At 65.8% G+C, this 57671-nt stretch carries 43 protein-coding genes and 1 riboswitch (1 of these 44 running past the window's edge); of the genes, 19 read left to right on the top strand and 24 right to left on the bottom strand.

Features of this window, described 5'->3' with window-relative positions; genetic code table 11:
- The 6 genes from QRN25_RS05525 to QRN25_RS05500 form a co-directional block, all read right to left on the bottom strand.
- A protein-coding gene (locus tag QRN25_RS05525; protein ID WP_285017876.1) for an efflux transporter outer membrane subunit crosses the window boundary here: on the bottom strand, positions 1-614 show its 5' end (the start). The gene continues 763 nt to the left of window position 1, outside the view; only the first 614 of its 1377 coding nucleotides appear in the window; it begins with the start codon at positions 612-614; its stop codon lies beyond the left edge, outside the window.
- Positions 615-619: 5 nt separating this feature from the next.
- On the bottom strand, positions 620-2569 hold the full coding sequence (locus QRN25_RS05520; RefSeq protein WP_008829566.1) for a MacB family efflux pump subunit: 1950 nt from the start codon (positions 2567-2569) through the stop codon (positions 620-622).
- An 8-nt stretch (positions 2570-2577) separates the two neighbouring features.
- Positions 2578-3780, bottom strand: a complete 1203-nt coding sequence (locus QRN25_RS05515; RefSeq protein ID WP_285017874.1) for an efflux RND transporter periplasmic adaptor subunit — start codon at positions 3778-3780, stop codon at positions 2578-2580.
- Positions 3781-3881: 101 nt separating this feature from the next.
- Positions 3882-4736 carry an SMP-30/gluconolactonase/LRE family protein gene (locus QRN25_RS05510; RefSeq protein ID WP_285017872.1) on the bottom strand — a complete coding sequence of 285 codons (855 nt, stop codon included), beginning with the start codon at positions 4734-4736 and terminating at the stop codon, positions 3882-3884.
- A 155-nt stretch (positions 4737-4891) separates the two neighbouring features.
- Entirely contained in the window at positions 4892-6688 is a 1797-nt protein-coding gene (locus tag QRN25_RS05505) for an IlvD/Edd family dehydratase (protein WP_285017870.1), read from the bottom strand.
- 21 nt (positions 6689-6709) lie between these two features.
- Entirely contained in the window at positions 6710-7861 is a 1152-nt protein-coding gene (locus QRN25_RS05500; RefSeq protein WP_285017869.1) for an aldose epimerase family protein, read from the bottom strand.
- A gap of 156 nt (positions 7862-8017) precedes the next feature.
- Here QRN25_RS05500 and QRN25_RS05495 point away from each other — a divergent pair, with 156 nt between their 5' ends.
- Positions 8018-9331 carry a sugar MFS transporter gene (locus QRN25_RS05495; protein ID WP_285017868.1) on the top strand — a complete coding sequence of 438 codons (1314 nt, stop codon included), beginning with the start codon at positions 8018-8020 and terminating at the stop codon, positions 9329-9331.
- A gap of 253 nt (positions 9332-9584) precedes the next feature.
- Here QRN25_RS05495 and QRN25_RS05490 read toward each other — a convergent pair whose 3' ends face one another.
- A complete protein-coding gene (locus tag QRN25_RS05490) occupies positions 9585-10340 on the bottom strand; it encodes a FadR/GntR family transcriptional regulator (RefSeq protein ID WP_285017867.1) in 756 nt (251 codons plus the stop codon).
- A 111-nt stretch (positions 10341-10451) separates the two neighbouring features.
- Between QRN25_RS05490 and QRN25_RS05485 the strand changes: the two genes are divergently transcribed.
- The 8 genes from QRN25_RS05485 to QRN25_RS05450 all read left to right on the top strand — a co-directional run bounded on the left by QRN25_RS05485 (position 10452) and on the right by QRN25_RS05450 (position 23529).
- A complete protein-coding gene (locus tag QRN25_RS05485) occupies positions 10452-11981 on the top strand; it encodes an aldehyde dehydrogenase (NADP(+)) (protein ID WP_285017866.1) in 1530 nt (509 codons plus the stop codon).
- Positions 11982-12042: 61 nt separating this feature from the next.
- The gene (gene araD1, locus QRN25_RS05480; RefSeq protein ID WP_285017865.1) at positions 12043-13038 is read left to right on the top strand and encodes an AraD1 family protein; all 996 of its coding nucleotides are present in this window, start codon (positions 12043-12045) and stop codon (positions 13036-13038) included.
- Between the two features lie 2 nt (positions 13039-13040).
- Positions 13041-13967 carry a Gfo/Idh/MocA family protein gene (locus QRN25_RS05475; protein WP_285017864.1) on the top strand — a complete coding sequence of 309 codons (927 nt, stop codon included), beginning with the start codon at positions 13041-13043 and terminating at the stop codon, positions 13965-13967.
- Between the two features lie 24 nt (positions 13968-13991).
- Positions 13992-15557, top strand: coding sequence for an alpha-N-arabinofuranosidase (locus QRN25_RS05470; RefSeq protein WP_285017862.1), 1566 nt, complete (start codon positions 13992-13994; stop codon positions 15555-15557).
- Positions 15557-16561 (top strand): arabinan endo-1,5-alpha-L-arabinosidase, encoded by a 1005-nt coding sequence (locus QRN25_RS05465; RefSeq protein ID WP_285017861.1) that lies wholly within the window; start codon positions 15557-15559, stop codon positions 16559-16561. The genes QRN25_RS05470 and QRN25_RS05465 overlap by 1 nt, the downstream gene beginning before the upstream one ends.
- A gap of 131 nt (positions 16562-16692) precedes the next feature.
- Positions 16693-18138, top strand: coding sequence for a glycoside hydrolase family 43 protein (locus tag QRN25_RS05460; RefSeq protein ID WP_285018304.1), 1446 nt, complete (start codon positions 16693-16695; stop codon positions 18136-18138).
- Positions 18139-18476: 338 nt separating this feature from the next.
- Entirely contained in the window at positions 18477-21281 is a 2805-nt protein-coding gene (locus QRN25_RS05455; protein ID WP_285017860.1) for a TonB-dependent receptor, read from the top strand.
- Positions 21282-21543: 262 nt separating this feature from the next.
- Positions 21544-23529 carry an MGH1-like glycoside hydrolase domain-containing protein gene (locus QRN25_RS05450; RefSeq protein ID WP_285017859.1) on the top strand — a complete coding sequence of 662 codons (1986 nt, stop codon included), beginning with the start codon at positions 21544-21546 and terminating at the stop codon, positions 23527-23529.
- A 113-nt stretch (positions 23530-23642) separates the two neighbouring features.
- On the opposite strand, the gene QRN25_RS05445 is transcribed toward QRN25_RS05450, so the two are convergent.
- Together QRN25_RS05445 and QRN25_RS05440 are read right to left on the bottom strand one after the other, a co-directional pair.
- Positions 23643-24416: an ABC transporter ATP-binding protein gene (locus tag QRN25_RS05445; protein ID WP_285017857.1), complete on the bottom strand. Its 774-nt coding sequence runs from the start codon at positions 24414-24416 to the stop codon at positions 23643-23645.
- The gene (locus tag QRN25_RS05440; protein WP_419198166.1) at positions 24410-25420 is read right to left on the bottom strand and encodes a FecCD family ABC transporter permease; all 1011 of its coding nucleotides are present in this window, start codon (positions 25418-25420) and stop codon (positions 24410-24412) included. Before QRN25_RS05440 ends, QRN25_RS05445 begins: the two co-directional genes overlap by 7 nt.
- 71 nt (positions 25421-25491) lie before the next feature.
- Between QRN25_RS05440 and QRN25_RS05435 the strand changes: the two genes are divergently transcribed.
- The gene (locus tag QRN25_RS05435; protein WP_285017855.1) at positions 25492-26352 is read left to right on the top strand and encodes an ABC transporter substrate-binding protein; all 861 of its coding nucleotides are present in this window, start codon (positions 25492-25494) and stop codon (positions 26350-26352) included.
- Here QRN25_RS05435 and bluB read toward each other — a convergent pair.
- The 6 genes from bluB to QRN25_RS05405 form a co-directional block, all read right to left on the bottom strand.
- Positions 26339-26974: a 5,6-dimethylbenzimidazole synthase gene (gene bluB / locus QRN25_RS05430; RefSeq protein ID WP_285018300.1), complete on the bottom strand. Its 636-nt coding sequence runs from the start codon at positions 26972-26974 to the stop codon at positions 26339-26341. The genes QRN25_RS05435 and bluB overlap by 14 nt on opposite strands.
- 189 nt (positions 26975-27163) lie before the next feature.
- Entirely contained in the window at positions 27164-27772 is a 609-nt protein-coding gene (gene cobO, locus QRN25_RS05425) for a cob(I)yrinic acid a,c-diamide adenosyltransferase (RefSeq protein WP_211150118.1), read from the bottom strand.
- 2 nt (positions 27773-27774) lie between these two features.
- Positions 27775-31596 (bottom strand): cobaltochelatase subunit CobN, encoded by a 3822-nt coding sequence (gene cobN, locus QRN25_RS05420; RefSeq protein ID WP_285017852.1) that lies wholly within the window; start codon positions 31594-31596, stop codon positions 27775-27777.
- 232 nt (positions 31597-31828) lie between these two features.
- Entirely contained in the window at positions 31829-32878 is a 1050-nt protein-coding gene (gene cobW, locus QRN25_RS05415) for a cobalamin biosynthesis protein CobW (protein WP_285017851.1), read from the bottom strand.
- 186 nt (positions 32879-33064) lie between these two features.
- A riboswitch (cobalamin riboswitch) is annotated at positions 33065-33306 on the bottom strand.
- Positions 33307-33350: 44 nt separating this feature from the next.
- Positions 33351-34655 carry a fumarylacetoacetase gene (gene fahA / locus QRN25_RS05410; RefSeq protein WP_285017849.1) on the bottom strand — a complete coding sequence of 435 codons (1305 nt, stop codon included), beginning with the start codon at positions 34653-34655 and terminating at the stop codon, positions 33351-33353.
- Between the two features lie 205 nt (positions 34656-34860).
- The gene (locus QRN25_RS05405) at positions 34861-36162 is read right to left on the bottom strand and encodes a sensor histidine kinase (protein WP_285017848.1); all 1302 of its coding nucleotides are present in this window, start codon (positions 36160-36162) and stop codon (positions 34861-34863) included.
- 286 nt (positions 36163-36448) lie between these two features.
- Here QRN25_RS05405 and QRN25_RS05400 point away from each other — a divergent pair, with 286 nt between their 5' ends.
- Both QRN25_RS05400 and QRN25_RS05395 read left to right on the top strand, forming a co-directional pair.
- Positions 36449-37084: a Dabb family protein gene (locus QRN25_RS05400; protein ID WP_008830491.1), complete on the top strand. Its 636-nt coding sequence runs from the start codon at positions 36449-36451 to the stop codon at positions 37082-37084.
- Between the two features lie 15 nt (positions 37085-37099).
- The gene (locus QRN25_RS05395; RefSeq protein WP_285017847.1) at positions 37100-37402 is read left to right on the top strand and encodes a putative quinol monooxygenase; all 303 of its coding nucleotides are present in this window, start codon (positions 37100-37102) and stop codon (positions 37400-37402) included.
- A gap of 151 nt (positions 37403-37553) precedes the next feature.
- Here the strand turns inward: QRN25_RS05395 and QRN25_RS05390 are convergent, their stop codons facing one another.
- The 8 genes from QRN25_RS05390 to QRN25_RS05355 all read right to left on the bottom strand — a co-directional run bounded on the left by QRN25_RS05390 (position 37554) and on the right by QRN25_RS05355 (position 48475).
- Complete coding sequence (locus tag QRN25_RS05390; protein WP_285017846.1) at positions 37554-38075, bottom strand: DUF6438 domain-containing protein; 522 nt, start codon at positions 38073-38075, stop codon at positions 37554-37556.
- A gap of 10 nt (positions 38076-38085) precedes the next feature.
- Positions 38086-41289: an autotransporter outer membrane beta-barrel domain-containing protein gene (locus QRN25_RS05385; protein WP_285017845.1), complete on the bottom strand. Its 3204-nt coding sequence runs from the start codon at positions 41287-41289 to the stop codon at positions 38086-38088.
- Positions 41290-41448: 159 nt separating this feature from the next.
- On the bottom strand, positions 41449-43875 hold the full coding sequence (locus QRN25_RS05380) for a TonB-dependent receptor (RefSeq protein WP_285017843.1): 2427 nt from the start codon (positions 43873-43875) through the stop codon (positions 41449-41451).
- Positions 43876-43879: 4 nt separating this feature from the next.
- Complete coding sequence (locus QRN25_RS05375; protein WP_285017842.1) at positions 43880-44818, bottom strand: FecR family protein; 939 nt, start codon at positions 44816-44818, stop codon at positions 43880-43882.
- Positions 44819-44875: 57 nt separating this feature from the next.
- Positions 44876-45400 carry an RNA polymerase sigma factor gene (locus QRN25_RS05370; protein WP_285017841.1) on the bottom strand — a complete coding sequence of 175 codons (525 nt, stop codon included), beginning with the start codon at positions 45398-45400 and terminating at the stop codon, positions 44876-44878.
- A gap of 133 nt (positions 45401-45533) precedes the next feature.
- A complete protein-coding gene (locus tag QRN25_RS05365) occupies positions 45534-45794 on the bottom strand; it encodes an RNA-binding protein (RefSeq protein ID WP_285017839.1) in 261 nt (86 codons plus the stop codon).
- A 21-nt stretch (positions 45795-45815) separates the two neighbouring features.
- Complete coding sequence (locus QRN25_RS05360; protein WP_502910429.1) at positions 45816-47240, bottom strand: UdgX family uracil-DNA binding protein; 1425 nt, start codon at positions 47238-47240, stop codon at positions 45816-45818.
- A gap of 11 nt (positions 47241-47251) precedes the next feature.
- Positions 47252-48475: a putative DNA modification/repair radical SAM protein gene (locus QRN25_RS05355; protein WP_502910420.1), complete on the bottom strand. Its 1224-nt coding sequence runs from the start codon at positions 48473-48475 to the stop codon at positions 47252-47254.
- Positions 48476-48883: 408 nt separating this feature from the next.
- On the opposite strand from QRN25_RS05355, the gene QRN25_RS05350 reads away from it, so the two are divergent.
- The 6 genes from QRN25_RS05350 (at position 48884) to QRN25_RS05325 (ending at position 56978) form a co-directional block, all read left to right on the top strand.
- Positions 48884-50677, top strand: coding sequence for a copper resistance system multicopper oxidase (locus tag QRN25_RS05350; protein ID WP_285017835.1), 1794 nt, complete (start codon positions 48884-48886; stop codon positions 50675-50677).
- Positions 50677-51633: a copper resistance protein B gene (locus tag QRN25_RS05345; RefSeq protein WP_285017834.1), complete on the top strand. Its 957-nt coding sequence runs from the start codon at positions 50677-50679 to the stop codon at positions 51631-51633. The genes QRN25_RS05350 and QRN25_RS05345 overlap by 1 nt, the downstream gene beginning before the upstream one ends.
- A 1139-nt stretch (positions 51634-52772) precedes the next feature.
- Positions 52773-55049 carry a glycosyltransferase family 4 protein gene (locus tag QRN25_RS05340; RefSeq protein WP_285017832.1) on the top strand — a complete coding sequence of 759 codons (2277 nt, stop codon included), beginning with the start codon at positions 52773-52775 and terminating at the stop codon, positions 55047-55049.
- A gap of 8 nt (positions 55050-55057) precedes the next feature.
- Positions 55058-56350 (top strand): glycoside hydrolase family 130 protein, encoded by a 1293-nt coding sequence (locus tag QRN25_RS05335; RefSeq protein ID WP_285017830.1) that lies wholly within the window; start codon positions 55058-55060, stop codon positions 56348-56350.
- 151 nt (positions 56351-56501) lie between these two features.
- Positions 56502-56744, top strand: coding sequence for a DUF6894 family protein (locus QRN25_RS05330; RefSeq protein WP_271184288.1), 243 nt, complete (start codon positions 56502-56504; stop codon positions 56742-56744).
- A 15-nt stretch (positions 56745-56759) separates the two neighbouring features.
- A complete protein-coding gene (locus QRN25_RS05325; protein ID WP_271184287.1) occupies positions 56760-56978 on the top strand; it encodes a helix-turn-helix domain-containing protein in 219 nt (72 codons plus the stop codon).
- Positions 56979-57064: 86 nt separating this feature from the next.
- Here the strand turns inward: QRN25_RS05325 and QRN25_RS05320 are convergent, their stop codons facing one another.
- On the bottom strand, positions 57065-57244 hold the full coding sequence (locus QRN25_RS05320) for a hypothetical protein (RefSeq protein ID WP_285017829.1): 180 nt from the start codon (positions 57242-57244) through the stop codon (positions 57065-57067).
- Positions 57245-57450: 206 nt separating this feature from the next.
- Here QRN25_RS05320 and QRN25_RS05315 point away from each other — a divergent pair.
- A partial coding sequence (locus QRN25_RS05315) for a transposase (protein WP_502910419.1) occupies positions 57451-57671 on the top strand: 221 nt, incomplete at its 3' end.

The following is a 57671-nucleotide window of genomic DNA, read 5'->3' as shown; positions in this document are numbered from 1 at the left end:
CCTGCATCGTATTGCCGCTGCACCAGTTCCAGCGCCCGGCGTACATAGGCAAGGCTCTGTTCACCCAGCGCGATCTGCTCGTTGGCGTAGGCCAGCTGCCACCATGCCTGAACCGTGGTGCTGACGAGTGCGAGGCGGGTTTCGGCAAGGTCCTGCGCGGTGGCCTGCGCTTCCCAGCGGGCAGCGTCGGCCTGCGCATCGAGGCGGCCGAACAGGTCGATCTCCCACGACGTGCCGAGCGAGGCGGAACTGCTCTTGCTCCACGCCGAGCCGCCTTCCAGCGCCTTGGACGCGTCGGATGAGGCATTGGCCGACAGGCTTGGCAACAATGCCTGCCGTGCGAGGTCCGACGACAGCTTCGCGCGCTTGAGGCGTAGCCCGGCGGCGGCGAGGTCGGCATTGTCGGCAAGGACCCGGTCGACGAGGGCAGTCAGCGCGGCATCGTCGAACTCGTTCCACCACGGTGCGCCGGCCTTCTGCGGCGCGCCAAGCACGCCCGCATCCCAGTTCGCGGCGACCGGCACGGCGGGCGCGGCATAGTGTGAACGGAGCACGCTGCCGCAGCCTGCGGTCAGCGGCAGCAGGGCCAGCGCGGCAAGGAGGTGAGGGCGCATCGTCGTCAGTCTCTCGAAAGGGCGTCGACCGGATCGAGCCGGGCCGCACGGCGCGCGGGCAGGAAGCCGAACACGACGCCGATGAGGGTGGAACAGGCGAAGGCGGCGACGATCGAGGTAGTCGAATAGGCCATCGCGAAGTCGGAGGCGAAGTAGGAAAACACCACGCCCAGCGCCAGCGACAGGCCGACGCCGATGACGCCGCCGATCAGGCAGACGAGGATCGCCTCGATCAGGAACTGCTGGAGGATGTCGGACTGGCGCGCGCCCACCGCCATGCGCACGCCGATTTCGGCGGTGCGTTCGGTGACCGAGACCAGCATGATGTTCATCACCCCGATGCCGCCGACGACCAGCGAGATCACCGCGATCGCGGCGACGAGGAGGGTCATCGTCTGCGTGGCGCTGGTGATCGTGGCGCGGATGTCGTCGGAGTTGCTGATGAAGAAATCGACGGTGCCGTGCCGCTGGGTCAGCAACTGCGTCACGGCATCTTGCGCCGCCGAGGTCGAGACATTGTCGCTGATGCGCACGGTGATGCTGGAGACGTAGCTCTGGCCCAGCATCCGGCTCATCGCGGTGGTGTAGGGGACATAGGCGGTCAGGCTGTCGCTGCCGCCGAAGCCCTGCTGCTGGGTGCCGACGATACCGACGATGCGCACGGGCACCTTGCCGAGCAGCACGACTTTGCCGAGCGGGTCCTCGCCATCGGGGAACAGGGTCTTCTGCGTGTTCTCGTCGATCACCGCGTCCTGCGCCAGTTCGCGCACCGCCTGCGTATCGAACAGACTGCCGGAATTGAGCGTCAAGCCGCGCACGCGGAAGTAGTCGGCGCCGACGCCGCTGACTTGCGCGGTGGCTGCGACGTTGCGGTAGCGTGCGGTCACGCTGGTGGAGACGCTCGGCGTCACGCTGTCGATGTAGGAGAGCTGGCCGAGCGCCTCCGCGTCGCTATCCTTGAGCGTCTGGATCTTGCCCGATCGCATGTCGCCGAAGCTCTTGCCGGGGTAGACGGTGAGCGTGCTGGTCCCGAGCCCGGATATGTCGGAAAGGATCTTGGCCTGCGACCCGTTGCCCAACGCCACCACCGAGACCACCGAGGCGATGCCGATGATGATGCCCAGCATCGTCAGGAAGGTGCGCAGCTTGTGCGCCGACATGGCGAGCACGGCCATGCGGAACGCCTCGCGGAAGCGGTCGGCAAGCTGGCCGAAGCCGCTGGCGCCGGTCGGCGGTGGGGCGAGGGCGGGCGCGGTCTTGGGTTCGGAGGTGCGGCGATCGTCGATGATTGCGCCATCGCGGATCTCGATGATGCGCTCGGCGTGCTCCGCGACGTGCATGTCGTGCGTGACGATGATGACCGTGTGGCCTTCGGCGTGAAGTTCGCCGAGGATCGCCATGACTTCGACGCCGCTAGCGGAATCGAGCGCGCCGGTGGGTTCGTCGGCGAAGATCACCTCGCCTCCGTTCATCAGCGCGCGCGCGATCGAGACGCGCTGCTGCTGGCCGCCCGAAAGCTGGCCCGGCCGGTGCCCGGTCCGCTCGCCGAGGCCGAGACGGGACAGGATCTGTGCTGCGCGCGACGCACGTTCGCCGCGCGGCTTGCCCGCGTAGATCGCCGGAACCTCGACGTTGCCGAGCGCCGAGAGGTCGGTCAGCAGGTGATAGCGCTGGAAGATGAAGCCGAAGTGCTCGCGGCGCAGCGCGGCCAGTTCGTCGGGCTCCAGTTTGGCGGTGTCGCGGCCGTTGACCCGGTACGATCCCGAGGTCGCCCGGTCGAGGCAGCCCAGGATGTTCATCAGGGTGGACTTGCCCGAACCGGACTGGCCGACGATGGCGACCATCTCGCCGGCCTCGATGGTCAGGTCGATGTCCTTGAGCGCCGCGAAGACGCCGTCACCCGAAGGATACTCGCGCCGGACGTGCGAGAGCGAGAGGAGCGGGGCGGGTTCCATCACCCGCCTCAGAAGCCCGGCGGCCCCATGCGGCGGCGACCGCTCGTCCCGCTGTCGGCCTTGGCCTCGCCGATGACGACGTTCTCGCCTTCCTTGAGGCCTGACAGGACCTCGACGTTGACGTTGTTGTTGAGGCCGATCCTGACCTTGCGGCTCTCGATTGTCCCGTCTTCTATCTTCACGCGGACGGCATAGGCGCCGTTCTTGTCCTTCGCGCCGAGCGCGGTAGCGGGGATCGTCAGCGCATTGGCGCGGCGGTCGAGGACGATGGTGACCTTGGCGGTCATCAGCGCGCGCAGGCGGTTGTCCTCGTTGGGCACCTCGAACAGTGCGTTGTAGTAGATCGCGGTGCTGGAGGACGAACTGCTCGACGAGGAACTGCTGGAACTGGAGCTGACTTCATCGACGATCGATTCCGGCGCCGGTTCGATCATGCGCAGCTTGGCTTCGTAGCGCTTGTCGGGATCGCCGAGGATGGTGAAGTAGACGGGCAGGTCCGGCTTCACGTTGATGACGTCGGCTTCGGAGACCTCGGCCTTGATCGTCATCACGTCCAGCTTGGCGAGGATCACGATCGTCGGCGCCGACTGGTTGGCGTTGACGGTCTGGCCCTGCTTGGTGACGACGGCGACGACGACGCCGTCCATCGGCGCGGTGATCTTGGTGTAGCCCAGCTGCACTTCGGCCGTGTTGACGCTGACGCTCGCTGCACGGATCTGCGCCTGCAAGGCATCGTAGCTGGCCTGGGCGGACTGCAGTTCCTGCCGTGCCGTCTCGAAGTCCTGCTGTGATGTCGCCTCGCCGGCGCCGAGCATCTTCTGGCGGTTGAAGGCCAGCTGCGTGCGCGCCAGCGTGGCCTTTGCCGATGCGGCCTGCGCCTGCATGTTGGCAAGGTCGGCGCGGGCGGTCTCCAGGCTGTTGGTCTGGGTGCGCGGGTCGATCAGGCCGATGAGGTCGCCCTTGTGGACGACGTCGCCGATCTCGAAGTTCAGTTCGTCGAGGCGGCCGGACACCTGCGCGCCGACGCTGACGAGTTCCTTCGGCTCCAGCGTGCCCGTCGCCTCGACGGTGCGTTCGAGCGCCCCGCGCGCGACCTTGACGGTCGCGACGTCGGGCTCCGCCGGAGCGGCGAGAAACAGCTTCCAGACGAGAAGGAGAACGCACGCGCCGAGTACGACGCCGCCGATCACGATGCGACGAGTGGTGAACATGCTGCTTCGTATGGCCGCTGGAAGGCAGCTTGTAAGCAGGGATTTTGGTAGCAATGTGTAACGGTTGCGCAAATCCTTGCGACAAAGAGCAGCCTTGGGGATCAGCCCTGATAGATGCCGGAGGGAAGACCCGTAACGCCCGCATCGACCTCGTAGAGCGCGCCGTCGAATTCCGATTCCGGCAGGCCCGTCGCCGCAGAAGTCACGAACATGCGCTCGAGATTCTCCCCGGCGAAAGCGATGTTGGTGATGCGCCTGGCGGGCAGCTCGATCGAGCGGTCGCGGGTGCCGTCCGGGGCGAAGCGGCTGATGCGGCCGCCGTCCCAGTGGGCGACCCAGAGGAACCCTTCCGCATCGGTGGTCATGCCGTCGGGATAGCCGTCGTCCTCGGAGAAGCGGATGAATTCCTGCCGATCACGGGCGCCGGTTTTGTCGAGGGCGAAGCGGTAGATGGTACGGCGGCCGGAATCGGTGTGGTAGAGCCAGTTCCCGCACGGCGAGAACGCCGGACCGTTGGTCACGGTGTAGCCGGTGTCGACGACCTGCCATTCGCCCTGCGGCGAGAGGCGGTAGAACGAGCCGGAGACTTCCTCCTCGGCCATGTCCATGGTGCCGCACCAGATGGCGCCGTGGCGGTCGGCCTTGCCGTCATTCATGCGGTTGCCGGGCAGGTGCGGTTCGGGATCAGAGCGCTCGCCGATGGTCAGCGGATCGAGCGTGATCGCGGCGACGCCGTCGCGGAAACCGCCGAGGAAACCGCCCGAGGCGCGCGGAGCCACCCAGCCGAGCGGCGCGGGCATGTCCCAGCGTTCAATGGCGCCGGTGGCCAGCGTCAGCCGGTTGAGGGCGGGGGCGAGGATGTCTACCCAGTAGAACGCGCGGTCCCGCTCGCACCATAGCGCGCCTTCGCCGAGGGTGTCGTGCACGTCGCGCTCGATCTTGCGCCAGAGGGTCATTCGCCGTCTCTCCCGGTCGGGGGTGATGGAGGCCCACCCCGCTGCGACTAGGCAGCAAGCTGCCAAGTCTCACTGCCCCTCCCGCAAGCGGGAGGGGTATCTTCATGTCTCCCCTTCCGCTTTGCGGGAGGGGTTGGGGGTGGGCCTTCGCGGCCTCAGTGGTTGTCGCGCGGCAGGCCCATGGTCTGGGCGATGCGCTGGTACTTCTCCGCGCCCTCGAGGATCGCGCCGGTATCCATCTGGCCCACCAGGGCGCGCTGGATTTCCTGCCAGGGCGTCTGCGAGGCGGGGTACTGGTAACCGCCCGCAGCTTCCAGCTCGGCACGGCGCGTCGCCATCTCCTCGTCGGAGATCAGCACGTCCACCTTGCCCGCCTTGAGGTCCATGCGCACCCGGTCGCCGGTCTTCAGCAGCGCCAGACCGCCCATCGCCGCCGCTTCCGGAGAGGCGTTGAGGATCGAGGGGCTGCCCGAAGTGCCCGACTGGCGGCCGTCACCGATGCAGGGCAGGGCGCTGACGCCCTCGGTGATGAGGTAGGCGGGCGGGCGCATGTTCACGACTTCGGCCGCGCCGGGGTAGCCGATCGGCCCCGCGCCGCGCATGAACATCAGCGTCTCGGGGGTGATGCCCACCGACGGATCGTCGATGCGGTGGTGGTAGTCCTCGGGACCGTCGAACACCACGGCCGGGCCTTCGAAGGCGTCCGGGTCGGAGGGGTTCGAGAGGTAGCGGTCGCGGAACTCCTTGGAGATCACGCTGGTCTTCATGATCGCCGCGTCGAACAGGTTGCCCGACAGGACCAGGAAGCCCGCTTCCTCGACCAGCGGATCGTTGAAGGTCTTGATGACCTTGTCGTCCTCGATCGTGGCGTCACGGCAGTTGTCGCCGATGGTCTTGCCGTTGACGGTGAGGGCGCTCTCCTGGATCAGTCCCTGGCCGATCAACTGCGCGACGACGGCGGGGACGCCGCCCGCGTGGTAGTAGTCCTCGCCCAGATACTCACCGGCGGGCTGCAGGTTCACCAGCAGCGGGATCTTGTGGCCGAGGCGCTCCCAGTCCTTGAGCGGCAGGTCCACGCCGACGTGGCGGGCCAGGGCGGCAAGGTGGATCGGCGCGTTGGTCGAACCGCCGATCGCAGCATTGACGACGATCGCGTTGTGGAAGGCGTCGAGCGTCAGGATGTCGGACGGCTTGAGGTCCTCGCGCACCATGTCCACGATGCGCTTGCCGGTGTGGTAGGCGCATTCCTGGCGGTCGCGGTAAGGCGCGGGGATCGCCGCCGAGCCGGGCAGCATCATGCCCAGCGCCTCGGCGAGCGAGTTCATCGTCGTCGCCGTGCCCATGGTGTTGCAGTAGCCGGTCGAGGGCGCCGAGGACGCGACGAGCTTGATGAAGCCGTCCGCGTCGAGTTCGCCCGCCGCCATCATCTGGCGGCCCTTCCAGACGATCGTGCCCGATCCGGTGCGCTCGCCCTTGTGCCAGCCGTTGAGCATCGGGCCGACCGACAGCGCGATGGCGGGGATGTTGACGGTCGCAGCGGCCATGAGCATCGCCGGGGTCGTCTTGTCGCAGCCGGTCGTCAGCACCACGCCGTCGAGCGGGTAGCCGTAAAGCGCTTCGACGAGGCCGAGGTAGGACAGGTTGCGGTCGAGCCCGGCGGTGGGCCGCTTGCCGGTTTCCTGGATCGGGTGGACCGGGAATTCCAGCGCGATACCACCCATCTCGCGGATGCCTTCGCGGATGCGCTCGGCCAGCACGAGATGATGGCGGTTGCAGGGCGACAGGTCGCTGCCCGACTGGGCGATGCCGATGATCGGCTTGCCCGAACGCAGTTCCTCAAGGCTGAGGCCGAAGTTCAGGTATCGCTCCAGGTAGAGCGAGGTCATGTCGATGTTGTCGGGATTGTCGAACCAGGCGCGCGAGCGCAGCTTGGGAGCAGGGGTTTCGGTCATGGTTGTTTTCTTTGGTCCGGTTCAGCGCGGAGAAGTGGTGACGCGGTAGATCATGACGTGCCGGTACGGCTTGCCGGGATCGACGCGGGTGCTCGGGAAGTTGGCGTGGTTGGGGCTGTCGGGGAACTTCTGCGGTTCCAGCGCGATGCCGTCGCCCATGCGGTAGAGATGGCCCTGCTTGCCGATGAAGGTGCCGTCGAGGAAATTGCCGGAGTAGAACTGGACGCCGGGCTCGGTCGTCAGCAGTTCCAGCACGCGGCCCGAGACGGGGTCTTCTAGGCGGGCGGCGAGTTCGGGTGTCTTGGTCTGGCCCTTGTCGAGCGCGAAGTTGTGATCGAAGCCGCGGCCGTAGACGATCTGCTGGTCGTTGCCGTCGCGCAGGCCCACGGCGACCGGCTTGCCCTTGCGGAAGTCGAACGGCGTGCCCTCGACGGCGCGCAGTTCGCCGGTCGGGATCAGCTTGTCGTTGACGGGAGTGTACTTGCTCGCCGGGAGGGTGAGCACGTTGGTCATCGCATCGCGCTCCGACCCTTCGCCCGCCATGTTGAAGATGGCGTGGTTGGTCATGTTGAGCACGGTCGGCTTGTCGGTCGTCGCGTCGAAGACGATCTGCAGGTTGCCGGATTCGTCGAGCGAATACGTGACCTTCGCCTTCACCGTGCCGGGGTAGCCGGAGTCGCCGTCAGGGCTGACCAGCGAGAACACTGCCGTCGCCACCTTGCCCGCCTTCACCGATTCGAGCTTCCAGTTCTGCACATCGAAGCCCTTGCCACCGCCGTGGAGCGACTGGCCGTGGTCGTTGCCGGGAAGCTGGTAGGTCTTGCCGTCGAGCGTGAACTTGCCGTCGGCGATGCGGTTGCCGTAGCGGCCGATGGTGGCGCCCCAGAAGTTCGGGCGCGTATCGAAGTCGGAGAGCTTGTCGTAGGCGACGAGGACGTCGGCGGTCTTGCCGTCGCGGTCCGGCGCGTTCAGCTTCCACAGCGTCGCGCCGAAGGTCAGGATAGTGGCGGAAACGCCGTTGCCTGCCGTCAGAGTCACCGCGGTGACCTCGCTGCCGTTCGACAGCTTGCCCGCGCTCGCCTGCGTAGCTTCGGTGGCCAGCGCGGCATTGGCGCTAAATGCCAGTGCCAGAACGGACGCTGCCGTCGTGATGGCCTTGACCGGATTCCTCATTCCCTTAGCTCCCGCATTTCGGTGAGATTTCGATTCTTGTACGAAGACGCGCCCCATTGACGACGCCGCTTCGCGCATATAGTCCGACAAATAGAAAGAGCGCAAGCCGGTTCACGGTACAAGTGGTCGTCCGGCGTCGCTATCGAGAGGAATGTCATGCCCCCAGTGGTCTCATCCACCGACGCCTCGGTGCTGCGCGCCCAGCCCGCAGGCGTGCGCTACGGTCCCGCGCTTACGCTGCTCGCCAGCCTGTTCTTCATGTGGGGCTTCATCACCGTCATCAACAATACGCTGCTGCCGCACCTGCGCAGCGTATTCGAGCTGAGCTACACCCAGACGACACTGATCGAATCGGTATGGTTCATCGCCTACTTCGTGGCCTCGATCCCGTCAGCCAAGCTGATCGAGCGGATCGGCTATCAGAAGTCGCTCGTCGCGGGCCTGCTCATCATGGCTGCAGGCGCATGCGGCATGATGCTGGCAGCCAGCATCCCGTCCTACGGCGTCACGCTCGTCATGCTGTTCGTCATCGCGAGCGGCATCACTCTGCTGCAGGTGGCCGCTAACCCCTACGTCGCTGTCGTCGGCAAACCGGAGACCGCGTCCTCGCGCCTCAATCTGGTGCAGGCGCTGAACTCGGCGGGCACGATGCTGGCGCCGCTCTTCGGGGCTTACCTGATCCTCGGCCGTTCCAAGGGCGGCACGGCTGCTGCCGGAACCGTCCTGACCGAAGCCGAGCGCATGGCCGACGCCCACTCGGTGATCCTGCCTTACGCGCTCGTCGCGGTGGTATTGGTGATCCTCGCGGTCATCATCGCCAAGTTCCCGCTGCCCGCGATGGGCTCGGCCGGTTCGCGCGCCGCCAAGGAGGAGCGCAAGCACCTCTCGCTCTGGAACCACCGCAATCTGGTTTTCGGCGTGCCCGCGATCTTCATCTACCTGATTGCGGAAATCGGTGTCGCCAACCTCTTCGTGAACTTCGTCAGCCAGCCCGACATCGCCAACCTGACGCACGAGCAGGCCGGCAAGTACCTGTCGTTCCTGTGGGGCGGCATGATGGTCGGCCGCTTCGCCGGGTCGCTCGTCATGCAGCGCTTCGACGCAGGCAAGGTGCTGGCGTTCTTCTCGATCGGCGCCTTCGCGGTGATGATGGTCACGGTATTCGCGCACGGCGAAGTGGCGATGTGGTCGCTGATCCTCGTCGGCCTGTTCCACTCGATCATGTTCCCGACCATCTTCACCCTCGGCATCAAGGGCCTCGGCCCGCTGACCGAGGAAGGCTCCGGCCTGCTCGTCATGGCGATCGCAGGCGGCGCTCTGGTCGTGGTGCAGGGCTGGCTGGCCGACAACTACGGGCTGCAGACCTCGTTCCTGCTGACGGCGGCTTGCGAACTCTACGTGCTGTTCTACGCGCTGTGGGGCAGCAAGGTCACCAACGCGGTGCCGCCGCCGGAAGCGACTTTCGAATAAGCGCGCGGCAGATAGGAAATGAGCCCCGGCGAGAGATCGTCGGGGCTTTTTTGTTTAGAAGGGAAGAGAAGGGCAGGGGTTTACCACCCCTGCACCCCGTGGACTTGGCGGCGTGATGCGCGCAGCAGTCTCGGTGCTCTATTGCGCCGCAGGCTATTCAGTCTCCCGGCTCGCCGTTGTGCCTGAGGAGGCGGCGCGCGTGCCCTCGACGATTACGGGGTGCAGGGGTGGTAAACCCCTGCTTTTCCCCTGTTCAATCTTCCATCGAGCTACGCGTATCTTCCAGAGCCAGATCCACCAGCACGTTCATCGCCTCCGCAGCGGCAGCCGCATCCCCTGCGGCGATCGCGTCGTAGACCTTGACGTGATCCGGGATCGGATTGCGCGGCAGGGCGCGAGCGCGTTGCTTGAACTGCGTGGTCCAGTTCACCGCCGCGCCGATTGAGGCGCTGAGCGTGAGGAGCGCGTCGTTGCGTGTCGCCTGGAGGATCGCCTTGTGAAAATCGCGGTCAGCGGCGCGTCCGGCCTCGGTGGTGAGGGTGTGGCGGCGCATGGCGGCGAGGGCGTCCTTCATCGCCTTGAGGTCCGCCTTGTCGCGGCGCTGGGCGGCGAGGCGGGCGGCGGCGGGTTCGACGATGGCGCGCAGTTCGAACAGGCTCCGGACGAATTCGATGTCGGGCTCGCCCGCGAAGGCCCAGCCGAGCACTTCGGGGTCGAGCAGGTTCCAGCGATCACGCGGGAGGACGCGGGTGCCGGCCTTGGGGCGGCTCGCGACGAGGCCCTTGGCGGTGAGCACCTGGATCGCCTCGCGATAGGCGCTGCGGGAGACCTGCAGTTCCTCGGCGAAGGCGACTTCGCCCGACAGAATGTCTCCGGGAGCATATTTGCCTGACAAGATGGCGGTGCCGAGCTTGTGTGCAATGGCTCCGTGCAGTCTGCGGCCGGGGCCTCGGGCTTCCTCGCCCTGTTTGATGTTTTCGTCGGCGGTCGTCAAATCGGCATCTGGCACAGGTATGGGCTCCTCCGGGAGCGAAACTAACAGCGCTTTGCACGAGAAGGAACGACAAACATTGCGTTTCGCTCGCACAGGAAATATGTCGGAGTAAATAGGGAGTGCCCAATGACTGAATTTCGTTCCATCGTCGCCGCTACGGGTGAGCCTCAGGGTGAGCCGCTCGCCATCAGCACCACCGCCGATGTGGCCGCTGCCTGCGCCGCTGCGGCTGCTGCGTTCGATACCTACCGCGCCACCGATCGCGAGACGCGCGCTGCGTTCCTCGAGCGAATCGCTGACGAGATCATGGCGATCGGTGAGCCGCTGATCGAAGCCTACATCGCCGAGAGCGGCCTGCCGCGCGGTCGCGGCGAGGGCGAGCGTGGTCGTACCTGCGGTCAGCTGCGCCTGTTCGCCGACGTCGTGCGCAAAGGCCAGTGGCAGCAGCTTCGTATCGATCCCGCGCTGCCCGACCGCGCGCCGCTGCCGCGCCCGGACTTGCGCCTGCGCATGATCCCGGTCGGCCCGGTCGCGGTCTTCGGTGCCTCGAACTTCCCGCTCGCGTTCTCGACCGCCGGTGGTGACACCGCTTCGGCGCTGGCGGCGGGCTGTCCGGTCGTCGTCAAGGGCCACCCGGCGCACCCGGTCACCGGTTCGCTGATCGCCGGCGCCATCACCAAGGCGGTGAAGGATGCGGGTCTGCCCGAGGGCGTGTTCCAGCACCTCGTCGGTCCCTCGAACGAACTGGGCGCGGCGCTCGTGCAGCACCCGGCGATCATGGCGGTCGGCTTCACCGGTTCGCGTGGCGGCGGTCTTGCTCTCGCCAAGCTGGCGCAGGCGCGCGAAGTGCCGATCCCGGTCTATGCCGAAATGTCGAGCATCAACCCCGTCCTGCTGCTCCCCGAGGCGCTCAAGGCGCGCGGCGAAGCGCTCGGCGCGGCCTTCGTCGGCTCACTGACGATGGGCGCGGGCCAGTTCTGCACCAACCCCGGCCTGATCCTCGCCGTCGAGGGTGAGGGGCTGGACGCCTTCGTTGCTGCCGCCACCGCCGGCGTGTCGGAAGCCAAGCCGCAGACGATGCTGACCACCGGCATCGCCGCCGCCTACGCCAAGGGCGTCGCTGCGCTCGAAGCTCTTCCCGGCGTCGAAACGCTGGCCAAGGGCGAAGAAGGCAGCGTCACCACTGGCGGCGCGATCCTGTTCCAGACCTCGGGCGCGCAGTTCCTTGCGGACAAGGCGGCGGGCGACGAAGTGTTCGGCGCGTCCTCGATCGTCGTGCGCTGCAAGGACGAAGCCGAGTTGCTGACCGTGCTGGAAGGCCTTGAAGGCCAGCTGACCGCCACCCTGCACATGGACGGCGCTGACGAGGGCGCCGCCGCCCGCGTCCTGCCGGTGCTGGAGCGCAAGGTCGGCCGCATCCTCGTCAATGGCTGGCCCACCGGCGTCGAAGTGTGCCACGCGATGGTTCACGGCGGCCCGTTCCCCTCGACTTCCGACCCGCGCACCACGTCGGTCGGCAGCATGGCGATCGACCGCTACTTGCGTCCGGTCAGCTACCAGAACTTCGCGCAGGGCCTGCTTCCCGCTGAACTGCGTGACGATGCCTTCGGCGACGGCGCCCCGCGCCTGATCGACGGCACGCTGACCCTCAACTGATCTGATCCATCCATCCGGGCGGCGCGCTCTCAAGAAGCGCGCCGCCTTTGGGAGAGTACCCATGACTTATCTTCGCCTGCTCCAGCACCTGAGCGCCGAGGGCGTTCGTTCCGTCATTCTCGCCGACGGTGATGCCGCGCATTTCCTGCCGGGCGTCGCTTCGGTGCGTGAACTCGCGCTCGGCGCGATCGCGGCGGGCCAGACGCTTGCCGAGGCCGCCAAGGATGCCGGGCAGGGCGAAGCCGTCGACATCGCCGCCGAGTTCGCCGCGGGCCGCCTGCTCGCGCCGATCGACCACGAGGACGGCGCGCACCTGTTGCTCGCGGGCACCGGCCTGACTCACCTCGGTTCCGCCGAGGGCCGCGACAAGATGCACAAGGCGGCTGCTTCCGAAGAGAAGCCGACCGACTCCATGCGCATGTTCCTGGAAGGCCTCGAAGGCGGCAAGCCCGTGCCGGGCGAAGTCGGCCAGCAGCCGGAATGGTTCTACAAGGGCGACGGCTCGCAGCTCGTCGGCCCGACCGACGATCTCGAAATGCCCGCCTTCGCCAAGGACGGCGGCGAAGAGCCCGAGCTCGCAGGGATCTACCTGATCGGCGAGGACGGCACTGCCTATCGCCTCGGCCTCGCGCTGGCCAACGAGTATTCGGACCACGTTACCGAGCGTCACAACTACCTGTGGCTGGCCCACTCCAAGCTGCGTCAGGCCGCGCTGGGTCCGGAGCTACTGCTCGGCACGCCGCCCTCGCATATCGAGGGCACCAGCAAGGTCATCCGGGACGGCGAGACGATCTGGGAAAAGCCCTTCCTCTCGGGCGAGGGCAACATGTCGCACACCTTCGCGAACCTTGAGCACCACCACTTCAAGTACGACCTGTTCCGCCGCGCAGGCGACGTCCACGTCCACTTCTTCGGCACCGCGACGCTCTCGTTCAGCGATGGCGTGCAGACTGAGGAAGGCGACGTGTTCGAGATCTCGGCCGCACCCTTCACGCTGCCGGTCGCCAACAGGCTGGTCCGCGTTCCGGAACGCGCCTTCGCGGTGAAGGCGCTCTGATCGTGGACCCGATCCGCATTGCAGTGGTGGGCGTGGGCAAGATCGCCCGCGACCAGCACCTTCCCGCCATCGCCGGGAACAAGGCGTTCAGCCTCGCCGCCACCGTCAGCCCGCGTGATCCGGGCGTCGAGGGCGTGCCGCACGCGAAGAGCCTCGACGAACTGATCGCGAACGGCCCGGCGGTCGATGCGGTGGCGCTCTGCACGCCGCCGCAGGTGCGCTATGATCTGGCCGTGCAGGCGCTGTCGAAGGGCATGCACGTGTTCCTCGAAAAGCCGCCGGGCGCGACGCTGTCCGAAGTCGTGGCGCTGGAAAGCCGCGCCGAGAAGGTCGGCGCGACGCTGTTCGCCTCGTGGCACTCGCGCTTTGCGGCGGGTGTGGCTCCGGCGCGCGCGTGGCTGTCCGACCGCAGAATCGAGAAGGTCTCGATCGTGTGGCGCGAGGACGTGCGCGTGTGGCATCCGGGCCAGGCCTGGATCTGGGAGCCGGGCGGCCTTGGCGTGTTCGATCCGGGCATCAATGCGCTCTCGATCGTCACCCACATCCTGCCGCGCCCGATGTTCCTGCAGGGTGCGACGCTGGAAATCCCGGCCAACCGCGCCGCACCGATCGCCGCTGACATCGAGTTCCGCGACACCGCAGGCGCGCCGATCCACATGGACCTCGACTGGCGCCAGACCGGCCCGCAGTCGTGGGACATCGTCGTCGAGACGGACGAAGGAACCCTCAAGCTCGCCAACGGCGGCGCGGTGCTGACGCTTCCGAGCGGCACCGAGCATGCCGAGGACATGGAATATCCGGGCCTCTACGCGCGCTTCGCCAGCCTCATCCGGGGCGGCCGCAGCGACGTGGACGTGGCGCCGCTGCGCCTCGTCGCCGACGCATTCCTGCGCGGCCACCGCAAGCTGGTAGACGAATTCCACGATTGACCATTCCCTAGGGAGGGGACTGAAATGACAAAGTTCTTCCGCCGTACGTCGCTCGCCATGTTGATGGCAGCGACGGTGCTTTCCACGCCCGTTTCCGCCGATACCGGGGGCCAGCCCACCACCGCCACGATCGAGGGCGACAAGCCCGGCCCGGTCTACAACAAGGACGTCTTCACCCAGTTCGCCGAGCATCTGGGCGAGGGTATCTACGGCGGCCTGTGGGTCGGCAAGGGCAGCAAGATTCCCAACACCAACGGCTTCCGCAACGACGTCGTCAAGGCGCTGAAGGACTTGTCGGTGCCGGTGATCCGCTGGCCCGGCGGCTGCTTCGCCGACGAGTACAACTGGCGTGAGGGCATCGGCCCGCAGGCCAAGCGCCCGGTCAAGATCAACACCCACTGGGGCGGCGTGACCGAGCCAAATGCGGTCGGCACGCACGAGTTCTTCGAGCTGATCCGCCAGGTCGGCGCGGAGGCCTACGTCGCGGGCAACGTCGGCAACGGCACCCCGCGCGAGATGGCCGAATGGGTGGAATACATGACCTCGCCCGCCGGTTCGCTGGCGGATGAGCGCGCGAAGAATGGCCACAAGGAACCGTGGAAGGTCAAGTACTTCGGCGTCGGCAACGAGCTGTGGGGCTGCGGCGGCAACATGCGCCCCGAGTTCGCGGCGGACGAGACGCGCCGCTACGCCACCTTCATCAAGCCGCCCGCCGGGACCAAAATCCTGAAGGTCGCGGCCGGCGCCAACGTCGATGACTATAACTGGACCGAGACGATGATGCGCGTCGCGGCGAACCAGCTCGACGGCGTTTCGCTGCACTATTACGTCCACCCCGCCGGTGGCTGGCCCCCGCGTGCGCCTGCGGTGAACTTCGACGAGCATGGCTGGGCCGATGCGCTGAACGGTGCGCGGCACATGGACGAGCTGATCACCAGGCACTCGGCGATCATGGACAAGTACGATCCCGATAAGCGCATCTTCCTCGCGGTCGACGAATGGGGTTCGTGGTACGCGCAGGACGAGGGCACGCACCCCGGATTCCTGAGGCAGCAGAACACCTTGCGTGATGCGCTGATCGCCTCTGTGCACCTCGACATCTTTGCTAAGCACGCCGACCGTGTGCGCATGACCGCCATCGCGCAGATGGTGAACGTGCTCCAGGCGATGATCTTCACGCAGGGCAGCAAGATGGTGCTGACCCCGACCTACCACGTCTTCGAGATGTACAAGCCCTGGCAGGACGCGACCGTGCTGCCGCTCGAGATCAAGTCGCCGTGGTATTCCAAGGACGAGTTCACCATGCCTGCGGTCAGCGGCTCGGCGGTGAAGGCGAAGGACGGCAAGGTGCATGTCGCGCTGTCGAACCTCGATCCGAACCAGTCGAACACGGTGACGATCAAGCTGGACGGCGTCAGCGCTTCGGCGGTTTCCGGCCGGATTCTGACGGCTTCGGCGATCAATTCGCACAACACTTTCGACGCGCCTGACGTCGTCAAGCCCGCCGCCTTTACCGGGGCGAGCGTGCAGGGCGGCCAGCTGGTCGTGACGCTGCCGGCGAAGTCGGTGGTGGTGCTGGAACTGCAGTGATGAGGGCGGTCCTGATCGGTCTCGCGGTGCTGGCTCTTGCCGGTGCTGCGAGCGCCCAGCAGGTCGGCGAGAAAGGGGCCGGGACGCTGAATTCGCAGCTTTCCGGCGACCTTGTCGTGCATGATCCGGTCATCATCCACGAGGGGGACACGTATTACGTGTTCAGCACCGTGGGCAAGTATATCGGTATCAAGACCTCGACCGACCTGAAGGTCTGGAAGGATGCCGGTTCGGTGTTCTCCGAAATACCGGCGTGGGCGAAAGATGCTGTGCCCGGAACCGAAGGTATATGGGCACCGGATATTTCGTATGTGAACGGCGAATACCGGCTTTACTATTCGGTCTCGACCTTCGGGTCGAACCGTTCGGCGATCGGGCTGGCGACCTCGAAAACCCTCGGCGCAAAGGCGAAATGGCAGGATCATGGCCTTGTCGTCATGTCCACGAAGGACGATGACTTCAACGCCATCGATCCCAATTTCGTCGTCGATGCACAGGGGCGCCAGTGGCTGTCGCTCGGCAGTTTCTGGAGCGGTCTCAAGCTGTTCCCGCTCGATGCGAAGACCGGCAAGGTCGTGCCCGGCACCGAGCCGTACTCGATCGCACGCCGCCGCGCACCCGCGGGAGCGGCGGCGCCGGTAGAGGCGCCGTTCATCATTCCCCACGGCGGCTGGTACTTCCTGATCGCGTCCTACGACTATTGCTGCAAGGGCGTGAACTCGACGTATTACACCGTCGTCGGCCGCTCGAAAAAGATCACCGGCCCGTATCTGGGCCGTGACGGCAGCTCGATGATGGAGGGCGAGGGGACCATCCTGCTGCGCTCCGACCTGCAGGAAAAGCAGCGTTTCCGCGGGCCTGGCCATGCCGGAGCGTTCACCGACAAGGACGGCACGACCTACCTCGTCTACCACGCCTACGACAAGGAAGCCGACGGCCGGCCCACGCTGCGCATCGCGCCGCTGCGCTGGGACGCGGACGGCTGGCCTGTCGCCGAATACTGAGAACACCCACCTGAATACGCCCCGGCCGCCTATCGATACTTGGCCGGGGCGTCTTTTTCGGGTGGCACTGAGCGGCACCTAACGTACCCCTAACGCTACCACAACGCACCAGAACCGCCGGAGAGGCCATGATGAACTTCCCCCTGTCGCGCCGCAGCTTCGCCACCAGTCTTGGCATCGGCGCATCGCTGCTTCCGATCGCCTGCACCGCGCCGGGCAAGAGCGTGATCGGCACCTCGAAATCACCGCAGGCGCCGTTGGCGACCAACCCGCTCATCAAGCAGCGCGCCGACACCCAGATCTTCCGCCACGACGACGGCTGGTACTACGCGATGGGCTCGGTGCCCGAGTACGACCGCCTCGCGCTGCGTCGTTCCAAGACGCTGGCGGGCCTGACCGATGCCGAGGAGAGGGTGCTCTGGCGGCATGAGGCGAGCGGGCCGATGTCGGGCTTCCTGTGGGCGCCGGAACTGCATTATGTCGACGGCAAGTGGATCGTCTACTTCGCGGCCGGTCCCAGCGGCGGCGGCGAGGACGTGTTCCGCATCCGCACTTTCGCCGTGGTCTGCGATGGACCCGATCCGATGACCGGCAACTGGTCCGTCCTCGGCGAGTTCAAGGCGCCGTGGGACAGCTTCAACCTCGACTCGACGATCTTCACGCATCGGGGCGTGCGCTACTTCTCGTGGGCGCAGCGCGAGCCGGGGATCGAGACCAATTCCAACGTCTACATCGCACCGATGAAGGACGCGCTGACGCTGGCTTCCGCGCCTGCGCGGCTGACGGTGCCGACGCTCGACTGGGAAGTGCGCGGCTTCAAGGTCAATGAGGGCTCGGCCTTCCTCAACCGCAACGGCCGCCTGTTCATGACCTACTCGGCCAGCGCCACCGATGCGCGCTACTGCATGGGCCTGCTCAGCGTGGACGAGACCGCGAACATCATGGACCCGCGCAACTGGGTGAAGTCTCCCCGGCCAGTCTTTGAAACCTGCCGTGAAACCTCGGTCTACGGCCCCGGCCACAACAGCTTCACCGTGGACGAAGAGGGCCGCGACATCCTCGTCTACCACGGCCGCGACTACGAGAAGATCGAAGGCGACCCACTGTTCAACCCTGACCGCCACACTCGCATCCAGCGCATCTATTACGATGCGGACGGTGTGCCCGACTTCGGCGTGCCGGTGGGCAACGGCGCGATCCCCGAGCGCTTCATCCCGGCCGTGCGTCGCACCGTGCGGATGGCCTGCGACGGCATGACCCTTTCGGTGAGCGATGCCCCGCTGCCGCAGACCCAGTTCCGTTCGATCGAGGCGGGCGAGGGCACCGTGCAGCTCGTGCCGATCCTGCGGCCCGAACTGTGCCTGGCCGCCGGGCCCGACGGAGCGGTGCGCCTCGCCCCGCGCGACGTGGTCAGCGACGTCGCCGCCGAGGACCGCTTCCGCCGCGAGGTCGGCCCCGCCACCGGCACCGTGCGCTTCGCCTCGGTGGCTTACGAGGGCAGGGCGCTCGCGCATTCGGGCGACCGGGTGGTGCTTGCCGACGACTACGACGCCAGCGTGGCCTGGCTGGCGGATTGAGGCCATGGGGTGATCGGAGCGCCACGAGCCGGTCACCCTCCATCTCGTCATTGCGAGCGAAGCGAAGCAATCCAGAGCGGCGCAACACTGCCCTGGATTGCTTCGCTTCGCTCGCGATGGCGATCGATAGGGGGAGGCTTATTGTCTGATTAATTGGGTGGAAATCGGCCAGCACGTTCAGGAGATGCCGCCAAGGTGCGCCTCATATGCCACATGTCCCCGCCCTTTTTGTCGGAGCAATGCATTTTCCGCTTGCGCCTAAATAGTCCGACTAATAATCAGGCGCCACAGTTTATCGGGGCATGGTAATCGGCCAGCCCCCATGGGAGGGTTGATCCATGGCGCTCAAGCCATTTGCATTCTGCACCGCATCCGTTCTCGCACTCGGCCTTGCTACCGTGGCGCAGGCCCAGGACGCTGCGCCTCAGGATGCCGCGCCTCAGGCCGCCGCCGATGATGCGAGCGCCGAGGACATCATCGTCACCGGCGTGCGCGCCTCGATCGTCGGCGCGCTCAACGTGCGCAAGAACAGCGTCCAGATCGTCGACTCGATCGTCGCCGAGGACGTCGGCAAGCTGCCTGACAACAACGTGGTGGAGGCGCTGCAGCGCGTCACTGGCGTGCAGGTGACCGACCGCGCCGGCGGCGAGGCGGGCACCGTCACGATCCGTGGCCTTGCCGATCCGCTGACCACGCTCAACGGCCGCAACATCTTCACCGCCGCGGGCCAGTCGTTCGCGCTGCAGGATATCTCGGCGAACCTCGTCAAGCAGGTCGACGTCTTCAAGACCCGCTCGGCCGACCAGATCGAGACTGGCCTTGCCGGCCAGATCGACGTCCAGACCCGCCGCCCGTTCGATTTCGACGGCTTCGCGATCTCGGGCCTCGTGCGCGGCATCTACAACGAGCAGGCGGACAGCTACAACCCGAACGCCGCGCTGCTGGTGTCCAACCGCTGGGAAACCGGCATCGGCGACATCGGCCTGCTGGTGAACGGTTCGTGGAGCCGCACCAAGTACCGCAACATGTCGACGACGGCAGGCGCGCTGGTGCCGTTCGCCACCGAGAACCCGGCCGACGGCACGGGCCTGTCGCCGCTGGAGCGCATCTTCCCCGGTCCCGACAACGAGAACTGGACGCCCGGCCTCAACGCCGGTCTTTCGACCGCGCCGGGCTCGACGCTGAACATCAATGGCGTCGATACCCCGTACTACCTCTCACGCGATGCGGTGTTCTCGTCGGACCTCTACGGCAAGCGTGAACGTCCCTCGTTCAACGCCGCGCTGCAGTGGGCGCCGAACTCCAGTTCGGTCTACACCGCCGAAGTGTTCTACGCCGGTTTTCGCGGCGAGACCTTCAACTCGCTGCAGTTCAGCTTCGTCGACTACTGGGCCGATCCGCAGTCGCCCACGCTTTACGACGGCACCAACATCGTGAAGTCGCGTACTGCCAACAGCGTCTACGGCTTCAACTCGGGTGACTACACCAAGAGCAGCACCGACAGCTACGTCTATGCCCTGAACGGCAAATGGGATCTGGGCGATCGCGGCAAGATCATCGGCGACGTCGCGTACCAGACCAGCGTGAACAAGTCTTCGTTCATCGCCATGCGCACCGACCGCGTGGCCGACCAGATCAACGTCGATTTCAACGCCGGTGGTGGCGTGCCTTCGTACCACTTCAATGACGATTCGCAGCTGAACGACACCAGCCTGTGGAACGTCGCGCAGCTCTACGACAACGCCGACCGCAACAAGGGCGATGCCATCACCGGCAGCCTCGACGGCTACTATACCTGGGACGAGGGCTTCCTGCGCCGCATCAAGGCGGGCCTGCGCATCGACCGTCGCACCGCCACCAGCTATACCCGCACCCAGAGCGCCAACAACCTCGGCGTCAGCCTCGCCTCGCTGGGTGAGGATGCGGCCTTCACCAACTCCGACTTCATGTCGGGCGTCGCCGACGTGCCGCGCAGCTGGACGCTGGCTAACGGCTACTGGCTGCATGACAACGCCGATTACGTGCGCGGTCTCTATGGCCTGCCGACCTCGGACGCGCTCTCGCTGGCGAAGACTTTCGACATCGAGGAAACCACGATGTCGGGCTACCTGCTTGCGGACGGCCAGTTGACGATCTTCGGGCGTCCGCTGGATATCCAGGGCGGCGTGCGCTTCGTTTCGGTGGTGACCAACTCGAACTTCTACGACCGCTACAACGGCGGCGCCCTGACGCGCGGCGGCAGCCAGTCGGAGAAGTTCCTGCCGAGCTTCACTGCCCGGTACGAGATCGAGCCGAACCTGCGTGTGCGCTTCAACTACGGCGAGACGCTGCGTCGCCCGAACTTCGGCGACATCAACCCGACCTATGCGCTGACCGGCGACCTCACCAATGTCGGCTACGGCAGCGGCACGGTCGGCAACGCCAGCCTGAAGCCCACGCATTCGAAGAACTTCGACCTTGCGCTGGAATGGTACTTCGAACGCAACAGCGCGATCACCGTCACCGCCTTCCGCCGCGAGATCAGCGGACTGGTGGTGCCGCTGACCTCGATGGACTACATCCCGAACAACGGGATCGAGGCGGGCGCGACCGACTACTTCTCGGTCACCCGTCCGGTGAACGCCTCTGACGGCGTGCTCAAGGGCGTGGAAGTGGGCCTGACGTACTACCCGACCTACTTCCCCGGCCTGCTCGACGGCCTCGGCTTCCAGGGCAGCCTGACCGTTCTGGACTCGAGCCAGAACATTCCCGAGGCGGACGAACTGGGCAACATCACCCAGACGCAGTCGCCGTTCTTCAACGTCTCGAAGCTGTCGTACAATGCGACGCTGGCCTACGATCACGGCCCGGTCAGCGCGCGCCTGTCGTACATCTGGCGCAAGGGCTTCCTGCACAACAACGAGGCGCGCCTCTTCGCCAACCCGATCGGCGTGTGGTACAAGTCGGAAAAGAGCCTCGACTTCCAGCTGACGCTGAACGTCATGGACAACGTCGGCATCACCTTCGACGCGGTGAACCTCACCAAGTCGAAGCAGCAGAACTACTACAAGTACGGCAGCGCGGGTAACGCCGAGCAGTTCAACCTGGGTACTCTGCAGCTGGCCCGCACGTTCGCGGTGGGTGCGCGCTTCACGTTCAAGTAATTGCCACTTCGGCCGATCCCGGTGCGCTTGCCATTCTGCGCGCCGGGGCCGGCTCAGGGCGGCCGCGCGGGGCCGGGGATCCTTCCTCTCCCAACACTCCGGCCTCGCGCGGCCGTCCATTTGACTGTGCCTGACAGTGTCTTCAGGCGGGGGCTTCGACAAGCTCAGCCTGAGCGGGTTTGAGAGCAGGTCTTTAAATCCCGCTCAGGCTGAGCTTGTCGAAGCCCCCTCAGCTTGGGCCGTTCACGGAAGGACCGTTGACGTGCGCAAGAAACTGGCCCTCGCGGCGCTCCCCTTCATGGCGCTGCTTGCCGCCGCCGCCAGTCCGCCGATGGACCACGAGGCCATCGCCGAGGCCCGCTACGGCAACGACGCGGCATGGTACGAGGGGCGCATTCCCTTTTTCGAATCCTCGGACGCGAAGATCGACGCAGTCTACTACTACCGCTGGGGCCTGTACCGCGCGCACCAGCGCGATCTCGGCAAGCAGGGCTACATCACCACCGAGTTCGCCGACGACGTCGACTGGCAGCGCGAACCCTACGCCAGCCTCAACGACTCGAGCGGCTTCCACATCGCGGAAGGGCGCTGGCTGAACGACCGGCGCTTCACCGACGACTACATCAACTTTATGTACGAGGGCGGCAACGACCGCCATTTCACCGACCACATGGCGGACTCGGTATGGGGCCGCTACCTGGTCGACGGCGACCGAGAGGCATTGCTCGCGCACCTGAAGACGATGCGACACGTCTACCGCCTGTGGGACGAGAAGTTCGACTTCGACAAGGGCCTCTACTTCGTCGAACCGCTGCTGGACGCGACCGAGTACACGGTGTCCTCGATCGACGCCTCGGGCGGCAAGGACGGGTTCCGGGGCGGCGATGCGTTCCGGCCTTCGGTCAATGCCTACATGTTCGCCAATGCCCGCGCCTTGTCGCGCATGGCGCAGATGGCGGGCGACGCGGCGATGGCGAAGGAATACGCCGCCCGCGCCGAGGCCTTGAAGGCGCGCGTGCTGGCGGACTTGTGGAACCCGAAGCTGCAGCATTTCATCGACCGCCACCAGATTACCAACGAACACGTCAAATACTGGGAGCCGATCCGCAATCGCGAACTCGTTGGCTACCTGCCGTGGATGTTCGATCTCGTCCCCGACGATGCGAAATATGCTGCAGCATGGGCGCACCTGACCGACCCGGGATCGCTGGCGGGCAAGGCCGGGATGCGCACCGTCGAGAAGACTTACGAATACTACATGCGCCAGTACCGCTACCTCGGCCCGGACCCCGAGTGCCAGTGGAACGGCCCGATCTGGCCCTACCAGACGACGCAGGTGCTGACCGCGATGGCCAATCTGCTCGACCATTACGAGGCGCACGGTCCCATTTCCCGCGCCGACTGGATGGCGATGCTGCGCCAGTATACGGCGCTGCATTATCAGGGCGACAAGCTCGATCTGGAAGAAGACTACGACCCGGAGACCGGCAAGCCGATCGTCGGGCTGGACCGCAGCCACCACTACTTCCACTCGGGCTACATCGACCTGATCCTGACCGGCCTCGTCGGCATCCGCCCGCGCAGCGACGACGTGCTGGAGGTCAATCCGCTGCAGCAGGGCCTCGACTGGTTCCGCATCGAGCGGGTGCCGTACCACGGGCACGAAGTCTCGGTGACATGGGACGCGAAGGGCACGCGCTATGGCAAGGGCCTCGCCGTCATGGTGGACGGGGCCGAAGTGGCCCGCCGCGCCGACCTCGGCCGGATCGAGGTGCCCGTGATGCGCAAGGCCAACGCGCCGATCGTGCGTGAGGAAAACCTTGCGGTGCAACTCGTGCGCAGCGGTTTCCCCAAGGCCAGCGCCTCGTCCGGCACCGATGCGGAGAAGCTGCACGATGCGGTCGATGGCCGCGCGTGGTTCTACCCGGAACTGCCGAATGGCTGGGACTCGGACGCCTCGGGCAAGGCGCAGTGGTATGCGCTGGACTTCGGCAAGGCGGTTTCGCTGGGCAGCGCCGAGCTGGCGTTCTTCGCCGATGCTGCACGCTTTGCTGCACCTCGCAGCGTGAGTGTCGAGGTCTGGCGCGAGGGTCGCTGGCAGCAGGTCGGCGCGCCGGTGAAGCCGCTTGCCAACGGGGTGACGCGGGTGACGTGGCCTGCGGTCGAGACCGGGAAGTTGCGCGTGTCGATGATTCCGGCAAAAGGCCGCGCGATCCGTCTGGCGGAGGTGAAGGCTTTCGCGCGCTAGGCCCCAAGTTTCGTCATTGCGAGCGTAGCGAAGCAATCCAGGGCGGCGCTCAACTGCCCTGGATTGCTTCGCTACGCTCGCAATGACGAGGCGTGGTGCCCCTGGGAGGTGGTTCAAACCCGCTCCAGCGGCACCACCATCGCCGAGCCGCCGCCGAACTCGATCCGCCCGGTCACGCCGTAGACCTCGCGTAGCCGGTCGCTCGTCAAGACCTCCTGCGGCGAGCCTTGCGCCACCAGCATGCCGCGATCGACCAGCAGCAGCCGCTTGCAGTACCGTGCCGCCATCGTCAGGTCGTGCAGCACGGTCACCACCAGCGCCCCGCTGCGCGCCTCGGCGGCAAGCAGTTCCATCACGTCGATCTGATGCCCCGGATCGAGCGCGGCGAGCGGTTCGTCCGCGACCAGTCCCGGCGCGCCCACCGCCAGCGCCCGCGCCAGCATCACCCGCGCCCGCTCTCCGCCCGAAAGCTCGGTGGCGGTGCGCCCGGCAAGGTGCAGCACGTCTGCCCGCTCCATGGCGGCATGAACGGCGGCGAGGTCGTCCGCGCCCAGCCGCGACATCGGGCCGAGCCCGGGCAGGCGGCCCAGCGCCACCAGTCGCTCGACGCTGAGCGGCCAGTGCAGCGCCTGTCCCTGCGGCAGGTAACTGACCAGCCGCGCCAGCGCCTTCGGCGTCATCCGCGCGATGTCGTGCCCGTCGATCTCGACCGCGCCCCGCGTCGCCGGGATCAGCCCGAGCAGCGCGCGCACCAGCGTCGACTTGCCCGCGCCGTTGGGGCCGATGATCCCGGTCAGTTCGCCGGGGCGCAGCGTGGCGCTGATCCCGTGCAGCACCGCGCGGTCGCGCAGGTCCACGGAGAGGCCATTGAGGGTCACGGTCACCACAGGCGGCGCTCCTTCAGCAGATGGACAAGGAAGACGGGGACGCCGAGGAACGCCGTCACCACGCCCAGCTTCAACTCGCCCGCGGTCGGGATCAGCCGCACCAGAATATCGGCGCCGGTGAGCAGCACCGCGCCGCCGAGGAACGAGGGCAGCAGCACGGCGGAAGGGCTGCGGTCGGTCAGCGGGCGCACCAGATGCGGCACGATCAGCCCGACGAAGCCGACCGATCCCGACACCGCCACGGCGCCGCCCACGCCGATGGCGACGCCCAGCAGCAGCCGCGCGCGCGTGCGCGTCAGGTCCACGCCGAGCGAGCGCGCCCCGTCCTCTCCCAGCGACAGCGCGTCGAGCGCGCGCCCGTCCCACAGCAGCAGCGCCGCGCCGACGACGATGCAGGGCAGGGCGATCCAGACGTGGTCCATCGCCCGGTTCTCGATCGAGCCGAGCAGCCAGGCCATGATCTCCATCGCCGCGAAAGGATTGGGCGAGAGGTTGAGCGCCAGGCTGATCCCCGCGCCCGCGAGCGTCGAGACGGCGATGCCCGCAAGGATCAGCGCCAGCGGCCCCTCGGCCCGGCCCGCGAGCACGAACAGCAGCGCGAGGCTTGCCAGCGCGGCGAGGATCGCAAGCAGCGGCAGCACGGCGGGGCTGTAATCGCCGATGCCGAAGTAGATCGCCGCGACCGCGCCCAGCGCCGCCGAGTTCGACGCACCGAGCACCGAAGGCTCCGCCAGCGGATTGCGCAAGTACCCCTGCAGCGCGGCTCCCGCGAGGCCGAGCATCCCGCCGACCATCAGCGCCACCAGCGTGCGAGGCAGGCGCAGTTCGAGCAGGATCGCGCGCACCACCGGATCACCTTGGCCTAGCGCAGCATCGACCAGCCGCGCCGTCGGGATCGGCACCGCGCCCAGCATGAGTGAGGCGATCGCCACCAAGGCGATACCCAGCAGGAGAAGCGGAATCAGCGCCCGGTTACGAGCGCGCAGGACGGGAATTTCGGGCACGAGCACCTCTGGCTGGATCGGCTCCCCGTCACGCTTGTGTCCCGGGGTCGTGTTGCTATGGAAACGCGCATATGGCGCTTTCGACTACTCTTCGTTCGGCTTCGGTAGCTTTGCTCGGACTGGCTGCGGTCTGCGGCGTTTCCGCGTCGTCTCCCCCTGTATCGAGGGGGCCTGTAGCGGCTCCGAAGCGGATCGTCTCGCTGAACTTGTGCGCCGATCAGCTGGTGCTGGCGCTGGCCGACCGCGAGCAGATCGCCGGGCTCACTCGCTATGCCGCCGATTCCGCCATGTCGGCCGAGGCGGCACGGGCGAAGGGCCTGCCGATCCTGCGCGGCGCGGCGGAGGAGATCATGGCGATAAACCCGGACCTCGTCGTCGGCATGCCCGCGCGGCGCAACCCCGCGATCAAGGCGCTCAAGACGCGTTATCCCGCCGTCGATCTCAAGTCCGCCGATGGCTACGACGCGATCCTCGCGTCGATCCGCAAGGTGGCGCTCGCGGTCGGCCATCCCGAGCGCGGCGAGGCCCTGATCGCGGGCATGGAGCGCGACCTTGCGCATATCCCGCGCGCGCGGAAAGGCCCCAAGGGCAAGATCGTCGCCGCGTACTGGCAGCGGCGCGGTTATCTCACCGGCACCGGCACGCTGATCGACGACCTGATGACCCGCGTGGGCGTGACCAACCTTGCGGGCAAGCTGGGCAAGCCCGCGCTCTCGCAGATGGGGATCGAGGAACTGGCGGCCGCGCGTCCCGACGTGATCGTGGTCGATGCCGCGACCGACAAGGTGGTCGATCAGGGCACGGCGATGATGCACCACCCGGTGCTGGACGGCATTCCGCGCGTCGCCATTCCGCAGGCCTGGACGGTCTGCGGCGGCCCCGCCTACGTCAAGGCGGCGCGGGCGCTGGCGAAAGGCGTCAACGCGCGCTGACATGCGCGTGTCCGTCGAGCCGGGCCTGCCAGCCCTTGCGTTCGAGTTCGGGTACGTCGTCCGGTTCCTCGGGATAGCCGAGGCAGAGCAGGGCGACGAAGCGCCAGGAGGGCGGCGTTTCCAGCAGGTCGGTGACCGTTTCCGGTTTGACGATCGACACCCAGCCGAGGCCGAGCCCTTGCGCCCGCGCGGCGAGCCACAGCGTGTGGATCGCCATGACCACCGACCACTCGCGCGTCTGCGGCATCGTCGCCGCGCCAAGGCCCATGCCGATGGGGGTGGCCTCGTCGCAGAACACCGCGATGACTTCGGGGGCGTGGTCGAGCGCGTGGAGTTTCAGCGCGGTGTAAGCGGCGTGGCGCTCGCCCTCGTAGGCGGTGTCGCCCGCGCGGGAGACTTCGGCATCGGCATGCGCGGCGAGCACTTCGCGCAAGGCGGGAGAGCGCACGCGCACGAAGCGCCAGGGCTGCGAATTGCCGACCGAGGGCGCCAGTTGCGCGGTGGCGAGCAGGTCGGCGACGAGACTCTCGTCCAACGGATCCTGCCGGAAATGCCGCACGTCGCGCCGCCATGCGAGCAGAGCGGCGAGGTCTTCGCGGAAGCGAGGGGAGAAGGTGGGCAGCACTACATCGTCATCCCAGCGCAGGCTGGGACTGCTGGCGGTGCACAGTCCGGCTGTCAGCTTGCGCCGCAGGGGGCTTCGACAAGCTCAGCCTGAGCGGTTTTGAGAGGTCACCTCTAATCCCGCTCAGGCTGAGCTTGTCGAAGCCCCAGCCGGGAAACGCACCCTTTCCGCGAACGGGGCGGATCATCAGAACTCGATCCCCGTCTGCGCCTTCACGCCCTGCTCGCGGAAGGGGTGCTTCACAAGCGTCATCTCCGTCACGAGATCCGCCGCGTCGATCAGCCCCTGCGGCGCATTGCGCCCAGTCACCACGACGTGCTTCATCTCCGCACGCGCGGTCAGCACTTCGAGCACTTCCTCAAGCGGCAGGTAGTCATAGCGCAGCACGATGTTCAGCTCATCGGCCAGCACCATGTCGTAGGCCGGATCGGCGACCATGCGCTTCACCTCGTCCCACGCCTCGCGGGCGAGGGCGATGTCGCGGGCGCGGTCCTGGGTGTTCCAGGTGAAGCCTTCGCCCATGGCCTTGAACTCGACGTTGTCGGGGAAGGCATCGAAGACGGCCTTCTCGCCGGTGGTCATCGCGCCCTTCACGAACTGGACGACGCCCACCTTCCTGCCGTGGCCGATCATGCGCACCACCATGCCGAGCGCGGCGGTGGTCTTGCCCTTGCCCTTGCCGGTGTTGACGATCAGCAGGCCCTTTTCCACGGTTTTGCCCGCCATGATGCGGTCATGCGCGGCCTGCTTCTTCTTCATCTTCTCGGCGTGCTGTTCGTCGGTGCGTTCGGCCATCATCATGCTCCTGAGACTTGGGCGAGCAGCAGGCCCGCGCTGTTCGATCGGGGTTTCCAGAGGCCGCGCTCCAGCGCCTCGGCCAGCCGCGCGGCGGTTTCGCGAAGCGCGGCGGGGTTGGCCTGCGCCATGAAGTCACGCACCGCCTCATCCTCGATGAAGGCGGCGTGGACGGCGTCGAAGTGGTGGTCCTTCACCGCGCTGGTCGTCGCGGCGAAGGCGAAGAGGTAGTCCACCGAGGCGGCGATCTCGAACGCGCCCTTGTAGCCGTGGCGCATGACGCCCGCGATCCATTTGGGATTGGTCACGCGGCCCCTTACGATGCGGCCGATTTCGTCCGCCAGCGTGCGGATGACCGGGCGTTCGGGGCGCGAGTGATCGTTGTGGTAGCTGACCGGCGCGCGGCCCTTCAGGTGCTCGACCGCCGCGGCGATGCCGCCCTCGAACTGGTAGTAATCGTCGCTGTCGAGCAGGTCGTGCTCGCGGTTGTCCTGGTTCTGGACCACCGCGTCGGCCTGGGTCAGCCGCGCGGCGTAGAGATCGCGTTCGGCATCGCCCTCGACGCCCGCGCCATAGGCGTAGCTGCCCCAGTCGAGGTAGACCTGCGCGAGGTCGGCGCGCTCGTGCCACAGCTTCTCGTCGATCATGGCCTGAAGGCCGGCGCCGTAAGCCCCCGGCTTGGAGCCGAACACGCGGGCTCCGGCGCGGCGGGTGGCGACGGTCTCGTCCTGGCCTTGCGCTGCGAGCATCGCGGTTTCGGCGCGGTGGCGGGCGGCGGCGGGATTGTCCTCTTCGCTTTCCTCCAGCGCCATGACGGCGCGGGCGGCGCTGTCGATCAGGTCCATCTGCTCGGGAAAGGCGTCGCGAAAGAAGCCGGAGACGCGCAAGGTCACGTCCACGCGCGGGCGGCCCAGCTCCGCCAGCGTCATCATCTCGAAGCCGGTGACGCGGCCCGAGGTCCACTCCCATCGCGGCCGCACGCCCATCAGCGCGAGGGCCTGCGCGATGTCGTCGCCGCCGGTGCGCATGTTGGCGGTGCCCCATGCGGAAAGGGCGATGGCGCGCGGGTATTCGCCCTCTCGCTGGAGGTAGTCCTCCACCAGCAGCTCTGCGGAGCGCTGGCCGAGATCCCAGGCGACGGCGGTGGGCACCGCGCGGGTGTCGACCGAGTAGAAGTTGCGCCCGGTGGGCAGCACGTCCGGGCGGCCGCGCGTGGGGGCGCCAGAGGGTCCGGGCAGGACGAAGCGGCCGTCGAGCCCTGCGAGCAGGGCGGCGCTTTCAGCGGGGCCGCAGGCGTCCACGCGCGGGGCGAGGTCGGCGGCGATGGCGTGGAGGACGGCGGCGGTGCGCGGCAGGTCGTCGTCCCGGACTTGATCCGGGACCGCTGGCAAAACTTGGGGCGGGACCTTGCCGGGCGCGCCGATGAGTAGGCTGTTCACGGCCAGCGGTCCCGGATCAAGTCCGGGACGACGGGATACCCATTCCGCGGCCAGCAGTTCCAGCCGCTCCACAGTATCGCCGAGCGTGCGCCAGGGCTCACCCGAAACCGCCGCCAGCGCCTCCGGCCTCGGGCCATCCCAGCGGTCCGCCATATGGCAGTCGAGCGGGTCGAACCCCAGGGCGAAATCCTCGGCCATCGCCCGCAGCAGCGAGGCTTGCCCCGGCCCGTCATACCCGCGCGGCGTTCTCGCCAGCGCCACCAGAAGATCGCGCCGCAAGCGCCCCTCCGGCGATTGCCCGAAGACATGCAGCCCGTCGCGGATCTGCAGTTCCTTGAGTTCGCACAGATAGTTGTCGATCGCCGACAGCGCATCGTCGCCGTCACCCTCGGCTCCGGCGTCCTTGTCCAGCCCCTGCGAGCGGGCGAGGTCGATGATGTCCCTCCTCAGCCGCTCCAGACGGCGCGGGTCCATCCCGGCAGCGAGGTAGTATTCGTCCACCAGCGCTTCGAGATGCTTGAGCGGGCCATAGCTTTCGGCGCGGGTGAGGGGCGGGGTCAGGTGGTCGACGATTACCGCGCCGATGCGGCGCTTGGCCTGCGTGCCCTCGCCGGGGTCGTTGACGATGAAGGGATAGAGTTGCGGCAGCGGCCCGGCGCAGATCTCCGGGAAGCACTCGGCCGAGAGCGAGATCGCCTTGCCGGGCAGCCATTCGAGGTTGCCGTGCTTGCCCACATGCACCAGCGCCTGCGCGCCGAACTTGCGCTCCAGCCAGACGTGGAAGGCGAGGTAGGCGTGCGGCGGCGGCAGCGCCGGGTCGTGGTAGGTTTCCTTGGCGTCGATGTTGTACCCGCGCGCCGGTTGCACGGCGACGCAGACATTGCCGAAGCGGTGGACGGCAAGGCGGAACGCGCCGTCTTTTACGAACGGATCGGCAGAGGGTAGGCCCCAGCGCTCCAGCATCTTCGCGCGCGCGCCTTCGGGCACCTCGGCGAAGGCGGCTTCGTAGTCGGCCAGCGGCAGCGAAATCTCGCCGGGTCGATCCAGCGAGGTCAAGTCGTTGGTCACCCCGCCGGTCATCAGCCGCATCAGCGCCTGCCCGTCCTCGGGCGCGCCGCCGGTATCGTATCCGGCGGCACGAAGGCTGGAGAGGATCGAGGCCGCGCTGGCGGGCGTGTCGAGGCCGACGCCGTTACCGATCCGCCCGTCGCGATTGGGATAGTTCGCCAGCACCAGCGCCACCTTGCGCTGCGCGGGCGCGGTGCGGCGCAGGCTCGCCCAGTTGGCGGCGAGGTGGGCGACGAACGCCACCCGGTCCGGCGCGACGCGGGGGACGACGATGCCGCACTTCGTCACTTCGTCGAAGCGTTCGGCCGCCTTGAAGGCGACGGCGCGGGTGAACAGGCGGCCGTCGAGTTCGGGCAGCGCCACGTTCATAGCCAGATCGCGCGGGCCGAGGCCGCGTGCGGCGGCCTGCCAGTCCGCTTCCTCGACACCCGCGAAAGCGACCTGCAGGATCGGGCAGTCGGCGCGTTCGAGAACCCCGCCGACGCGCGGCTCGCCCGAGGAAGAGGAGGCGAAGCTGGTGGCATTGACGATCACGTCGGGCGCAATCTCGGTCATCAGGCCGCCGAGCCGGTCGATGGCGAAAGGCTCCCGCAGCGCCCGGACATGGACGGCGGCGACGTTGAACCCGCGAGCCTGCAATGCGGCGACCATCGCGTCCACGGCGTCGAGCGTGCCCGCGATCATCAGCGCGCGGTAGAATACCAGCAGCACGACGGGGGCGTCGGGACGCCATGATGCGCGCAAGTCGGCCAAGCTCGGCCGGTCCACGCCTTGCACGTAGAGCCCCGCGTCGGCCACCGGCACCGGGTCGTCGGGCTGGCCGGAATCCTCGCCGATCAGCCGCGCGGCGGTGCGCAGGAACGAGAGGGCATTGGCGCTGCCCCCCTGCCGCAGATAGTCGCGGAGGTGCTCGACCGTCTCGGCGGGGAGGGTGGAGGCGACCGTCAGCGTCGGATCATCCTCTCGCCCGTCGGCGATGGCCGCGAAGGCGATGCCCTTCTCGCGGGCGATCAGGGCGATTTCGTCGATGCCGTAGGGCCAGTAGCTCTTGCCGCCGAGCAGCACCACGCACACGAATTTTGCGTGGGCGATCACCTTCTCGACGTAGAGATCGACCGAATACGGGTGCCGCAACTGCAGCAGGTTGGCGAGGCGGACGCTGGGCGCGCCCTCCGGCAGCCCTGCCGCTGCCTTGGCGAAGCAGGCGAGTTCGCTGTCCGCCACCGTCAGGATGACGATGTCGCCCGGCGGCTGGTCGAGGTCGATCGCCTCCTCGCCGTTGGAGATCGTGCCCGGGGTGGCGGAAAGCAGGTGCATCAGGCGGCGCTCGCCGGGCTGACGGCAGAGCTAACCGCCCTGGATTGCTTCACCCGCTGCGCGGGTTCGCAATGACGAAGGAGGGGGTAGAGCCGGAGGTCTTCGTTCAACGCCCGTCCGCTTCCCCACCGCTCGTCATTGCGAGCGCAGCGAAGCAATCCAGGGCGGTTCGCGCGGCTCTGGATTGCCGCGCGGCTGCGCCGCTCGCAATGACGAAGGGAGAGAGAAGGAATCACGCCGGGACCGAACCCAGCACGCCTGCCAGCGCGGCTTCGATGGCGGCCTGATCGAGCCCCTTCTGGCCGATCACCACCAACTGCGTGCGGCGCGGTTCTTCGGGCTTCCACGCGCGGTCGAAGAAGTGCTGGATGCGCGGGCCGACGCCCTGCAGCACGAGGCGGCTGGGCTTGCCCGCCAGCGCGACCATGCCCTTCACGCGCAACACGTCGTGCGCGGCGATCTGGTCCTTCAGGCCCGCCAGCAGCGCGTCGAGGTCCGCCACTTCGCCGCCGTTCAGGATGAAGGTGTCGAAGTCGTCATGGTCGTGATCGTCGTCGAGGCCGTCGATATGCGACTTGCGGCTGTCGAGGTCGTCCTCGGCGGCCGCGACGATGCCGAGCAGCGCGGCGATGTCCACCGCGCCGTGGTCCGCGCGCACGATCTTGACGCCGGGGCGCGTCTCAGCGGCGACGGTCTTCTCGACTTCGGCCAGCACGTCCGCATCGACGAGGTCGGTCTTGTTGAGCACCACCATGTCGGCGCAGCCCAGCTGTTCCTCGAACAGTTCCTCGAGCGGGCTGTCGTGGTCGAGGTTGGGATCGGCGGCGCGGGCGGCGGCGAGGGCTTCCTCGTCCGTAGCGAAGCGACCGGCGGCGACGGCATCGGCATCGATCAGGGCGATCACGCCGTCCACCGTCGCGCGGGTGCGGATGTCCGGCCACTGGAAGGCCTTCACCAGCGGCTTGGGCAGCGCGAGGCCCGAAGTCTCGATGATGATGTGGTCGGGCGGGGTCTCGCGGTCGAGCAGCTTCTGCATCGTCGGCAGGAAGTCGTCGGCCACGGTGCAGCAGATGCAGCCGTTGGCGAGTTCGAGGATATCGTCCTCGGGGCAGGCCTCGTCGTTGCAACCCTTGACCAGTTCGCTGTCGACGCCGACGTCGCCGAACTCGTTGATGACGAGGGCGAGGCGGCGGCCCTTCGCGTTCTGCAGCAGGTGGCGGATCAGCGTGGTCTTGCCGGCGCCGAGGAAGCCGGTGATGACGGTGGTGGGTACTTTGCTCAAGGCTCTCAACTCCCGCGCCGGCGACTTCTCGCGGCGGGGCGTACCGGCGCTTTCGCGCCGGCGCGGGGCAGGGGCGACGGACAGGCGCGAAGACGCCCGGCGACCTGCTCCGCTGCGGCCCCTAAGCCGCATGCGTGTCGTCGCTCAGACGGTGAACCGTGCCGCGGCCATCCCCTGGACCAAGGCAAGAGCGACCAGACGCCGGCAGGTCTCCTGGCTCGCGGGTCACAGCTTGATGCACGGCCTTCCCGAAGCCTCGCATGTCGCAGCGTCCGGCCTCAGTGGCTGCCTCCCCGCACGGTGAGGGGGGAAGCGATGTGCATCGCGCTCGCCGCTTACAGTTGCAGGGACAGCTGCGGATTCGAACGGCGAACCGTTCCCACCGCCTTCCCTTTTAAGCCCCTTGCGGGGCACCGGCGCGATCTTGTCCCCGGCGGATACCGGGAGGCAGGGGTGGGCGCAAGTGTTGGTTTCAGCGTGCCGGAAGGATGCGGGCGCGGCATTCTCCGAAACCTATGGAAACGAAGCCCTCTGCGGCGGCGGTGGCGGTGATGGAGATTTCGTCGCCGTCCTCCAGGAACGTGCGGGTCTCGCCACTGGCCAAGGTGAGGGGCGACTTGCCGCCCTGCGACAATTCCATGAGGCTGCCGAAACCCTCTCGCTCGGGAGCGGAAATCGTGCCGGTGCCGAGCAGGTCGCCGGGCGTCAGGTTGCAGCCATTGGATGCATGGTGCGCGACCATCTGGTTCACCGTCCAGTACATGTTGGTCGCCGGGCCTTGGCTGAGGCGATGGGGCGGAAGCCCGGCCTTGCGCATGGCCTGCGTGGTCAGGTGGACCTGCAGCATAACGCCCAGCGCGCCGTGGGCCTGATCATCCGCGTCAGACAGATAGGGCAGGGGCTGCGGGTCGCCTTCAGGTCGGGGCGGCTGGGCCACGCGGAAGGGCGCAAGGGCTTCGGGCATGACGACCCATGGCGAGATCGTCGAGTGAAAGTTCTTCGACAGGAACGGGCCGAGCGGCTGGTACTCCCAGCCTTGCACGTCGCGCGCGGACCAGTCGTTGAGCAGGCAGAAACCGGCGATATGCTGCGCAGCATCGGTGATCGGCACGGGCTCGCCGAGGTCGTTGCCGCTGCCGATCCAGACGCCCATTTCCAGTTCGTAGTCGAGCCTTGCAGTCGGCGCGAAGATCGGCGCATCGGCCTCGGGCGGCTTGCGCTGGCCGGTGGGGCGCACGACCGGAACACCCGAGGGACGGATCGAGGACGCGCGGCCGTGATAGCCGATCGGCACGTGCTTGTAGTTGGGCAGCAGCGGGTTGTCCGGGCGGAACTGGCGGCCGATGTTGTTGGCGTGATGGATACCGACATAGAAGTCGGTGTAGTCGCCGATGCGTGTCGGCAGGTGCGGCATGCAGGCTTCGACCGGGTGCAGCATGGGCTCGATGACCGGGCGGCGGGTTTCGTCGCAGAGCAGGTCGGAGAGGGCATGGCGCAGGGCGCGGCGGTCTTGCGCGGGGATGGCCAGCAGGCGGGCCATGTCCGCATCGCTGCAGATTTCGGCGAGGTTTGCGGGGACGAGGCCTGCTGTGGCCAGTGCACGGATGTTCAGGATCTGGTCGCCGATTGCAACACCGATCCGCGTCGGTGTCTCTTCTGAGGTGGAGAACACACTGAAAGGCAGGTTCTGGACCGGGAAGTCGCGGTGGCCTTCGGCGCTTTCAACCCAGCTCTTGCGGGCAGGGTCATGGGTTTCGTCGATAGTCCACCAGTTCACAGGTCGCTCTCCTTGGCCTTGCGTCTTGCGGCGGGTTGTTCCCGGCTGCTGCGTCGGCCTTGCGTTATCCGTACGAGCGCACGAAGACTAGTGGCAAACCTTCCCGTCCAACTCTTCGTCATTGCGAGCGCAGCGAAGCAATCCAGGGCAGCACTACGCCGCCTTGGATTGCTTCGCTGCGCTCGCAATGACGAAAGGGCGCGCGTCAACCCATCGGCGGCTGGGGCACGTCCAGGCGCGCGATCAGGCCGCCTTCGGGCGCGGCGGCGAAGGAGAGTTGGCCGTCGAAGCGCGCCATCAGCCGGTGCGCGGTCGGGATGCCGAGACCGAAGCCCTTGGTGTCCCGCGCCCGCGCCGCGTCGAGGCGGAAGAACGGGTCGAGGATCGCCTCGAAATAGGCGGAAGGGATGCCCGGCCCGGAATCGGCGATCTCGATGCGCCAGTGCCCTTCGTGGCGGAGCACGGCGACCTGAGCCTCGCCGCCGAACTGGATGGCGTTCTCCACCAACGCCGCCAGCGCCAGTTCCACCGGCTCGCGGAAGGTCCGGGCGAGGGTGGGGACGGAGGCGTCGAAGCGGGCGCGCGTCCCGTAAGGATGCAGCACGTGCGCGACCACTTCGGTGAGGTCCAGCGTTTCGGGCTGGGCGTCGAGGTGCTGCGCGCGCAGGAAGCGCTGCAGCGAGGCGAGCAGGGCTTCCATTTCATCGACGCTGGCAAGGATCACCCCGCCCAGTTCGGCATCGTCGATGAGTTCCGCCGCGACCTTCTGGCGCGAGAGCGGCGTGCGCAAGTCGTGGCTGATCGCCTCGAACGACCTGGCCTGATCCTGCAGCAGCCGCGCGATGCGCTCCTGCATGAGGTTCATGGAGTGGGCGAGCTGGCGCAAGTCCGGGGTGCCACCCTCGGCGATGACCACTTGCCGGCCCCGGCCGATGGCGTCGGCGGCATCGCTCATGCGGCGCAGCGGGCGGGTCAGCACGTGTAGCGCGACGAGGCCGATGGCGAGGAAGGCCACCGTCGTCGCAAGCGTCAGCACCGTCGCCCGCAGCGCTACCGGCCACATCGCGTTGATATCGCGTGAGCGGAAGTTGAGCCAGTGCCCGTCCGCCAGCCGGATCGCGCCGACGAGATCGCACTTGCCTCCCGGCGGCCCCTGCATGGCCAGCCGCAGCGAACGCCCGCCCAGCGAAGGCTCCCACTCGATGATGCGCCGCTCGATGCGGATGAGGGATTCGTCAGTCGTGGCGGTCGCCACGCTGGGCGTATTGCCGACGGCGGCGGCGAGGTGGCGCGTGCTCATGGTCGGCGCGGTCAGGCGTGGATCGGCGGAGTGGATGCGGTCGCTGACGACGAGCAGTTCGCCGATGCGGCGCGCGTGGTCCTCGTTCAGCGTCTGCCGGTCGATCGACTGGTAGAACACGAGGCTGGCAGCCAGTTGCAGCACGCCGAGCAGCATGAACACCAGTGCGACATAGACCGCGAAACGCGGCGCGAAGGGACGGGCCACCTCTTGATCCTCTCCTGCAGCATACCGCCCGGCCGCACGGTGCCGATATGCCTCTGCGGATTTTGCACACACCCGCCCGGCTCCCGCGTCAACTGGAGGAGGAGGTGTAGCAATGATTTGATACGCAATCGGACGGATGCGCAACGGTTGCCCGGAGGTAAGGAGCGCTTTTTGGCACCTGTTTTATCTGACAGGCATGGCCTGAAACCCGCCGCGCTAGTCTCTCTCCCGCAGCGCCGAGTCCCCGCGAACCAATCGCGGCGCGGGCGCGATAGGGGAGAGACCGATGATCCGTCACGTCGTGATGCTCAAGTTCAAGAAGGATGCCGATCCGGCCAAGATCGACCTCTTCATCGAGGAGGTGAAGAAATTGTCGCATCTCAACCGCGAGGTGCGTGACTACAGCCATGGCAAAGTCGTCCACACGCGCTTCCACTCGGGCGATTTCGACTTCGCCAACTGCTGCGACATAGACACCTACGAGGCGATGGAGCGCTACATGTCGCACTGGTCGCACTTGCGGATGACGCCGTTCCTGCCGGACATCCTCGAGAACATGATCTCGTTCGACTGGGAGATCGACTACCACGGACCCGAATTCGACGAGACGCTGGCTGCCGAGGAAGCAGAACGCGAGAAGGCGCGCGTGCTCAGGGTGCACGAGGACCCGGCCAAGGCCTACGTCCCCGAAGTGCGCGGCCAGACGCGTGAGCGCGCGCGCGAGATGTGCGCGGCCGCCGGTGTCACGCTGTCGGAGGACGAGGAGGAGATCATCGGCTCGGTCTGGGCACCCAATCGGATCATGTTTGTCACTCCCGATGCCGGGACCGAAGTGCCGAAGGGCTCCGAAATCCGCATCGGCATCACCGGCGACTGGCTGACCGGCCCTGCCGTCCCCGGCGGCGATGCGCCGGCCTGGTAACTGAGGAACCTCACGATGATCATTCTTGCCGGACACCTGAAGACCGCTCCCGATCTCGTCGAAGACCTTGCCGCGACCTTGCGCGGGCTGGTCGAGCCGACGCTGAAGGAGGACGGGTGCCTTAACTACCACTTCGCCATCGATGATCCGGCAGCAGGGACGGTGCTGGTCTTCGAACGCTGGCGTGACGAGGCTGCACTGGCCACGCACCTTGCGCAACCGGCGGTGACGGCCGTGCTCGGCGGCTGGGCCGAACGCATCGACGTTTCCGGTGTGCGCAAGTTCGATGCGTTGAACGAGCGGGGGTTCATGGACTGACAGGGCGTCCCCTCGCCTCGTCGGCGTCCCTTCGTTTCGTCATTGCGAGCGTAGCGAAGCAATCCAGGGTGGCTCGAGACTGCCCTGGATTGCTTCGCTGCGCTCGCAATGACGAAGGTGGGGGAGGACTGGAGGGGGATGCCGCCGCACCTCAGCCCCGGCTGTCGCCCGGCCAGGTCTTCTGCGCGGCCCATTTCTCGACGCCGAGGCGGCCGAGTTGCTGTTCAACCGTGCGTGTCATCGCGGAACCTTCCGGCGAACGGCAGCCCATGTTGTACGTGAGCGCGGTGCGGCGGCCGTCCGCGCCGATCCACTCGACGGTCACGCTCGACATGTCGGTGGCGGCCTCGGTGCAGGCTTGGGCACGCTCCTCGCCGGTCTGCGGACGCATCGGGGCGAGGGCGCGGCGGACATCCTCGTAAGTCGCGCGGCCGACCGAATGGGCGCGCTGGCCCAGCACGGCGGTATGCCGCTCGCCGGTGAAGTCAACGCGTCCGGCGGGCGTCACGGCCACCTTGTACACCGGGCAAAACCCGAAGCACGGACCGCGCGATATGCGCAATTCCTCCCCCGCCGGAGCGGGGGAGGAGGCGGCGCCGGGCCGCACGCGGGGGGCGCAGCTTAACAGCAGCCCGGCGCCCAGTACGATGCCGCAGAGGAGTGGTCCACGCATCGTCCTGTCCTTACCAGCCAATGGTCACGGAGCCGCGCAGCGCGAGATCGACCCGGCCGTGGCGATCCTCGGCCGAGAGTTCGCCGCCCATCGTGAAGCCCGAGGAGCCGCCGATCGCACGCAGGCGCGCGAACCAGCCGCTCGTCGCACCGTCGCCTTCGAGGGTGAACTTGTCGCCGCCCTCGAAGTGCGCGGTGGTCGAGCCGATGCCGCCATTGACGATCTCGCGCCAGCCGCCCTCGGTTTCCATGCGGAACCAGTTCTCGTCCCGTGCCTTCATGCCGAGGAAGTCGATGCCCACGGTCATGCTCGGGTTCACCGCCAGTTCGTCGCTGGTGCGCGAGGCGACGGTGAGGTTCAGCTTCTCGCCGCCGGTCTCGGAGTAGCCGTCTTCCTTCAGGCGGACGTAGTCGACCGTCACGCCCGGACGGAAGAAGAAGAACTGCGAGCCGCCCTCGATCGCGGCGCCGCCTGCGAAAGTGACGAACTTGCCGTCCCACTTGGCGTCCATGGTGCGGCGCACCGTCTCCGAGCCGACCATGCCGTAGAAGTTGCGCTCGCCGTCGAACTTGGCCGTGCCGGCCGAGCCGCGCGCGAAGGCGCTGACCGGGCCGAACTTGCCGCGCCAGTGCGCCGCCAGTTCGAAGGCGTCCGAGTTCACGTCGGTCAGTTCGCCGTTCTTGTGGTTGTTGTTGATGTAGGCGACGGTGCCGCCGAACTTGCCGATGCCGGTCTGGTACTCGGCGGTCGCCGACCAGGCATAGCCGTTGAGCTTGTAGGCGGCAGTGTTCCCCGCCTTCCGGTCGCTGCCCCAGATCGCCATGTTGAGCGTGGTGGTGAAGCGGCCGCTCGCGGTGATCGGTCCCTGCGGGTCCTGCATCTGGCGGGCGAGGGCGCGGGTACCCAGGCTGATGCCCTCGAAGCCGCCGCCTGCGTGGTCGGGCAGCATCTGGCCCACGGCCGAGCGGAAGGCATCGCCGTTGGTCAGGCCGAGGAAGACCTGCTCGATCTTGTCGTCCTTGGCCAGCTGCTTGAACACCGCGTCATAGGCGGCCGCGCCCGAGCGGTTGAGGCCGAGTTCGCTGACCGTGCGGCGCGAGACGTCGACGACGATGGTGTTGGCCGCCGCGTCCTTGTCCAGTTCCGCCTTGAACATGAAGGGGACGAGGTCGGTGTTGGTGGTCAGTTTGTCGCGGCCGGTCAGACTACCTGCGGTTAGGACCTGGTACGTGCCCTCGGCGGTCGAGACGTCGGCCAGGCGGATCGCCAGCTTGGAGCCTTCCGCGAAAGTCGCGTTGCCCGAAACGGTGTAGGACGAACCGGCACCCGCCGTCTTGTCGAGCGTGACGAGGACGACACCGGTGCTGCCGATGTCCAGCGAGGCCACCGATGCCGGCTTCTGGATATCGAGCACGCCGCCCGAGACCTTGACCGCGAGCTGCGCCGAATTGGTGATCGAGCCGGAGAAGTACGCGCTGCCCGAGATGTTCAGCACGTCCGCGCCGCCGCCGAAGTCCATGGCGCCGTTGAAGCCGCTGGAGCCTGCCAGCGAGACGGTGTCGGTGCCGCCGCCGAAGCTCACGTTGCCGGTCTGCACCGCGTCGCCCGAGAGGTTCAGCGTATTGTTGCCGGCACCGAAAGCGACGTTGCCGGAGAGGGTCCCATCGGCGAGGTCGAGCAGGTCGTTGCCGCCCGCGAACAGCACGTCGCCGACGATGGCGGGCGCGGTCACGCCCGAGGCTACCTGCGTCTGCCTGACGGTGACGTTGCCGGTCGCGGCGCGCAAGTCGATGGCGATGTTGCGCGCGCCGTCCTTGGCGCCGGTGGCCGAGATGGTGCCTGCGTTCTCGATCAGGTTCAGGGTGCCGCTGGCGTCGACGATGGCCGTGGCCGAGCCCTTTTCGCCGGCAACGGCCTTGATCGTGCCGCTGTTGCGGATGGTCGGCAGGTTGCCGCCCGCGTCGATGCGCACGGCAGTCGCCAGCGCATTGTCGGCATTGCCCGATGCTGCGGCGATGTTACCGGTGTTCTGCAGCAGCGGCGTCGTCGCGCCGGCGCCGATGCGAAGGGCGGTGGCGTTGGCACCGTTGGCGGTAGCGACCACCGCTCCCGATACGCCGATGCCGTTGGCGATCGTCACCGCGCCGCCGCGTCCGCCGATGACGAGGCCATTGGCGGCCACGCCGGAGTAGAGGCCCTGGCCCTCGACCGAACCTTCGATGATCAGGCCGAACTTGCTGCCGGTATTGGCGACCGGGCCGATGGTGACGGCGTGATCGGTCGCGCCCACCTGCATTGCGGCGGCGCTGCCATAGGAGACGACCTTGGCGGTGCCTTCCTTGCTGTCGTCGATGCCGTCGCCATCGGAGTCCGGCTTCGCGGGGTCGACCTTGGGCGCTGCGGCCAGCACGATGCCGCCGGTCACGTTGCCCTCGACGATCAGCGCCGAGCCGCCCTGCAGCAGGTCGTCGGCATCGAGCTTCGACGGATCTGCGGGCGGGGTGGTGTAGCGATAGCCGGTGGCGGCGACCGTGCCCTGCACGACCATCGCGCCGTTGACGTCGCCTGCGAAGCGCGCGCCGATCGCGTCCTTGCCCTGCGCCGAGACGGTGCCCGCAAGGCGCACGTTGCCGTCGATACCCTGCGCCGAAACGCCGATGGTGCGGTCGCCGACGACGGTGGTGGAGCCATCATGTGTGAAGGCGCCGGTCAGCTTGCCGCCAAGCTGGATACCCGCCGAATCGTTGCCCTCGACCACGATCTTGCCGTTCTGGGTGAGCTTGCCGGTGTGGTCGCCTTGGGTGCGGATGCCGACGCGGTTCGATCCCAGCGCGAAGGGACCGTCGAGGTCGCCGTCCTTGTCGGTGTCGGTCGGCGTGTAGGTCTCGTCGACGGTGATCGTGCCGGTGTTGGTGATGTCACCGCTGGCGCCTGCGACCGAATTGATGCCGACTGCACCGTCGGCGTTGGTGATGGTGATAGTGCCCGCGTTGGTGACCGCGTGGTTGCTGTCCTGCGTGACTGCGGTGCCGGAGGTCAGGACGACGGAGCCTTCGGCTGTGATGTTGATGGCATCCGCCGCGCCGCTCTTGATGGTCGAAGTGCGGATGGGGGCGGTGAGCTTGGTCTTGACGTCTTCGGCATGCGCAGCGGTCGCGAAGGCGAGCACGGCGGTGGTGGCAAGCAGGGTCCTGGCGGTAAGCTGGGAAGGCATCTTCGTCCCTTTTAGGTCTGTAGTCTGACCCTTGAGACGGAGGCGCCGGGAGGCAGCCTTGGAAAAAAGTTCCGGCGCTGCGATTTAAGCAAGCGCCCTTCGCATCTGCTCGTCCCCACTGTTCGTCATTGCTTCGCTACGCTCGCAATGACGCAGAACTTAAAACCGCGCGTCCAGCCCGACCCGAACCGTACGCGGCCGCAGCGGCGTCGTCTGGTCGCGCCCGGTCCCGAACGGCGTCCCGAGCGAGAAGCGATTGCCCCGCGAATTGGTGATGTTGCTGAGCGTCAGCGTCACGCCGTAGCGCTCGGTGCCGACCCGCAGGTCCGCGCCGCTGTCGAGGTAGTCCCCCTGCGGGTCGCCCAGTTCAGGCCCGATGCCGAGGCGCGACTTGCCGACATAGCTGGCCCAGCCATTGGCGGTCAGCCGCAGGTCCTCACCGATCTCGCTGTTCCAGCCGAGGCTCATCCGGCCTGAGAACTGCGCGATGTTCGGCACTTGCATGGACCGGGCGAGCGTCGCGTCGAGCAGCCCCGACGGCGACATGTCGACGGCCGACATCGATCGCGCAACGAGCCCGAGTAGCTCGGCGGGTGGCTGGTCGACCTTGCTCTGGTTCCACGTCGCCCCGGCCTCCAGCCTCAGGCCTTGCAACAGCTCGATGCCCCCCGTCACGCTGGCCGACCAGACCCGGCCATCCCCGATGTTGGCGGTGCTTGGCAGGCCCGAATTGTCGATGAAGTCGGCCTGGATGTCGCGCCAGCGCGTGTAGGAGACGCTGGCCGCAAGATCGAAGGGACTGACGCCGGGCTGGCCGTGCTTCACGCCGAACTCGAAGGTTCGCGTCCGGTCGCTTCGGAAGCGGCGCACGAAGTCGCTCTCGATCGCGAAGCCGCCGGGGCGGAAGCCCTCCTGGTAGCGCATGTAAAGGTTCGTGGCCTCCATCACTTCGGCGTTGAGCGCCAGCGAGGGGAGCACGGTGGTGGTCGTGCGGTCTGCCGTGACCTGCGCCCGGGCCTGCGCCATGGCGAAGGACACGGCAGGCATCACGTCTTCACCTGAGCCGTCAAGCCGCGAGTGGGTCAGACGCCCGCCCGCGGTCGCGGTAAGACCGGGGCGGATGCGCAGGCTGGCCTCGGCGTAGAGGGTGAACTCGTCGATGGTGTTGCGCACGCCGGTGGCGGCGGTAGTCGTCACGAAGTTCTCGAAACTGCGCGTCAGCACCGTGCGGTTGTGCGTATAGCTGGCGCCGACCAGCCAGCCGAAACCGCGGGTCTCGGGCTGCCAGATCCGCGTCTCGTGCGCGATCATGCGCGTGCGGTTCTCCTGCGAGAACAGGCGCGGTGCGTCGGGATCGACGGTGGCGTCGTAGCGTTCTTCCAGATGCTGGCGCACCGCGCCGGTGGTCGAGCGCACGCGCACTTCGCCGACGCGGCCGGAGATCACCAGTTGGCCCATCAGGTAGTCGGCGTCCGAACCCTCGCGAACTTGCGCGCTGCTGGTCAGCGGCGGGCGGGCATTGCGGCCGGCGTACTGGCTGTCGCGCGCATCGGTGGACTGGCCGAGGCCAATGAGATCGACCGTCCAGTCCGGCGCGATCTCCGCGCGAAGACCGGCGCGGCCGCCCAGAATACGTGTGCGGTTGACATCCTTGCGGCCGAGCAAGGGCTTGTCGATATAGCCGCCCAGCGTCGCCGCATCGAAGTTGGCGCGCAAGGCCACCGAGTTGCCGAGCGGCACGTTGACCATAGCCGCCGCATCGCCGCCGGGCGCACCGCTCTGCGTCAGCGAGCCGCCGACCGAAATCGCGCCTTCGGTCTCGCCGACAACCGGTGCATTGGGCACGAGGCGGATGATGCCGCCCAGCGATCCGGCGCCGTAGAGCGTGCCCTGCGGCCCCTCCAGCACTTCCACCCGTGCCATGTCGGACAGGCGCAGGTCCGGGTCGGGCGCGTTGTAGCTGAGCCTGAGGTCGCCGAGATACTGCCCCACCGTTGCCTGCGTCGGCCCGGTGAAACTGGAATCCGCGATGCCGCGAATGAACAGCTTGTTGCGCCCGCTGCCAAGGTGCGTGGATGTGACGGTGGCGACGCGCTGCGTGATCTTCTCCGTGCCGCCGACGCCGCCGACCTCCAGCGATTCCCCGTCGAGGATGGTGACTTGTCCCGGCAACTGTCCGAGGGTGAGGTCGCGTTTGGAGGCGACGACGACGATCGGATTGGCCGCCTCGGCTTGGACGGTTACAGGCATTGCCGCGCGGGCAGGGGTAGGGCGGGGAGCGGGCGGTCTGACGGTAGCTGTGGCCTCGATGCGCCAGGCGCCGGGCGCGACGGCGATGGCCCGGCCGCCCGCCCTGCGCGCCAGCAGCCGCACCGCCTCCGCGGCCCCCATCCGCCCGCGCATCGCCGGGACCATGCGGGAGGCCACTACCGGATCGGACACGACGATGCTGGAGCGGGTCTGGCGCGCAAGATCGATCGCGACCTGCCCGACCGATCCGGCGCGCGTATCGACAGCCACCTCCTGCGCGGAGGCGGTGCCGGGCATGGCCGCTGCGGCCGCCACGATGCAGATGGCGCCGCGCATCGCCTCAGCGCGAGCCGATGATCCAGCGTCCGTTTTCGGACCGCACCGACAGTCCCAGCAGAGGCCCGATCGAGCCCGGATCCTTACGCAGCGGCGCCACGAGGATCGAGCCGGAAACCGCGCCCGAAGCGCTGGATGCGGCGACATATTCGATGCCGGTGGCCCGCTTGAGCTGTGCTGCGACGTCCTCGAGCGAAGCGCTCTCGAAAGTCAGGCGACCTTCGCGCCATTCGCCGACCTGCTCGGCGGGCAGTCGGGTGAGCGTATAGTCGCTGCCTTCTGCCGGGCGGCGCAGGACTTCGCCGGGCGATACGCGCACGTCGGCGCCGTCTGGATCGAACTGCACGGCGCCTTCTGACACCGCGACGCTCAGTCCCAGCGCATCGTGGCGAACGTCGAAGACGGTGCCGATGTCGACCAGCCGCTCGTTGCCGACGGCGACCTCGAAGGGATGCGCGGCATCGTGACGCACGGTGAACAGCGCCTGCCCGCGTTCCAGCCGGGCATAGCGCTTGTCCTTGCGGTCGAACTCGACTGCGGTGCCGCCTGCGAGTTCGATGCGAGTATCGGCATCGAGCGTCACGCGGCGGGTTTCGCCCAGCGCCGTCTCGACGGTGTAGAGATCGCGTTGCTGCCCCTGGAAGGCCCAGAACCCCGCCACGACCGCAATGCTCGCGGCGATCGCACTCGCCAGCCAGGGGCGACGGCGGCGCGCGGGTTCGGCGGAAGGGGCATCGTCGTTGGCCGGGCCGGAGGCGGCCACGAGTTCGGCCGCGTCGGCCACCGAGGCCATGACTTCGTCATAAGCGCGCGCATGCGCCGGGTCGGCCTCCAGCCAGAGGGTGAACGCCTCCCAGTCGGCGAACGCGGGGTCACCCGCACGCACCGCCCAGCCGAGCGCCGCGTCCCGGATACCATTTTCACTCGCCAATTCGTTCGCCATCGGGCGCTCCTTCACCGGCGATGACGGAGACGATCGGCTGCAGCCTCATCGCGGGCCTCATTTCGACCGTTCCTTCCATTCCGCCAACGCCCGGTAAGCGATCCGCAGATCGCTTTCGACGGTGCTTAAACTGAGGCCCATTTCCGCCGCTACGACCTTTTGCGCCGTGCCTTCGATACGGTGGCGGCGGAAGATCGTTGCCGTCCGCGTACCCAGCCCGTCGAGCAGGGCCAGCACGCTGGCGGCCTCCTGCGCGGCGGCCATGCGGCGTTCGGCGGAGGGTTCTGCGGAAACGCCCGGCGGATCACCTGCATTCACGTCGGTCCAGTCCCGGTCACGCACGTCCGCTTGCCTGGTCGAGCGGAAACGGTCGATCATCAGCAGGTCGGCGGTGCGGAAGAGATAGGATAGCGGTGAAGCGACCGGGCCGGGGCGGCTGGCGCTGATCTTCAGCCAGACCTCCTGCACGAAGTCTTCGGCCGCATCCCCGGCGCCGCGCGCGCGCAGGAAGCGCAACAGCTTCTCCCGATGTTCGAGAAAAGCCGCTTCGAGGCCGGCTGTGGGAGAGGTTTCTGCGGTCACGAAGAAAGGGCGCGGATGTCTTGGGCTACTCTTGATCGGGCAGCCTGATAGACGTTCGCACGCCTTCGGGGAAGTGCCGTCATCCCGACATTGATCGCGATGTCGGGATGACGGCGGAACAGATCAAATGATTTCAGTTCACCGCGCGAATGTGATGGCCCGGCTCGATCGCGGCTGGCGGAGCCGCTTCCAGCATATGGTCATGTTCGGCGAAGATACGCTCGATTTCGCTGCGTTTGTCGAAAATCATGCGGGCGACGCCCGACGTCATCCCGCCTTCGTCTCCCACCCGGCCCAATACGCCGGCAAGGTCTTCGAGCGTTGCGCGTTCAGGGCTGCTGTGAAGCCCACCCTTGGAGTCGCGGTAGGCAGTGCATTCGCTGGCCATGACCATTCCCCTTCAATGTTTGCCGTCTCAGTTAACGCGCATTTCCCTTTGGAGTTGCATTTGGGAAACTCCATTCGCCGCAAGAATCTGCGCGAGACCGGCAATATCCTGTGCGAAGCGCGCATGTTCGCGTGTCCGTGCATCGCCATCTAAGCGAAGCAAATAGCTTGGATGCGCGGTAAGCCAGATCAGCGTGCCATCGGAAAGGCGGATGGCCTGGCCGCGCTCCCGTCCGATCGCCGGCGTGCGTCCCAGCAACCCCCGTGCACTGCTCGCGCCGAGAGCCAAAACGACCTTTGGCTTTACCAAGGCACGCTCTCCGTCCAGCCACCAGCGACAGATGTCGATCTCCCCGGCAGTCGGGGGCTGATGGAGACGCCGCTTGCCGCGAGGCGTGAACTTGAAGTGTTTGACCGCGTTCGTGACGTAGGCTCCGGCGCGGTTCACCCCGGCCTCGCCAAGTATCTGATCGAGCAATTGTCCGGCCGGTCCGATGAAAGGCCTGTGCTCTCGCTCTTCGGTATCGCCGGGCTGTTCACCGACTATCATGAGGTCCGAATTCGGGGGGCCTTCGCCCATGACCGCCCGAGTGCCGTTGCAGCCGATCGCACAGCGGCGGCACTGCGCAATTCCTCCTGCGATCGCCTGTAGGCTGGCGGGTTTGGCTTCTCTTTCGAACAAGTCGGCGCCGGTGGCGATCATGGCAGCCTCGCGCTTGTGTGCCCCGGCGATGAGATCGGGAATCTGGCGCGCCTCAGGCAGGTTCTTCCAGTAACGCCGGGGCATCTCCTTGAGCATCATGCCCACCTTGAGTCGCGCCGGGTTGAAGATCGAGCGGTAATAGCCGAGCCAGAGTTCCTCGGTCGCATCTTCTGCCGGGGCGTCCCCGCGCGACGCGGCCGGGCCTTCCAGAAGTTGTTCGCCGTCCCAGTGCAGTGAAATGCGCGGCGTCAGAATCGACCAGCGCTGGCTGGCGAAGCGATTGACGAAGAAGTCGGCATTGGCACGCTCGATCCGATGCTCGGGCTCGAACCAGGCGACAAATCGTTCGATGCCGTCCTGATCGGGCGTGGAGCGGAAGCGGACGAAGGCGCGCATCTTGTGAATGTCGCGGCGCACCTGCTTCGCCATGCCTTCCAGCGGCGCGACGTCGCGATCGGCCGAATCCTCGATCAGTCGGGGGTGCTTCTGCAGTCTCCACAACACGCGATAGAGCAGGCTCAGCCGGGTCGGATCGCGGTGCAGGATGACGCACCGGGCGAGGTCGAGAAAGGCCCGGCTGGCGCGGACTTGGGGCAAGGGATCGGACGGCAGGTTAGGTAGGACGGCCGTGGCGAAGAGATCCGCCGGCCCATCCGGTTCTCCCCAGGCGGTCGCGTCAGGCGAGACTCCGCGTGCCACCAGTCGCCGCGCTTCATCGCGCCATGCCTCGAAATCGTCGGGCTGCACCATAGCCGCCTCGATCACGCGAAAAGTTCCATCTGCCGGGCCTGTGGCGCGAGACGGGCGCGTAGATCGGCGCGGTCGAGGAGCAGAGTAGGGCGCCAGTCGTCCGTGACGATGAACGGGCGCAGCTTCTTCACCGAAGCACTGAGCCGCGCAAGATCGTCCAGCCGGATCGACCGATGCCGCCGCGCGACCAATATGGCGTCGACTGCCTTTACGCCAAGCCCCGGCACCCTCAGCATCGCCTCACGCGGGGCACGATTGAGATCGACCGGAAACCGGTCGCGGAACTTGAGTGCCCAGGCCAGCTTGGGATCGATGTCGAGCGGAAGCATACCGTCGTCTTCCGTCGCTTGCTGTACTTCCTGTGGAGCGAACCCATAGAAGCGCATTAGCCAGTCCGATTGATAGAGCCGATGCTCTCGCATTAGCGGGGGGCGCTTGAGCGGCAGCACGGCGCTGGCCTCGGGAATTGGACTGAAGGCGGAATAGTAGACACGCTTGAGAGAAAAGCGGTCATAAAGCGTGCTGGCCTTGCCGACGATCTGCGCGTCGCTTGCACCGTCCGCGCCGATGATCATCTGGGTGGATTGCCCCGCCGGCGCGAAGATAGGTGCCTTGCGAAAGCGAGAGCGGGCGTCGTGTGCCTCGGTGATGGCGCTTGAAAGCCTGCCCATGGCGCCTTCGATCGTCTTGCTGTTCTTGTCGGGAGCCAGCCGGGAAAGCCCGGCGTCTGTCGGCAATTCGACGTTGATCGATACGCGATCCGCCCATAACCCTGCCTGCGCCACGAGTTCGGGGTCAGCTTCCGGGATAGTCTTGAGGTGGATATAGCCACGAAAATCGTGCTCTTCGCGCAAGATGCGCGCAACCTCTATAAGTTGTTCCATCGTATGCGTGGACGACTTCACGATACCTGAACTGAGGAACAGGCCCTCGATATAGTTCCGCCGATAGAAAGAAAGCGTCAGATCGACCACTTCCTGCGGCGAGAACCGCGCACGGCGTACGTTGGAGCTCTTGCGGTTTATGCAGTAATGGCAATCAAAAATGCACTGGTTGGTCAGCAGAAGCTTGAGCAGGGAGATGCACCGTCCGTCGGGCGCATAAGCGTGGCAAATTCCCATCCCCTCGGTCGAACCGATGCCTCGTCCATCGCGGCTGTGACGTTTCGTGGTCCCGGAGGACGCGCATGAGGCATCGTACTTGGCGGCGTCGGCAAGGATTTCGAGACGATCCATGATGGAGGTACGAGACATTTGTTCCTTGTATGTTCCTATCCAGTTCTTTGCAAGCTCGTCGATGGTGAGTCCGCATGTCCGTTTAATCCGGATTGGTGTGCTTGCGCCGACGAACGAGACTGATGGTGCTGCCGACGGGTCAGCAATGCTAACCCCCTGTCAAACGGCAGCGGTCGCGGCGATCGGTATCCGGTCGCCGCGGCCTTTCATTTCCGGAGTGAAGCATTCTGGGGAGACGTCAGTTTCTGGCTCCTGCGTTTTGCTGGGGAAAGCGCGACAGGTGGAGGGGGCGCATGTAGTCCGCGTGGATCGACATCCACCACAAGGCCGTGGAACGCGCATTTACATGCACGTCAAAATTGTCTCATCTGGTCGAGGGATAAGCGAGCGCGGCGCGTATAAGAGGGCATGTCGATCTTCGAAACTTGCGCCCGAAGCGCCGTCCCCCGCCGTAAATTCCTGGCGATGGGGGGGGCTTTGGCTGGCAGCGTCGGAATGGCAGGGCTGTTTCCCGCATGGGCGCGCAGCGGAACCGGGGGGATCGCTCATGCCAGCGCCGGTTCGGGGGTGTTGTCGGGTGACACCATCGCGCTGCAGATCGGGCAGAGCCACTTCGCTACCGGGGGGCGTACCGGCCATGCGGTGACGGTCAACGGCACGCTGCCCGCGCCCTTGCTTCGCCTGCGCGAAGGACAGACGGTGCGGATCGCTGTCACCAATAGGCTGCGCGAACAGAGTTCCATCCACTGGCACGGGCTGCTGGTGCCGTTCCAGATGGACGGCGTGCCGGGGATCAGTTTCCCCGGCATCGATCCGGGCGAGACTTTCAGCTACGAGTTTCCGCTGACCCATTCGGGAACCTTCTGGTATCATTCGCACTCGGGCATGCAGGAAGCCGAGGGGCTGTTCGGCCCGATCGTCATCGACCCCGCTGGAGAAGACCCGCTTGCCGGCGAGCGCGAACACGTGCTGGTCCTGAGCGATTGGAGCCCGCTCCACCCCCACGAACAGATGCGTCGGCTCAAGATGATGAGCGGCTATTTCAATCGCCAGAAGCAGACGCTGGCAGGACTGATGGCGGGGGCGAAGGCGAACGGGGACCAGTCGCTGCCGGATCGCCTCGCCTGGGGGCAGATGCGAATGGATGCGACCGATATCTCGGACGTAACGGGTTCGACTTACAGCTTCCTGATCAATGGCCATGGCACGGCGGAGAACTGGACCGGCCTGTTCGCAACCGGTGAGAGGGTGCGGCTCCGCGTGATCAACGCCTCGTCGATGACCAACTTCAATTTCCGCATTCCCGGCCTGCCGCTGACCGTGGTGGCGGCGGACGGCAACCCGGTGCAGCCGGTCGAGACCGACGAAGTGCAGATCGCGATTGCCGAGACTTACGACTTCGTCGTTACACCGGGCGAGGCGGAAAGCTATGCCGTCATCGCAGAGGCGCTCGACCGTTCGGGGCAGGTCCGCGCGACGCTGGCGCAGCGCATGGGCCTTGTCGCCGCATTTCCTCAGATCCGCAAGCGTCCGCTCCTGACCATGCGTGACATGGGTATGGACATGTCCGGCATGGACATGGGCGAGGCCGGCGAGATCGACCTGTCTAAGCCCGCCAATGCCGACATGGGCGGGCATTCCATGAAGATGCGCGATGCATCGGTTGCGCCCTCGGTGAAGATGGGGCCGGGTGTCGCCACGTTGGCGCCAATGCCGGTGGACCGGCTCGCCGATCGCCCGACCGGGCTGGAGGACGCCGACCACCGGGTGCTCACTTATGCGGACTTGCGCTCGCGCGATCCCAACCCCGATCCACGCGTGCCGACGCGCGAGGTGGAGGTCCACCTTACCGCCAACATGGAACGCTACATGTGGTCGATGGACGGCGTGGCGATGTCTGAGAACCCGGCGCCGATTCCGTTTCGGCTCGGCGAGCGGGTCCGCGTCACCCTGATCAACGACACGATGATGCCGCACCCGATCCATCTGCACGGGCATTTCTTCGAACTGGTGCAGGGTGAACCCGGCCACCGCGTACGCAAGCACACCGTCAACGTTCTGCCCGGCGGCAAGGTCGCGTTCGATCTGACGGCGGACGGCGAGGGAGACTGGGCATTTCATTGCCACATGCTGCTGCACATGCATGCGGGGATGATGCGCGTGGTCACCGTGCGACGCGAGCAGGCGGAGAGACAGGGCTGATGGCGCTGCACCTTGTCTCTCTGCAGTCGATCCCGGCCCTGCTGATGATCGCTGTGCCTGTCCCGTCGTGGGCACAGGATCATGCAGGCATGGACCACTCTCATATGGATCATTCGGGCATGAACCATGACATGTCCGGCATGGATATGTCGCAGGATGCAGCTCCGGCGATAGACCATTCCGCACACTCCATTCCCGGTGCGACCGTGGCCGATCAGCCGGGCGATGCGCCCGCGCCGCCGGTGCCGGCAGACCATCCCGCCGATCTCTTCTTCGCGCCCGATCGCATGGCCGCCTCGCGCAAGGCGATGGTCCGGGAGATGACTTTCTCCACGTTTGCGCTGCAGGTCGACCGGCTGGAATATCGCGCCGCAAATGGCAAGGATGGTTTCGGCTGGGAAGGGCAGGCATGGTATGGCGGCGACATCGACCGCATGGTCCTCGCCAGCGAAGGCGAGGGCAGCTTGGGCAAGCGGGCCGAACGCATCGAGTTGGCCGCTTATTGGCGTCACGCGCTCGACCCCTGGTTCAACCTGCAACTGGGCGTGCGCCACGATTTTCGGCCGGATCCGCAGCGCACTTACGCGCTGGTCGGCATCGAGGGGCTGGCGCCCTACTGGTTCGACGTGACAGGCCAGTTGCTCGTGTCGGAGAAGGGAGAGGTCCATGTACGTGGCAAGGCGGGCTACCAGCAGCGCATCACCCAGTCGCTGGTGGTCGAGCCGGAAGCCGAAGTCGATTTCGCGTTTCAGGACGTGTCCGCGCTGAACGTGGGATCCGGCTTCGAGCGCTTCGAACTCGGAGCGCGCCTGCGTTATGAGCGGAATCGTTCGTTTGCGCCTTACGTTGGTGTGCATTGGGAGCGCAAGCTCGCTGGCACCGCCCGGCTCGCGCGTGCTTCAGGTGATGACGTATCGGGCGTATCCGCCGCGTTCGGCGTGCGGATGATGTTTTAGTCGGGGCGGACGAATTGAGCCGGTATCCGACGGTGGCGATATGGACCATGCTCATGAAGCTGGTTGCAAGCTGATCATAGCGGGTGGCGATGGCCCGTTTGATTTTCAACCGCCAAACATGTGCTCGATGCAGCTGCGTTTCTTGTAGAGTGTACGGTCATGTTCAATCTTACCGCGGCGGCTTGATCGGCCCGCGATGACGGCCTGGATGCTACGGCTCATCAGGTCTGCGCGGATTGCATCGGCATCGTAGCCTTTGTCGGCGAGAAGCGCCTTTGGCTGCTGTTCGGGCAGGTGATCAGCGCATCATAGACCTTGATCCGTCGCTTCTCCAACCGTCACATGAAAGGCGACTGGTCGTCTTTGGGCTTCAGCCAGACAGCGAAGCTTACTGGTGAACCCGCTCCGCAAGCGGCCAAAAAGCTTGTCGATGGGCGCCTCCTTTCCGCCCGCTGTCGAAACTTGGGTGCGAAGCGTGGTGCTATCGGTCTGCGCACCCGACTAACCTGGAAGATAAAATATTAATCCTCACTATAGTGCCAATTTTATAAAAAGCGGATAGCATGATGAGGTTCTTCATAGATCGTCGTGCGGCTTAGCTTTCTTGTTCCAGCGAATGTATGCAAGGTAATCGGCGATCCATGCTATGAACGCCATATCGTGAGACTTCGCATCCGAGCCACTCACGGCTGAGGGATACAATGTGCCCCCGCTTGATGCAGGAGCGCACATCATGTGCATCAATCAGATATTCAAAGATGAACAGCTTGCCATGATGCGTTTCACTCGCGCTACGGACGCTCGTGAGATTGCGACTTGCGAAGGGCAATTCGTGGCTTCCAAAGCCAGCTTCGCGTCAATCCCTTACCCTCATCGCCCCTTTTTTGCCGTATCGCGTGGAATGGCGCTCTACCCGAGTGAGGTCACCCGTCCGCTTGTCGCGCCATCCGAGCCAGGTTCCATGCAGGGAGCGGCCTGAAATGACAAAATCGCAAAAGCGCAGTAACCGCGAAGTCCGCAAACCGAAGGCGTCCAAGCCCAAGCCGCCGGTCGGGCTGCCTTCGGCAGATGCCTCACCAGTCCTTTCTGTAACGCGTAAACAGAAAGGGAAGCTCTGAGACAATCTTTCCCTTCCCGGATTGCGGATTGCCTTTATCGGTAATGCCCTGCCGCGTCGCTGCGGTATCGCCACATTTACCACCGACCTTGAACTGGCTGTCCGCGGCCTTGGCGATGTGGCTCAGACCGCAATCATCGCCATGTGCGACCCCGGCGGTCATTATGCATTCCCAACTCACGTCCGATGGTCGATCGCCGAGGAAGATGCCGGAGGCTATCTTGCAGCGGCAGACTTCATAAACGGTCAGAACTTCGACGTCGCATGCCTCCAGCATGAGTTCGGAATTTTCGGCGGTGAGGCGGGAGAACTGGTGCTTGGCCTGATCGCCGCGCTTCGCGTACCGCTGTTCACGACTCTGCACACCGTATTGGACAGCCCCACCAGCGCGCAACGCGCGGTAATTGACACGATCCTCGCTGCTTCGGCGCGTGTGGTGGTCATGGCGCAGAAAGGGCGCAGGGTTCTGATCGACTGCTATGGTGCCGATCCCGAAAAGATTCTCGTCATTCCGCATGGCATCCCGGACGTTCCGCTGGTCATCCCGCAAGGCGCAAAAGAGCGCCTGGGCTTCGCCGGTCGCCGCGTCATCCTCACGTTCGGCCTGATCAGCCCCAACAAGGGCATCGAAACGATGATCGAGGCGATGCCTGTCGTGCTCGAGCAAGCGCCTGATACGATCTATGTAGTGATGGGGGCTACCCACCCCGTGCTGCTGCGCGAAACGGGTGAAACCTATCGCGACAGCCTTATCTCAAGGGTTCACGAACTGAATCTCGACGGCCATGTGCTGTTCCTCAACCGCTTCGTGGACCGCCCCGAACTGCTTGAGCACATCGCGATGTGCGACGTCTATGTGACCCCCTACTTGGTAAAATCGCAAATGACCTCAGGTACGTTGGCCTATTCGCACGGCATGGGGCGGCCCGTTGTGTCCACGCCCTACTGGCACGCGGAGGAATTGCTGACCAACGGCTCGGGCATACTGGTGCCGTTCGGGGACCCTGATGCCCTTGGCGCGGCGGTTGCCGACCTGCTGATCGACGACGAGGCGCGCCTGGCCATGGGCGAGAAAGCCTATGCGGCAAGCCGGGCGACGACCTGGGGGAATTCTGCCAGACGCTATCGCGATGCGTTCCGGGCAGAACTGCGTCGGCGTTCCGGGATGGCTTCCGCAAGCGCCTTGCCCCCTCTGGCCCTGGGGCACTTCGCAGCCATGTGCGACGATACGGGAATGTTCCAGCATGCGGTCCATGGCATCGCCGATCGCAACCATGGCTACTGCATCGACGATAACGCGCGGGCCCTGTTGCTGTGCTGCGGCATGGCAATCGATGCGCCGGTGCCCTCATTCGAAACGATGACCCCGCGTTTCGCGGCTTTCATCCAGCATGCCTGGAACCCGGACCAAGGCCGTTTCCGCAACTTCATGGGTTTCGACCGCCGCTGGCTTGAAGCGGCGGGTTCGGAAGACAGCCATAGTCGCACGCTTTGGGCACTTGGCGTCGCCTCGGCCGGCCCTAATGATCCGGTACTGGCACAATGGGCCACAGTTATGTTCACGAGCGCGCTGACTTCGGTCGAGGCGTTCACATCGCCGCGCGCGTGGGCCTTCACGTTGCTGGGACTCGCCGCGTTCTGCCCGGCACATCCGAACGGCGGTGAAGCGAAGCGCCTTCGCCTAGTGTTGGCCATGCGGCTGGAAAATCTTCTGCTCCAATGTGAAAGCCCTGACTGGCTCTGGTTCGAGGATCGGCTTTCCTATGACAATGCTCGCCTGTGCGAAGCGCTGATCGTCACCGGTGCAGCCATCGGCGCACACCATCTCGTCACTCAGGGATTGCGCACTCTGCGCTGGTTGACGGGCATCCAGACCGCACCCGCACAGCCTGGGCAGGACGCGCACTTCCGTCCGGTCGGATCGCAAGGGTTCATGCTTCGGCACCGCGAGCATCCATTGCCTTTCGACCAGCAACCGGTCGAGGCATGTGCAACGATCGCTGCTTGTCTCGCCGCTATCACCGTCGATCCGGCAGGGGAGTGGAAAAGAGAAGCGCTTCGGGCCTTCGCATGGTTCATGGGCGAAAACGATCTTGAAGTGCCGCTGGTCGATTCTGACACGGGCAGTTGCCGTGACGGACTGCACCCCGACCGAGCCAACGAGAATCGCGGCGCGGAATCCCTGCTTGCCTATCTGCTCGCCCTTGTCGACATGCGAAGGATCGAGCGAATGGATGTCACCGCCTCAACGCTGCGCCCTCTGGATGCTGCATCTCTTCACAATCAGTTATCCAACTGAGAAACGGCGTGGAACAGCATCCATTCTTCAATCGCCAGGCGCTGTACCTGCGCCCCGATCCTTCGCGCGTAGTGGTTCGCCCCTTCCGACCTTCGATCGAGCCACGCGACCACAATCCTCTCGACAAGACTCGCGTCAATCATATCGTCGATCGGGTATTAGGTCTTGGCGGGGACGAAGTGGTCTCCCTGCTGCAGGCGACTCTGGACAGCTTCGACGATCGCCACCACAACCTTCCCGAAATCTTCGAACGACGCGCACGGGAAATGGAAGTGTCCTATTTCGGAGATGCTTCGCTCTCTCTTTCCCAGCGTCAGTTGATCGGCGCTTATTTCCTGAATGAATACAGCTTCGAAGCGGCCGCGCTGTTTAATCCCAGCATCGTTCCTCACCCATGTCAGACCGGCGCGAAGCTCGGCTGCATCCGCGTAATTCTCTCTTTGCGCGCGGTTGGCGAAGGGCACATTTCCTCCCTGACGTTTCGCTCCGGAACCATAGGCCCTGACGGAGCGATGGACATCGACCAGCCTGCGCGCCTTGCCAGATTGCCGGCCGTCACGGCGTGTGTGGGAGACCGGATCGAACTGTCCTTCATGCCCGAAAGTGATCCATCGGAAAGAGTGATCTTCCCGATTACGGATGCGCAGTCCAACGGCATAGAAGATGCACGCTTCGTGGCCTTCGAGCACGAAGGAACGATCACATATTACGCCACATACACCGCTTACAGCGGGCGTTCGATCCGCTCCGAACTGCTGGAAACCGCCGATTTCGTATCGTTCCGGCTGGTCCCGCTCAAAGGCACTGCGGCCGACAACAAGGGCATGGCCCTGTTTCCCCGCAAGTTGAACGGGCGATATGCCATGATCGCGCGGTACGACAACGAAAATCTTTACCTGCTCTATTCTGACAAATTGTCCGAATGGACTGGTGGGACGCCTTTATTGGCGCCGAAGTTTCCTTGGGAATTCATCCAGATCGGCGCTTGCGGATCGCCCATTGAACTCGACGAGGGATGGCTACTGTTCATCCACGGGGTGGGACCGATGCGGCATTATTCAATAGGCGCGGTCCTGCTTGACAAGGAGGATGTGACCCGGGTGATCGGCCGTTCTCGTGAGCCCCTTGTGGGGCCGGAAGCCGCAGAGCGTGAAGGATATGTTCCCAATGTGGTCTACTCTTGCGGGGCCATGCGCTTCGGTGAGCGGATCGTTCTGCCATACGCCATTTCTGACACCTTCTCGACATTTTCTACCGTGAAAGTGACAACGTTGGTCGAGCTTCTCAAGAATGATCTGTAGATGAAATTTGTTTCATTTTTGTTAAATTATAACAACAATAGAATATTAAATTATAAAATATCGCACAGATTTATTTATATATCCATAATTGTGACGTGATTTTTATTTTAAGTTTTTGATTTTGTGCTTTCATCCCAGGAAATTATGAACAGTGCCTAGATATTTTTTCCATGTGCTGGATGGTAAATCATTTCCTGATCTTCAAGGAACTGTCCTGGAAGGTCTTGCCGAGGTGCGTCTCGAGGCAATCAGGTTTGCGGGAGACCTTCTTGTCCATGCAGAAGGAACATTTTGGCAAAGTGATGAATGGTCAATTGAAGTCAATAATTCGGCTGGATCCCTTATTCTTTCACTTAATTTCAAGTCTATCTCTGAAGTTCCAGAAATTACATAAAAGCAGGGGGTATCGATGAAAGACCTGAAACTTCGCCTCACGCCGAGAGAATGCGAAATCATAAACCTTATTGCCGCGGGTAAGTCTGCAAAAGAAGTCGCGAGAGTCCTCCTAATTGCGCCTTGCACGGTTGAACGGCATGTTGAAAACGTGCGTCTCAAGACCCGCACGCGCAACCGGGCCCACATGATTGCTCATTTCATCTGCAATTATGAGCAGGACCCGGACGCCTAAGAGCCTGTTTGAGAATGCTCATGGATGGACAATTCTTCGGAGCATGAGGCTGCCGAGAGCGACATGGATCATCGCGTACGAGACGCCTATCCGTTGCTCGTAATCGCAAACGAGCCGTTTCCAGCGGGCATCCATACGAAAATGCGTCGAGGACCCAAACGCCTTGGCAGTACTTTGAAGCCCGGTTCCTCGTCGGCATGACGGATGATCTTGAGGATGAAGTCGTGATAGGTCGCGGCATCCATAAGGCGACGGACGCGGCTCATGCAGTTTCCTCTATCAGGTCGTGTGTGAAAAGCGCTGAAGCCCGCAGGGAGGCGTGGGTTTTGGTGGATATAAAGTAATCGAATTTGCAAGGTTTTGGGGAAATCGGGCGAAAAGCTTGCGATTACGCGCGCCCGTGCACGTAGGGGCTTTCCTCGCAAGTCGGGTCGTGATCCACTGAGTTGGACGACACGAAGAGGTTTTGCCGATGCCTCCGAAGAAGCCCGCGCCGCGCAGTGACGAGTTGTTCCGCAGTCAGCTCGACAACATGGTCGACATGGAACACGCGCTGGTGAAATTGGCGGGGCTGATCGACTGGTCACGGTTCGATGCGGCCTATGGACGGTTCTACCATGAGAAAGGCCGCCCTGGGCTGTCGACGCGGCTAATGGCAGGCCTGCACCTGCTCAAGCACATGGAGGGCCTGTC

The sequence above is a fragment of the Novosphingobium sp. fls2-241-R2A-195 genome (assembly GCF_030209485.1).
In the GTDB taxonomy this organism is placed as follows: domain Bacteria; phylum Pseudomonadota; class Alphaproteobacteria; order Sphingomonadales; family Sphingomonadaceae; genus Novosphingobium; species Novosphingobium resinovorum.
The sequence above is the reverse complement of the archived record's forward strand: the minus strand, read 5'-3'. Positions and strand labels throughout refer to the sequence as shown.

Bases quoted from the DNA above. Each gene is read 5' to 3' on its own strand.
- QRN25_RS05520 (WP_008829566.1), bottom strand. From the start codon at position 2,569: ATGGAACCCGCCCCGCTCCTCTCGCTCTCGCACGTCCGGCGCGAGTAT.
- QRN25_RS05515 (WP_285017874.1), bottom strand. From the start codon at position 3,780: ATGTTCACCACTCGTCGCATCGTGATCGGCGGCGTCGTACTCGGCGCG.
- QRN25_RS05510 (WP_285017872.1), bottom strand. From the start codon at position 4,736: ATGACCCTCTGGCGCAAGATCGAGCGCGACGTGCACGACACCCTCGGC.
- QRN25_RS05505 (WP_285017870.1), bottom strand. From the start codon at position 6,688: ATGACCGAAACCCCTGCTCCCAAGCTGCGCTCGCGCGCCTGGTTCGAC.
- QRN25_RS05500 (WP_285017869.1), bottom strand. From the start codon at position 7,861: ATGAGGAATCCGGTCAAGGCCATCACGACGGCAGCGTCCGTTCTGGCA.
- QRN25_RS05495 (WP_285017868.1), top strand. From the start codon at position 8,018: ATGCCCCCAGTGGTCTCATCCACCGACGCCTCGGTGCTGCGCGCCCAG.
- QRN25_RS05485 (WP_285017866.1), top strand. From the start codon at position 10,452: ATGACTGAATTTCGTTCCATCGTCGCCGCTACGGGTGAGCCTCAGGGT.
- araD1 (WP_285017865.1), top strand. From the start codon at position 12,043: ATGACTTATCTTCGCCTGCTCCAGCACCTGAGCGCCGAGGGCGTTCGT.
- QRN25_RS05470 (WP_285017862.1), top strand. From the start codon at position 13,992: ATGACAAAGTTCTTCCGCCGTACGTCGCTCGCCATGTTGATGGCAGCG.
- QRN25_RS05465 (WP_285017861.1), top strand. From the start codon at position 15,557: ATGAGGGCGGTCCTGATCGGTCTCGCGGTGCTGGCTCTTGCCGGTGCT.
- QRN25_RS05460 (WP_285018304.1), top strand. From the start codon at position 16,693: ATGAACTTCCCCCTGTCGCGCCGCAGCTTCGCCACCAGTCTTGGCATC.
- QRN25_RS05455 (WP_285017860.1), top strand. From the start codon at position 18,477: ATGGCGCTCAAGCCATTTGCATTCTGCACCGCATCCGTTCTCGCACTC.
- QRN25_RS05435 (WP_285017855.1), top strand. From the start codon at position 25,492: ATGGCGCTTTCGACTACTCTTCGTTCGGCTTCGGTAGCTTTGCTCGGA.
- cobO (WP_211150118.1), bottom strand. From the start codon at position 27,772: ATGGCCGAACGCACCGACGAACAGCACGCCGAGAAGATGAAGAAGAAG.
- cobN (WP_285017852.1), bottom strand. From the start codon at position 31,596: ATGCACCTGCTTTCCGCCACCCCGGGCACGATCTCCAACGGCGAGGAG.
- QRN25_RS05400 (WP_008830491.1), top strand. From the start codon at position 36,449: ATGATCCGTCACGTCGTGATGCTCAAGTTCAAGAAGGATGCCGATCCG.
- QRN25_RS05395 (WP_285017847.1), top strand. From the start codon at position 37,100: ATGATCATTCTTGCCGGACACCTGAAGACCGCTCCCGATCTCGTCGAA.
- QRN25_RS05390 (WP_285017846.1), bottom strand. From the start codon at position 38,075: ATGCGTGGACCACTCCTCTGCGGCATCGTACTGGGCGCCGGGCTGCTG.
- QRN25_RS05385 (WP_285017845.1), bottom strand. From the start codon at position 41,289: ATGCCTTCCCAGCTTACCGCCAGGACCCTGCTTGCCACCACCGCCGTG.
- QRN25_RS05380 (WP_285017843.1), bottom strand. From the start codon at position 43,875: ATGCGCGGCGCCATCTGCATCGTGGCGGCCGCAGCGGCCATGCCCGGC.
- QRN25_RS05375 (WP_285017842.1), bottom strand. From the start codon at position 44,818: ATGGCGAACGAATTGGCGAGTGAAAATGGTATCCGGGACGCGGCGCTC.
- QRN25_RS05365 (WP_285017839.1), bottom strand. From the start codon at position 45,794: ATGGTCATGGCCAGCGAATGCACTGCCTACCGCGACTCCAAGGGTGGG.
- QRN25_RS05360 (WP_502910429.1), bottom strand. From the start codon at position 47,240: ATGGTGCAGCCCGACGATTTCGAGGCATGGCGCGATGAAGCGCGGCGA.
- QRN25_RS05355 (WP_502910420.1), bottom strand. From the start codon at position 48,475: ATGGATCGTCTCGAAATCCTTGCCGACGCCGCCAAGTACGATGCCTCA.
- QRN25_RS05350 (WP_285017835.1), top strand. From the start codon at position 48,884: ATGTCGATCTTCGAAACTTGCGCCCGAAGCGCCGTCCCCCGCCGTAAA.
- QRN25_RS05345 (WP_285017834.1), top strand. From the start codon at position 50,677: ATGGCGCTGCACCTTGTCTCTCTGCAGTCGATCCCGGCCCTGCTGATG.
- QRN25_RS05325 (WP_271184287.1), top strand. From the start codon at position 56,760: ATGAAAGACCTGAAACTTCGCCTCACGCCGAGAGAATGCGAAATCATA.
- QRN25_RS05320 (WP_285017829.1), bottom strand. From the start codon at position 57,244: ATGAGCCGCGTCCGTCGCCTTATGGATGCCGCGACCTATCACGACTTC.